The 57,671-nt window shown below is 64.1% G+C and carries 49 protein-coding genes, 1 pseudogene and 1 other annotated feature (2 of these 51 running past the window's edge); of the genes and pseudogenes, 18 read left to right on the forward strand and 32 right to left on the reverse strand.

Going from position 1 to position 57,671, the window contains the following annotated elements; all coding sequences use genetic code 11:
- Positions 1-1,093: the 5' portion of a M23 family metallopeptidase gene (locus QM672_RS11670; RefSeq protein ID WP_311933299.1), read on the reverse strand. Its footprint begins 98 nt before the window's first position; the window shows 1,093 of its 1,191 coding nt (coding positions 1-1,093); the start codon lies at positions 1,091-1,093; its stop codon lies off the left edge, out of view.
- Between the two features lie 154 nt (positions 1,094-1,247).
- Positions 1,248-2,234, reverse strand: coding sequence for an aldo/keto reductase (locus tag QM672_RS11675; RefSeq protein ID WP_311933298.1), 987 nt, complete (start codon positions 2,232-2,234; stop codon positions 1,248-1,250).
- Between the two features lie 144 nt (positions 2,235-2,378).
- On the opposite strand from QM672_RS11675, the gene QM672_RS11680 reads away from it, so the two are divergent.
- Complete coding sequence (locus QM672_RS11680; RefSeq protein WP_367624000.1) at positions 2,379-3,296, forward strand: LysR family transcriptional regulator; 918 nt, start codon at positions 2,379-2,381, stop codon at positions 3,294-3,296.
- 20 nt (positions 3,297-3,316) lie between these two features.
- On the opposite strand, the gene QM672_RS11685 is transcribed toward QM672_RS11680, so the two are convergent.
- From QM672_RS11685 to QM672_RS11695, 3 genes are all read right to left on the reverse strand, one after another.
- Positions 3,317-4,285, reverse strand: coding sequence for a threo-3-hydroxy-L-aspartate ammonia-lyase (locus QM672_RS11685; protein WP_311933296.1), 969 nt, complete (start codon positions 4,283-4,285; stop codon positions 3,317-3,319).
- A complete protein-coding gene (locus tag QM672_RS11690) occupies positions 4,282-6,363 on the reverse strand; it encodes a prolyl oligopeptidase family serine peptidase (protein WP_415082722.1) in 2,082 nt (693 codons plus the stop codon). The genes QM672_RS11685 and QM672_RS11690 overlap by 4 nt, the downstream gene beginning before the upstream one ends.
- Before the next feature lie 70 nt (positions 6,364-6,433).
- Positions 6,434-7,594, reverse strand: coding sequence for a M20 aminoacylase family protein (locus tag QM672_RS11695; protein WP_311933294.1), 1,161 nt, complete (start codon positions 7,592-7,594; stop codon positions 6,434-6,436).
- A gap of 98 nt (positions 7,595-7,692) precedes the next feature.
- Here QM672_RS11695 and pgi point away from each other — a divergent pair, with 98 nt between their 5' ends.
- A complete protein-coding gene (gene pgi / locus QM672_RS11700; RefSeq protein ID WP_311933293.1) occupies positions 7,693-9,330 on the forward strand; it encodes a glucose-6-phosphate isomerase in 1,638 nt (545 codons plus the stop codon).
- Between the two features lie 160 nt (positions 9,331-9,490).
- Entirely contained in the window at positions 9,491-10,576 is a 1,086-nt protein-coding gene (locus QM672_RS11705) for a dipeptidase (protein ID WP_311933292.1), read from the forward strand.
- Between the two features lie 201 nt (positions 10,577-10,777).
- Here QM672_RS11705 and QM672_RS11710 read toward each other — a convergent pair whose 3' ends face one another.
- The 16 genes from QM672_RS11710 to QM672_RS11785 all read right to left on the reverse strand — a co-directional run bounded on the left by QM672_RS11710 (position 10,778) and on the right by QM672_RS11785 (position 32,000).
- A complete protein-coding gene (locus tag QM672_RS11710) occupies positions 10,778-11,512 on the reverse strand; it encodes an endonuclease III domain-containing protein (RefSeq protein WP_415082725.1) in 735 nt (244 codons plus the stop codon).
- Positions 11,513-11,522: 10 nt separating this feature from the next.
- A complete protein-coding gene (locus QM672_RS11715; protein ID WP_415082727.1) occupies positions 11,523-14,852 on the reverse strand; it encodes an error-prone DNA polymerase in 3,330 nt (1,109 codons plus the stop codon).
- Positions 14,849-16,567: a Y-family DNA polymerase gene (locus QM672_RS11720; RefSeq protein WP_415082729.1), complete on the reverse strand. Its 1,719-nt coding sequence runs from the start codon at positions 16,565-16,567 to the stop codon at positions 14,849-14,851. Before QM672_RS11720 ends, QM672_RS11715 begins: the two co-directional genes overlap by 4 nt.
- Positions 16,482-17,267: an ImuA family protein gene (locus QM672_RS11725; protein WP_367623992.1), complete on the reverse strand. Its 786-nt coding sequence runs from the start codon at positions 17,265-17,267 to the stop codon at positions 16,482-16,484. The genes QM672_RS11720 and QM672_RS11725 overlap by 86 nt, the downstream gene beginning before the upstream one ends.
- A gap of 162 nt (positions 17,268-17,429) precedes the next feature.
- The gene (locus QM672_RS11730) at positions 17,430-18,914 is read right to left on the reverse strand and encodes a SulP family inorganic anion transporter (protein WP_367623991.1); all 1,485 of its coding nucleotides are present in this window, start codon (positions 18,912-18,914) and stop codon (positions 17,430-17,432) included.
- A gap of 69 nt (positions 18,915-18,983) precedes the next feature.
- Positions 18,984-19,039: a sequence feature (sul1 is cis-regulatory element that is thought to sense ions involved in sulfur or methionine metabolism; They are found in Alphaproteobacteria), on the reverse strand.
- A gap of 410 nt (positions 19,040-19,449) precedes the next feature.
- The gene (locus QM672_RS11735) at positions 19,450-19,605 is read right to left on the reverse strand and encodes a hypothetical protein (protein ID WP_415082732.1); all 156 of its coding nucleotides are present in this window, start codon (positions 19,603-19,605) and stop codon (positions 19,450-19,452) included.
- Positions 19,606-19,779: 174 nt separating this feature from the next.
- Entirely contained in the window at positions 19,780-20,724 is a 945-nt protein-coding gene (locus QM672_RS11740) for an ABC transporter permease (RefSeq protein ID WP_415082734.1), read from the reverse strand.
- Positions 20,721-21,776, reverse strand: coding sequence for an ABC transporter permease (locus QM672_RS11745; RefSeq protein WP_415082736.1), 1,056 nt, complete (start codon positions 21,774-21,776; stop codon positions 20,721-20,723). Before QM672_RS11745 ends, QM672_RS11740 begins: the two co-directional genes overlap by 4 nt.
- Positions 21,776-23,284: an ABC transporter ATP-binding protein gene (locus tag QM672_RS11750; RefSeq protein WP_367623988.1), complete on the reverse strand. Its 1,509-nt coding sequence runs from the start codon at positions 23,282-23,284 to the stop codon at positions 21,776-21,778. Before QM672_RS11750 ends, QM672_RS11745 begins: the two co-directional genes overlap by 1 nt.
- A gap of 187 nt (positions 23,285-23,471) precedes the next feature.
- On the reverse strand, positions 23,472-24,506 hold the full coding sequence (locus QM672_RS11755) for a BMP family ABC transporter substrate-binding protein (protein WP_415082738.1): 1,035 nt from the start codon (positions 24,504-24,506) through the stop codon (positions 23,472-23,474).
- Positions 24,507-24,727: 221 nt separating this feature from the next.
- Entirely contained in the window at positions 24,728-26,023 is a 1,296-nt protein-coding gene (locus QM672_RS11760) for an amidohydrolase family protein (RefSeq protein WP_415082740.1), read from the reverse strand.
- Positions 26,024-26,118: 95 nt separating this feature from the next.
- On the reverse strand, positions 26,119-27,039 hold the full coding sequence (locus tag QM672_RS11765) for an ABC transporter permease (protein ID WP_394309990.1): 921 nt from the start codon (positions 27,037-27,039) through the stop codon (positions 26,119-26,121).
- The gene (locus QM672_RS11770) at positions 27,039-28,106 is read right to left on the reverse strand and encodes an ABC transporter permease (protein WP_415082742.1); all 1,068 of its coding nucleotides are present in this window, start codon (positions 28,104-28,106) and stop codon (positions 27,039-27,041) included. The genes QM672_RS11765 and QM672_RS11770 overlap by 1 nt, the downstream gene beginning before the upstream one ends.
- Before the next feature lie 99 nt (positions 28,107-28,205).
- A complete protein-coding gene (locus QM672_RS11775) occupies positions 28,206-29,729 on the reverse strand; it encodes an ABC transporter ATP-binding protein (RefSeq protein ID WP_415082744.1) in 1,524 nt (507 codons plus the stop codon).
- Positions 29,730-30,072: 343 nt separating this feature from the next.
- The gene (locus QM672_RS11780; RefSeq protein ID WP_415082746.1) at positions 30,073-31,167 is read right to left on the reverse strand and encodes a BMP family ABC transporter substrate-binding protein; all 1,095 of its coding nucleotides are present in this window, start codon (positions 31,165-31,167) and stop codon (positions 30,073-30,075) included.
- Positions 31,168-31,229: 62 nt separating this feature from the next.
- Positions 31,230-32,000, reverse strand: a complete 771-nt coding sequence (locus QM672_RS11785) for a GntR family transcriptional regulator (protein WP_415082748.1) — start codon at positions 31,998-32,000, stop codon at positions 31,230-31,232.
- 195 nt (positions 32,001-32,195) lie between these two features.
- On the opposite strand from QM672_RS11785, the gene QM672_RS11790 reads away from it, so the two are divergent.
- The 4 genes from QM672_RS11790 (at position 32,196) to QM672_RS11805 (ending at position 36,686) form a co-directional block, all read left to right on the forward strand.
- On the forward strand, positions 32,196-33,062 hold the full coding sequence (locus QM672_RS11790) for an aromatic ring-hydroxylating dioxygenase subunit alpha (protein ID WP_415082750.1): 867 nt from the start codon (positions 32,196-32,198) through the stop codon (positions 33,060-33,062).
- 33 nt (positions 33,063-33,095) lie between these two features.
- A complete protein-coding gene (locus tag QM672_RS11795) occupies positions 33,096-34,001 on the forward strand; it encodes an aromatic ring-hydroxylating dioxygenase subunit alpha (RefSeq protein ID WP_415082752.1) in 906 nt (301 codons plus the stop codon).
- Positions 34,002-34,127: 126 nt separating this feature from the next.
- The gene (locus QM672_RS11800; RefSeq protein ID WP_415082754.1) at positions 34,128-35,894 is read left to right on the forward strand and encodes a 2Fe-2S iron-sulfur cluster-binding protein; all 1,767 of its coding nucleotides are present in this window, start codon (positions 34,128-34,130) and stop codon (positions 35,892-35,894) included.
- 144 nt (positions 35,895-36,038) lie between these two features.
- On the forward strand, positions 36,039-36,686 hold the full coding sequence (locus QM672_RS11805) for a glutathione S-transferase family protein (RefSeq protein ID WP_415082840.1): 648 nt from the start codon (positions 36,039-36,041) through the stop codon (positions 36,684-36,686).
- 24 nt (positions 36,687-36,710) lie between these two features.
- On the opposite strand, the gene ade is transcribed toward QM672_RS11805, so the two are convergent.
- The 3 genes from ade to QM672_RS11820 form a co-directional block, all read right to left on the reverse strand.
- Positions 36,711-38,501 (reverse strand): adenine deaminase, encoded by a 1,791-nt coding sequence (gene ade / locus QM672_RS11810; RefSeq protein ID WP_415082756.1) that lies wholly within the window; start codon positions 38,499-38,501, stop codon positions 36,711-36,713.
- Positions 38,502-38,567: 66 nt separating this feature from the next.
- Positions 38,568-39,971, reverse strand: coding sequence for an NCS2 family permease (locus tag QM672_RS11815; protein WP_415082758.1), 1,404 nt, complete (start codon positions 39,969-39,971; stop codon positions 38,568-38,570).
- Between the two features lie 49 nt (positions 39,972-40,020).
- A complete protein-coding gene (locus tag QM672_RS11820) occupies positions 40,021-41,817 on the reverse strand; it encodes an adenine deaminase (RefSeq protein WP_311933267.1) in 1,797 nt (598 codons plus the stop codon).
- 116 nt (positions 41,818-41,933) lie between these two features.
- On the opposite strand from QM672_RS11820, the gene QM672_RS11825 reads away from it, so the two are divergent.
- The gene (locus tag QM672_RS11825) at positions 41,934-42,872 is read left to right on the forward strand and encodes a LysR family transcriptional regulator (protein ID WP_415082760.1); all 939 of its coding nucleotides are present in this window, start codon (positions 41,934-41,936) and stop codon (positions 42,870-42,872) included.
- A gap of 108 nt (positions 42,873-42,980) precedes the next feature.
- Here the strand turns inward: QM672_RS11825 and QM672_RS11830 are convergent, their stop codons facing one another.
- Positions 42,981-43,295 carry a winged helix-turn-helix domain-containing protein gene (locus QM672_RS11830; RefSeq protein WP_415082762.1) on the reverse strand — a complete coding sequence of 105 codons (315 nt, stop codon included), beginning with the start codon at positions 43,293-43,295 and terminating at the stop codon, positions 42,981-42,983.
- 340 nt (positions 43,296-43,635) lie between these two features.
- Between QM672_RS11830 and QM672_RS11835 the strand changes: the two genes are divergently transcribed.
- Positions 43,636-45,828, forward strand: a complete 2,193-nt coding sequence (locus QM672_RS11835) for a P-loop NTPase fold protein (RefSeq protein WP_415082764.1) — start codon at positions 43,636-43,638, stop codon at positions 45,826-45,828.
- A 32-nt stretch (positions 45,829-45,860) separates the two neighbouring features.
- Here the strand turns inward: QM672_RS11835 and QM672_RS11840 are convergent.
- A pseudogene (locus QM672_RS11840) lies at positions 45,861-46,259 on the reverse strand (tyrosine-type recombinase/integrase); the annotation flags it as partial.
- A 25-nt stretch (positions 46,260-46,284) separates the two neighbouring features.
- Between QM672_RS11840 and QM672_RS11845 the strand changes: the two are divergent.
- The 3 genes from QM672_RS11845 (at position 46,285) to QM672_RS11855 (ending at position 48,252) form a co-directional block, all read left to right on the forward strand.
- On the forward strand, positions 46,285-46,416 hold the full coding sequence (locus QM672_RS11845) for a hypothetical protein (RefSeq protein WP_415082766.1): 132 nt from the start codon (positions 46,285-46,287) through the stop codon (positions 46,414-46,416).
- Positions 46,417-46,532: 116 nt separating this feature from the next.
- Positions 46,533-47,519 (forward strand): tRNA dihydrouridine(20/20a) synthase DusA, encoded by a 987-nt coding sequence (gene dusA / locus QM672_RS11850; RefSeq protein WP_415082768.1) that lies wholly within the window; start codon positions 46,533-46,535, stop codon positions 47,517-47,519.
- 130 nt (positions 47,520-47,649) lie between these two features.
- Entirely contained in the window at positions 47,650-48,252 is a 603-nt protein-coding gene (locus QM672_RS11855) for a hypothetical protein (protein ID WP_415082770.1), read from the forward strand.
- A 119-nt stretch (positions 48,253-48,371) separates the two neighbouring features.
- Here the strand turns inward: QM672_RS11855 and QM672_RS11860 are convergent, their stop codons facing one another.
- The 3 genes from QM672_RS11860 to cobT form a co-directional block, all read right to left on the reverse strand.
- Positions 48,372-49,130, reverse strand: coding sequence for an MBL fold metallo-hydrolase (locus tag QM672_RS11860; RefSeq protein WP_311933263.1), 759 nt, complete (start codon positions 49,128-49,130; stop codon positions 48,372-48,374).
- Between the two features lie 351 nt (positions 49,131-49,481).
- Positions 49,482-49,781, reverse strand: a complete 300-nt coding sequence (locus QM672_RS11865) for a porin (protein ID WP_068286944.1) — start codon at positions 49,779-49,781, stop codon at positions 49,482-49,484.
- A gap of 240 nt (positions 49,782-50,021) precedes the next feature.
- Positions 50,022-51,047, reverse strand: a complete 1,026-nt coding sequence (cobT, locus tag QM672_RS11870) for a nicotinate-nucleotide--dimethylbenzimidazole phosphoribosyltransferase (RefSeq protein WP_415082773.1) — start codon at positions 51,045-51,047, stop codon at positions 50,022-50,024.
- A gap of 186 nt (positions 51,048-51,233) precedes the next feature.
- On the opposite strand from cobT, the gene cobS reads away from it, so the two are divergent.
- The 6 genes from cobS to cml all read left to right on the forward strand — a co-directional run bounded on the left by cobS (position 51,234) and on the right by cml (position 56,041).
- Positions 51,234-52,040, forward strand: a complete 807-nt coding sequence (gene cobS, locus QM672_RS11875; protein ID WP_415082775.1) for an adenosylcobinamide-GDP ribazoletransferase — start codon at positions 51,234-51,236, stop codon at positions 52,038-52,040.
- 35 nt (positions 52,041-52,075) lie between these two features.
- The gene (locus QM672_RS11880; RefSeq protein WP_311933260.1) at positions 52,076-52,324 is read left to right on the forward strand and encodes a DUF1289 domain-containing protein; all 249 of its coding nucleotides are present in this window, start codon (positions 52,076-52,078) and stop codon (positions 52,322-52,324) included.
- An 82-nt stretch (positions 52,325-52,406) separates the two neighbouring features.
- Positions 52,407-53,192, forward strand: coding sequence for a transporter substrate-binding domain-containing protein (locus tag QM672_RS11885; protein ID WP_394309968.1), 786 nt, complete (start codon positions 52,407-52,409; stop codon positions 53,190-53,192).
- Positions 53,193-53,357: 165 nt separating this feature from the next.
- Positions 53,358-54,233: an NAD(P)-dependent oxidoreductase gene (locus QM672_RS11890; protein WP_394309966.1), complete on the forward strand. Its 876-nt coding sequence runs from the start codon at positions 53,358-53,360 to the stop codon at positions 54,231-54,233.
- Positions 54,234-54,262: 29 nt separating this feature from the next.
- Positions 54,263-54,598 (forward strand): hypothetical protein, encoded by a 336-nt coding sequence (locus tag QM672_RS11895; RefSeq protein ID WP_367623966.1) that lies wholly within the window; start codon positions 54,263-54,265, stop codon positions 54,596-54,598.
- Between the two features lie 240 nt (positions 54,599-54,838).
- Positions 54,839-56,041, forward strand: a complete 1,203-nt coding sequence (cml, locus tag QM672_RS11900) for a CmlA/FloR family chloramphenicol efflux MFS transporter (RefSeq protein ID WP_367623965.1) — start codon at positions 54,839-54,841, stop codon at positions 56,039-56,041.
- A gap of 278 nt (positions 56,042-56,319) precedes the next feature.
- Here the strand turns inward: cml and QM672_RS11905 are convergent, their stop codons facing one another.
- The 3 genes from QM672_RS11905 to QM672_RS11915 all read right to left on the reverse strand — a co-directional run.
- Positions 56,320-56,532 carry a hypothetical protein gene (locus QM672_RS11905; protein ID WP_311933254.1) on the reverse strand — a complete coding sequence of 71 codons (213 nt, stop codon included), beginning with the start codon at positions 56,530-56,532 and terminating at the stop codon, positions 56,320-56,322.
- A 266-nt stretch (positions 56,533-56,798) separates the two neighbouring features.
- Positions 56,799-57,584: an enoyl-CoA hydratase-related protein gene (locus QM672_RS11910; RefSeq protein ID WP_367623964.1), complete on the reverse strand. Its 786-nt coding sequence runs from the start codon at positions 57,582-57,584 to the stop codon at positions 56,799-56,801.
- 14 nt (positions 57,585-57,598) lie between these two features.
- Positions 57,599-57,671: the final stretch of a DMT family transporter gene (locus tag QM672_RS11915; RefSeq protein ID WP_311933252.1), read on the reverse strand. It continues 857 nt past the right edge of the window; 73 of the gene's 930 nt are visible here — the last part of the coding sequence; its start codon lies beyond the right edge, outside the window; it ends in the stop codon at positions 57,599-57,601.

Here is a 57,671-nt window from a genome sequence, read left to right on the forward strand (position 1 = left end):
CCTCCTCGTTCCCCGGCGCGAGCACGCCCTGCCCGGAGAAGCGCGTGAGCACGAAGGGCAGGCTGTTGGCATTGAGCGGCGAGGGGTCGTCCATCAACTGGAAGTGCAGATGGGGAGCGGTGGAATTGCCGGTATTGCCGACCAGGCCGATGACCTGGCCGGCTTTCACGCGCTCGCCCAGCTTGACCCTGAGGCTGCCGCGCTGCAGATGGGCATAGAAGGCAAAGGCACCATTGCCGATCTCGGTCACCAGCATGTTGCCGCCGATATTGGCGGGGACGATGCCGCGGGCCGGCCGGCTCGGGACCTGCTCGTCGGCCTGGTCGTAGAGATTGACCACCACGCCATCGGCCGCCGCATGGACTTCGGCACCGTAGAAGGAATAGCTGGCCAGATCCTGCGCGTTGCCGGTGAACAGGCGGCTGCCGGCGTCGAGCCTGATCCAGTCGATGGCGAAGCGCTCCGGCACGCGCAGGCGCCCGTTCACGGCCATGACGGCGCCGCGATGGGCGGTGACGGTGTCGCAGCAGCCGTCGGCGGCAACCCAGCCCGCGCCCCTCAGCGGTGGCTCGACCACCACGGCCGGCTTGCCGATCGCCGTCGTTCCACCGATGAAGCTGTACTGTGCGGAGATGGGGGCATCCGCCGGCAGCGGCACGGGCTTGCCATCCGCGCCTTCATTCTCGCGGAAGGCCTCGATACGGGCGGAGACATGCTGGGGCAGCTCGTCGTTCGCGGCAAAATCGACATCCATGAAGACGATGGCGGTGCCGCCGGGCGGCAGCTGGCGATCGCTGCCGCTGTAAAGATGCATCATCTTGGCCAGTCCTTCGCCCTGGAGGGAGGACAGGCTCTTGCCGGCCTCGTCGACGGCCTCGACCTTGTCGAGCCGTACGAACACATTGCCCGGATTGTTGATCACCAATTCATAGGCGAGATGCACGCGCCCATCGGCGCCAAGCACCGGGTTGGGCTCGCTGATCGGCTGCACCGTGACCGAACTCAGGATCTCATCGGGTTTGAGGGATTGGGCGATGGCGGCAGTGACAGCCAGAAGCCCTGCAACCGCCACCAGAAGCGACTGGAAACGCATAGGAAATGCCCCGCCGGCTGCCCCGCACCGGAAGGCAGAACCTGTGGGCATAGTCCCGCATTTGCCTCAGCCATTGTCAAGCGATGTCGGGTGACTTGAGGCGCGGTGAAAACCGGGGCCAGGAGCCGTCGAACGGCACCCGGCCGGCCATGGCCTACCACAGATGGTGGACGAAAGCGGCGATCTTGCCCTGGTAGAGATTCTTCAGTGTTTCGAGCGTCGCCTGCGGGAGAGCAGGCACATCGCTGGCAGCGGCATTTGCCGTGGCCTGGGCCGCATTCTTGGCGCCGGGGATGACGGTGGTGACGGCATCGTCAGCCAGGATCCAGGCCAGTGCGAACTGCGACATGGTCATGCCGTCGGGCACCAGCGGCCGGATCTCCTCCACGGCTGCCAGCGCGACGTCATAGGGTACGCCCGAGAAGGTCTCGCCCTTGTCGAAGGCCTCGCCATTGCGGTTATAGGCGCGGTGATCGTCGGCCGCGAACTGGCTGGCGGCGCTCATCTTGCCGGTCAGCATGCCGGAAGCGAGCGGCACGCGGGCGATTACCGCGATGTTGCGCCTCTTGGCTTCCCGGAAGAAGAGCTCGGCCGGGCGCTGGCGGAAGATGTTGTAGATGATCTGGACCGAGACGACGCCGGGATATTCGATCGCCTTCAGCGCCTCCTCCACCTTCTCGACGGAGACGCCGTAATTGCGGATCTTCCCGGCGGCCACTAGGTCATCCAGGACGCCGAACACTTCGGGCCGGTAATAGACCTCGGTCGGAGGACAGTGAAGCTGCACGAGGTCGAGGCAATCGGTGGCAAGGTTCGTCAGCGAGCGCTCGACGAAAGCGGTGAGGTTTTCCCGGTTGTAGCCGTCGGCAGTGTGGGGAGAGAGCTGGCGCCCGGCCTTGGTTGCCACGAAGGGGCGGGGACCCGAACGCTCCTTCAGCACTTCGGCAATGAAGCGCTCCGAGCGGCCATCGCCATAGACATCGGCGGTATCGATGAAGGTGGTGCCGGCGTCGAGCGCGGCATGCAGGGCGGCGCGCGCATCACCATCCGGCACATCGCCCCAAGAGCCACCGATGGCCCAGGCACCAAAACCAATCTCCGACACACTGCGCGCGGTCTTGCCGAACAGGCGTTCCTTCATCGTTCCATTCCTGCGTTTCATGCGCCGCCGCGGGAGCGACAGACGGTGTTTCAGCATCTCGTTGGCAGGATAGGACTTGAGTGGATCGAACGCTCCTTGTTTAGTGTGAATGACAATCATAGAAGCAATGAAGTTTTTTCATCGATGGCAGCTCTCGAGCGGACCGATCTCGGCGATTTCAACGTCTTCCTGACCATCGTCCGCCGGCGCAGCTTCACCACGGCCGCCATCGAGCTTGGCCTGACGCCGTCGGCGGCCAGCCACGCCATGCGGCGCCTCGAAGCCAGGCTCGGGGCCAAGTTGCTCAACCGCACCAGCCGGGCTGTTTCGCCGACCGATCTCGGCCTGAAATTCGCGCAGCGCCTCGAAGAAGGCTTCGATGTGATCGGCTCGGCCCTGGAGGTGCTGGAGGCACCCGGAAACGTACGTTTCGGCGAATTGCGCCTGAACGTGTTCCGGGATGCCGCCCATCTGTTGATCTCGCCGGCCTTGCCGGAATTCGCCCGCCAATGCCCGGATGTCCGCCTGACCGTCGCGGTGGACGACCGACCCATCGACATCGTTGCCGAAGGCTATGATGCCGGCATGCGCTATGGCCATCACGTGCCGGAAGACATGATTGCCGTGCCGCTCACAGGGCCCCAGCGCTGGGTGGTTGCCGGCTCCCCGGCCTATTTCAGGGAATATGGCCGACCGCAGACACCGGACGATCTCGCCGGCCATGTCTGCCTGCAACTGCTCCTGGGCGACAACACCGCCTATCGCTGGGATCTCGGCAGCGGCGAGACGGCGCGCCGGCTGCGCGTCCCCGGCCTCATCACCCTCAACGACACGGCGACCACGATCATTGCCGCCAAGGCCGGGCTTGGTCTCGCCTATGTCCTGGAAGCGCGGATCGCCGAAGAGGTGGCGGAAGGCAGCCTGGAGATCGTCCTCGACGACCAGGCTTCGGATGGCGATCCTTTCCACATGTATTACTCGAGCCGGCGCCACAATCACCCGGCCTTGCGCACCCTGATCAACATCATCCGGCTTCAGAACGGCATGACCAGGCTGGCGTGAGCCAAGAACCAAGAGCCGGCCTATTCCGCCAGCAATTCGCAAAAACGCTCCAAATCCACATTGCCGCCGCTGATCAGCACGCCGACACGCTTGCCGGCGAGTTCGGCCTTCATGGCGCGGGCGGCAGCAAAGCCGAGACAGCCCGTCGGCTCGATCACGAGCTTCATGCGGCTGGCGGCGAAACGCATGCAGTCGACGAGTTCAGCATCCGAGACGGTGAGGATGTCGTCGACATCGCGCTTGATGATCGGGAAGGTATGGGCGCCCAGATATTGGGTCTGCGCGCCGTCGGCGATGGTGCGGGGCGTATCGATCCTGACGATCCGGCCGGCGCGGAAGGATTGCTGGCCGTCATTGCCGGCCTCCGGCTCGACTCCGTAGAGCCGGCAGTTGGGCGAGAGTGCCCGCGTTGCCAGGGCCGATCCGGCGAGCAGCCCGCCGCCGCCGAGACAGACGAAGAAGGCATCGAGTTCGCCGACTTCCTCGAAGAGTTCCTTGGCTGCGGTGCCCTGGCCGCAGAGTACGTCCGGGTGGTCGTAGGGCGGGATCAGCGTGAGACCCTGCTCATGCGACAGGTTTCGCCCGATCACCTCTCGGTCTTCGGTATAGCGATCATAGAAGATGATCTTGCCGCCATACCCCTTGGTGGCCTCGGCTTTTGCCTTCGGTGCGTCATGCGGCATGATGATCGTGGCGGGAATGCCGAGGATGCGGGCTGCAAGGGCGATCGCCTGGGCATGGTTGCCGGAGGAAAAGGTCACCACGCCCCTGCGCTTCTGCTCGTCGTCGAAGCGCGACAGGGCATTGAAGGCACCGCGGAACTTGAAGGCGCCCATGCGCTGCAAGTTCTCGCATTTGAAGAAGACCTGTGCGCCGAGCTCCTCGTCCAAACTGCGCGAGGTCATCACCGGCGTGCGATGGGCTTGTCCGCGGATGCGCTCGGCGGCGGCGACGACGTCGGCATAATCAGGCAGGACCGGGTCGCTCATATTTCACTCTCCCAGCCGATGGCTTGGCGCAGAAAGGCATAGCCGAGGGCGATGAAGGAGGCGCGTTCCCGGCTATCCTTGCCATAGCCGTGGCCGCCGGCCTCCGGTTCGTAGAAATGGACGCGATGGCCGAGCGCTTCCAGCTTGGCCGCCATTTTGCGGGCATGGGCGGGGTGAACCCTGTCGTCGCGACGTGTGGTGGCCAGCAGGATGGGCGGATAGGAGCCGGTATCGGCGACGTGATAGGCGGAGATCTTCTGCAGGAAGGCCCAGTCCTCCGGCTTGTCCGGATCGCCATATTCATCGATCCAGCTCGCACCGGCCAGAAGCTTGGTGTAGCGACGCATGTCGATCAGCGGGATGGTGCAGAACAGCGCGCCGAATTTCTCGGGGTGGCGGGTGAGCATGTTCGCGATGAGGAGGCCGCCATTGGAGCCGCCTTCCGCCGCGATCCGCCCGGGCCGCGTGATGCCGCGCCTGACCAGGTCGGCGGCTACCGCCGCGAAATCCTCATGGGCGAGATGCTTGCCCTCGCGCCGGCCCGCCTCGTGCCAGCGGGCGCCGAACTCGCCACCGCCGCGAATATTGGCAGTGACCGAGGTGCCGCCCCGTTCGAGCCAGAGCTTGCCGATCGAGGCGCTGTAGCTGGGCAGGACGGAAACACCGAAGCCGCCATAGGCCGTGAGATGAACCGGTGCCTCGCCGGTCTCGCCGGCAGGCCCGACCAGCGTATAGGGGATCTTCTCGCCGTCGACCGAGACTGCCTCGTGCTTGATGACCTTGAGCCCCTTGCTGTCGAAGGCGTCGGGGCTGCGCTTGAGGAGGAGGGGGCTCTGCACCGCCTCCGGCCTGCTTACATCGAGCAGCAGCATTTGCGGCGGAGTAATCGGGTCCTGCAGCGACACCATCACCTCGCCATTGGTGTCGGCCTCCTCCGCGTCGAGCGACCAGACATGCACGACGCCCGTGGAGGGCAGCACGTCGATGGCATGCCTGCGCCAGGTCTCGGGCGAGGGACTAACGAGCTCGAAGCGGGGTTGGAGATTGTCGAGGATCGACAGCACGAGCTGTCCCTGGTTCCAGAAGAAGCCGTCCAGGGTGCGGCGCTCGGCCGGTTCGAACAGCATCTGAAAATCGCGGCTGCCCGCTCGGAAGGCGGAGAGGGAGATACCGAGAAGGGTGTCGCCGGCAAAACGGGTACCGGTGGGAGCCCAGGCCGTGCGCAGCTTCACCCCCAGCCAGTCGCCGAACACGTCCCATTGCGAATCGGCCGGCAGGTCGATGGCCTCGCCCGGGCCGTTCCTGTCGCCGAGCCAGCCGCGCGTCTCGAAGAAGACGGGCTTTTCGAGGAACCAGATGCGTTCGCTGCCGTCGGTGCGGTCGATGCCGGCCCAGACGGACATCGAGGTGGGATCGACCTCGAAGACGATCGCTGTCTTCAGGGGATCTTCGCCGCGCCGCCACAGGCGCACCGTGCGCGCGTAGCCCGACGTTGTCGCCATGCCCTCGCCAAGTGCGCTGGAAAGCAGCAACGTGTCGGCGTCGAGCCAGGCGATACCGCCCTTGGCTTCCGGCAGCGTGAAGCCGTCAGGGACGAAGCTCCGCGTCGCAAGGTCGAATTCGCGGTGCACGGCCGCATCGGCACCGCCGCGCGACAGGCTGAGGATGGCGCGCAGCCGCTCATGGGGTTCGAGCGATGCTCCGGCCCAGACCCAGTCTTCGCCCTCAGCCGCGGCAAGGGCGTCGAGATCGAGCAGGACATCCCAGGCCGGTTCCGCCTGCCGGTAGGAAGCGAGGGTGGTCCGCCGCCACAGGCCGCGCGGATTGGTGGCATCCGTCCAGAAATTATAGACGAACTCGCCGCGCCGGCCGATTCCCGGAATTCGGTCGGGACGATCGAGGATTGCGGCCAGGGCATCGCGATCGCGCTCGAAACCGGCGGTGCCGAAGCGGCCCAGGGTTGCCTGCGAGCGTTCGTTGACCCAGGCAAGAGCATCTTTGCCTTCGATATCCTCCAGCCAGAGATGAGGGTCGTCGTCGGGCGCGACCAGGGACGGCCGGGAGACGCGATCGGACATGCGGAACGTTCCTTGAAACAGGGAGCCTGGGCGTGTCGTCAGTGATGGTTTCGGCTAGACGGCAACGCTCTCAGCCGGCGAGCCGTGTTTGCGCCAGTTGCGTCCAATAGCTGATCCCGGCGGGGATGATGGCATCGTTGAAATCATAGGCGGCGTTGTGCAGGCCGGCGCTGTCGCCATTGCCGATGAAGATGAAGGCACCGGGCCGTGCCTCCAGCATGTAGGAAAAGTCCTCGGCCCCCATCATCGGCGGAGCGGCCGTGTCGACAGCGGCAGAGCCTGCCACCATGCGGGCAATCTCGCCGCAATAATCGGTCTGGGCGTCGTGGTTGCGCGTCACCGGATATTGATGCCGATAGGTGACCCTGGCCTTGGCGCCGAAGGCCTGTGCTGTCAGTTCGGCGACCTCGGTCAGGCGTTTCTCCAGCAAGGCGCGCATGCCGGCGGTGAGGGCGCGACAGGTGCCGTGCAGATGGGCGGTGGAGGGGATGACGTTGTAGGGCCCGCCTGTCTGGATCGTCGTCACCGAGATCACCGCGCTGTCGAGCGGATCGGCATTGCGCGAGACGATGCTCTGCAGGGCCGTGACGATCTGGGCGGCGACCAGCACCGGATCGATGCTCTCATGCGGGCGGGCGGCATGGGCGCCCCGGCCGGTGATGTCGATGTCGAACGTGTCGCTGGAAGCCATGATCGGGCCGTGGCACATGGCAAAATGCCCGGGCGCCAAGCCCGGCAGATTGTGCATGCCGTAGACTTCCTCGATGGCGAAGCGCTCCATCAGGCCGTCCTCCACCATGGCCTTGCCGCCGCCGCCGCCTTCTTCGGCTGGTTGGAAGATCACCACGGCGTTGCCGCTGAAATCGCGCGTGCTGGCAAGGTTCTTGGCTGCGCCCAGCAGCATGGCGGTGTGGCCGTCATGGCCGCAGGCATGCATCTTGCCCGGCACGGTGGAGGCATATTGCACGCCGCTCTCCTCCAGGATCGGCAGCGCATCCATGTCGGCCCTCATGCCGACGCTGCGCGAACCGGGGCGCCCCCTGATCACGCCGACCACGCCGGTGCGGCCGATACCCTCGACGACCTCGTCACAGCCGAAATCGCGCAGGAGCCCGGCCACCAACCCGGCCGTGCGCTCGACGTCATAGAGCAACTCCGGGTGGCGATGAATGTCACGGCGCCATTCGGTCGCCTCGGTTGCCAGAGCCTTGATGCTTTCCGAAATCGTCATATGCCTTCAGTTCCAATATTGATTTATGCCCCCGCTCCGGGCGACAAACACACCCCGCAGTTTGGCATGCCTTCGGACAATGAGGAAGGGAAACGGATATGGAGCATTCACAGGCCGCAAAGGTTTGGCAGGATCTCGAAGCCCACAAACAGAAACTGGCCTCGACGACGACGCGCGACCTTTTCGCCGCGGATCCCGACCGATTCGCCAAGTTCTCTTTCACCCTCGACGACGTGCTGGTGGATTTTTCCAAGAACCGCATCGCCGACGAGACGCTGTCCCTGCTGCTGCAGCTGGCGCGGGCGCATTGCATCGAGACCCGCCGGGACGAGATGCTGAAGGGCGACAAGATCAACACCACCGAGGGGAGGGCGGTGCTGCATACGGCCCTGCGCGCGCCTGCCGATGCCGACATCCGGGTTGACGGCAAGAATGTCGTGCCCGACGTGCATGAGGAACTGGCGCGCTGCTATGCCTTCGCCGAGAAAATTCGCTCGGGCGAGCTGCGTGGCGCCACCGGCGACAAATTCACCGACGTGGTCAATATCGGCATCGGCGGCTCCGACCTCGGCCCGGCCATGGGCGCCCGTGCCCTCTCGCCCTATGCCGACGGCCCGCGCGCCCATTTCGTCTCCAATGTCGACGGCGCCGACATGGCGGACACCCTGTCGCGGCTCGACCCTTCGCGCACGCTGTTCCTGGTTTCCTCGAAGACCTTCACCACCATCGAGACCATGACAAACGCCCAGTCGGCGCGGCAATGGATCGCCAAGTCGCTGGGCGAGACGGCGGTGGGCGACCATTTCGCGGCGATCTCCACCAATATCGTCGCGGTCGAGGCCTTCGGCATCAACAAGGACCGGATGTTCCGTTTCTGGGACTGGGTCGGTGGGCGCTATTCGATGTGGTCGGCCATCGGCCTCGGCCTGATGATCGCCGTCGGGCCGGAGAACTTCTCGGAATTCCTGGCCGGCGGCCATGAGGTCGACCACCATTTCGCCACCACACCGCTGGAGAAGAACATCCCGGTGCTGATGGGCCTGATCGGCATCTGGCATCGCAATTTCATGGGCTATGCCGCCCATGCCGTGCTGCCCTATGACCAGCGGCTCGGGCGCTTTCCGGCCTATCTGCAGCAGCTCGACATGGAATCCAACGGCAAGCGCGTGCATCTCGACGGCTCGCCGGTGACCTCGGAAACCGGTCCCCTGGTCTGGGGCGAACCCGGCACCAACGGCCAGCACGCCTTCTACCAGCTCATCCACCAGGGCACCAATGTGATCCCGGCCGACTTCCTCATCGCGGCCGAGCCGCATGAAGCCGGCATGGGTGATCACCACGCCATCCTGATGGCGAACTGCCTGGCGCAGACCGAAGCGCTGATGCATGGCCGTTCGCAGGAGGAGGCGACTGCAGTGTTGAAGGCCCAGGGCCTCGACGACAAGAAGATCGCGCTTCTGGCTCCCCACAAGGAATTCCCCGGCAGCCGCCCCACCACCACCATCGCCTATCGCAAGCTCACCCCGCGCATGCTCGGCCGCCTCGTGGCGCTCTACGAGCACAAGGTGTTCACGCAGGGCGTGATCTGGGGCATCAACTCCTTCGACCAGTGGGGCGTGGAACTCGGCAAGGAGCTCGCTTCGCGCCTGCTGCCGGTGGTGAAAGGCGCGACCGTCGACGGGCTCGATGCCTCGACCAAGGGGCTGGTGGCCCATCTGAAGTCGCTGCGGGGCTGATCGAAGAGGATCTCCCGCTCGACATTCGCTCCACGAAACAGGCCCGGCCGCGAAGGCCGGGCTTGCTCTCTCTCAGGCATCCTTTGTGGCAGCGCCTGGGTGAGAAGGCCGGCCCCTCCCGGGCCGAATGATCGCGCTGCCGGCCTGGAAAGACAGCCCCATGAACCCGACCGTCGAACCGTCAGCCATCGTCCCTGTCTTCGATGGCCATAACGACACGTTGCTGCATCTAGCCTCCAGCAAGGCAAAATCGGCCGAGGTGATGTTCGGTAAGGGCGACGGTGCCGGGCATATCGATCTGCCCCGGGCGCGCGCCGGCGGTTTTGCCGGCGGTTTCTTCGCAATGTTCCCGCCTCCCCAGGCCTCGACGACCAATATGGACGAGGAGATGAAGGGCGCGAGCTATGATCTGCCGCTGCCGCCCTTGCTGCCTTGGGAGAAGGCACAGGCCTCGACCGTCGGCATGCTGTCGATCATGTTGCGACTGGAACGGGCCTTTCCCGACGATGTCGCCATCTGCCGAAGCGCCGCCGAGATCCGTGCCGCCATGGCGGCCGGCAAGATCGCGGCCGTCCTGCATATCGAGGGGGCGGAAGCGATCGATGCCGATTTCGCCAGCCTCGACGTGCTCTTCGCCGCCGGCCTGCGCTCGATCGGGCCGGTCTGGAGCCGCCCCAACATCTTCGCCCATGGCGTGCCTTTCCGCTTCCCGGCCTCGCCGGATACCGGTCCCGGCCTGACCGAGATCGGCCGCGAATTGGTGAGGCAGTGCAACAAGCGCGGCATCATGATTGACCTTTCGCATCTCAACGAAAAGGGCTTCTGGGACGTTGCCGGGTTGAGCACGGCGCCGCTCGTCGCCACCCATTCCAACGTCCACGCTTTGTGCCAGTCCACGCGCAATCTCACCGACAGGCAGCTCGATGCCATCAGGGAGAGCAGCGGTGTCGTCGGCCTCAATTTCGCAACCTGCTTCCTGCGGCCGGACGGCGCCATGCGTGCGGATACCGATCTCGACGTCATGGTGCGCCATCTCGATTACCTGGTCGAGCGTCTGGGCGAGGATGGCGTCGCCTTCGGTTCGGACTTCGACGGCGCGGTGATCCCCGCCGCCATCGGCAGCGTCGCCGGCCTGCCGCGCCTGATCGAGAGGATGCGCGCTGCGGGATATTCGCAGGCCCTGCTGCACAAGATCGGCCATGAGAATTGGTTGTCGCTGCTGGAGCGGACGCAGGGACAGGCCTGAGATTTACAGGATTAGGCGCGAGAATCCTTCTCCCCTTGTGGGAGAAGGAGCCCCGTAGGGGCGGATGAGGGGAGATCCGCGACCTTTTGGGATATGTACTGACACCCCTCATCCGGCGCTACGCGCCACCTTCTCCCGCAAGGGGAGAAGGAAGTTGTGTCTCATTCGTCATGGTTTCGAGGGCATAGGGCAGCATCGAACCTATCGCCTCGGGATCTTTGATGCCAAGGCGGATCCATGCCGGCACAGGTCCGCCATCCCGCATCGCGAGCAGAGCGGACGCTGGCTGGTGCAGACCTCCTGGCCGAAGCGTTTGATCAGCCAGTGCAGTTCGTAGAGGTCGTCGGCATCCCAGCTCGCCGGCATCAGGCGCAGCATGATCTGATGGGCCCTGGTGAAGCTGGCATTGTCGGGCAGCAGGCCGAAGCGTTCGCCGAAACGCCTGATGTGCCGGTCAACCACGAAGACACGCCGCCTGAGCGTCGAGAAATTGAGCACCGCCGCCGCGCATTTGGGGCCGATGCCGTCATGAAGCTGGAGCAGCTCCATCCCGGTTTCGACTGAAAGCGCGGCGAGATGGGAGAGATCGAAGCGTCCCCGCTGCTCGACGATGCGACCGACCGAAGCCACCAGCTGGCTGGCTTTCTTCTCGGGATGGGTAACGTTGGCAAGCTGCGTGAGCACCTCGCGGGGGTCGGCCTGCCCCAGCCTGTCGAGGGGACGGAAATGCTCGCACAGGGCCTGGAAGTCCTTTTCGGAGTCGCGATCATAGGTCTCCGAGCTGATCAGTGCCTTGACGAATTGCTCGGGCGGCGTGTGTCGCCGGGCGTGGCGCTGCGGGCCGTAGGCCGCGAGCAGGCGCTCGCGCAGCACGGCAATGGGCTCCTCTCGGCCGAAATCGAGCCCGAGCTGGATCTGCTCCCGGATGGCAGGCATGCCCAATTCCTCAATGGAAATCCCGGCTCTTGAACAGGCTGAGTTCAAGCTGAGCTGGCGGCGGCGGTGGTGAAGCGCCATCCGACATGTCGCGCAGGCGGGCGAGTTCGGCGGAGAGGTCGAGCACTTCCTCGGCGATGACATGCACCACGTCGCTGGCACGCTGCAGCCGGCCGCGTATGGCGACGAAACGGGCATTCATCACCGCACGGCGATTCCTTTCGAAGGTCCGCGACCACACGATGATGTTGGCGATGCCGGTCTCGTCCTCGATGGTCATGAAGACGACGCCGCTGGCCGTGCCGGGGCGCTGGCGCGTCACCACCAGGCCGGCGACGGTGACGAGGCTGTCCTGCTTGAACTTACCCTCGCGATGCGCCTCGTTGGTGATGGCGCCGAGATGCTGCAATTGCGGGCGCAGGAAGGAACAGGGGTGGGCCTTGAGCGACAGGCCCGTCGACTGATAGTCCTCCAGCACATGCTCGCTCTGCGACATCACGGGCAGGGCGACGGCGGGCTCGGGGAACAGGGCATCGTCGAAATCGGCGGCCAGCAGCGGCATGTCCCGGCTCGTCCTGGTAGCGCCGATGCCGATGGTCTCGAAGCGACGCACCGCCCAGAGCGCCTCGCGCCTGTCCAGGCCGAGAGAACGGAAGGCATCGGCCTCCGCCAGTTTCTGCATCGCCGCCAATGGCAGGCCGCTTGCCGTGCCGAAGCGCTCCAGGCTGGAAAAGCCGTTGCCGCGCCGGCCGGCCATTGCCGTGATCTCGTCTTTCTTCAGCCCGGAGACCAGCCGCATGCCCAGACGCACGGCAAAGCGGTGTTTGGTGGGGTCGCCGGCCGGTTCCAGCGTGCAGTCCCATTCGCTGTAATTGACGTCGACGGGCCGGATCTCGACGCCGTGATTTTCGGCATCCCGCACCAGCTGCGCCGGCTGGTAGAAGCCCATGGGCTGGCTGTTGAGGATGGCGGCGCAGAAGACGTCGGGATAGTGGCATTTGATATAGGCGGAGACATAGACCAGCACGGCAAAGCTGGCGGCATGGCTTTCGGGAAAGCCATATTCGCCGAAGCCCTCGATCTGGCTGAAGCAACGCTCGGCGAAGGCCTGTTCATAGCCACGGCGCACCATGCCGCCGATGAACATCTCCTTGTAGTTGCCGATCGTGCCGGTGTGCCGGAAGGTCGCCATGGCGCGTCTCAGGCCATCGGCCTCGTCCGGCGTGAAGCCGGCGGCCTTGATGGCGATCTCCATGGCCTGTTCCTGGAAGAGGGGAACGCCGAGCGTGCGGCCCAGCACGTCCTCAAGCTCGTCCTTTTTCCCGAACTCGGGAGAAGGTGAGGGAAAGATGATGGGTTCGAGACCATCTCGCCGCCTGAGATAGGGGTGTACCATACCCCCCTGGATCGGGCCGGGGCGGACGATCGCGACCTCAATGACGAGGTGATAAAATTTCCGGGGTTTCAGGCGCGGCAGCATCGACATCTGCGCCCGGCTCTCGACCTGAAACACGCCGACGGAATCGGCTTTGCACAGCATGTCGTAGGTGGCCTCATCGTCGCGGGGCAGGGCCGCGATCGCGCCGAGGCGCCGGTCGTAATGACGTTCGAGCAGGTCAAGCCCGCGCCGGATGCAGCTCAGCATGCCGAGCGCCAGAACATCGACCTTCATCATTCCCAATTCGTCGATGTCGTCCTTGTCCCATTCGACGAAGGTACGGTCCGCCATTGTGGCGTGGCAGACGGGCACGGTGTCATCAAGCCTCTCGCGCGTGAGCACGAAGCCGCCGACATGCTGCGACAGATGGCGGGGAAAGCCGGTGAGGGCGGCGGTGAAATGCAGCGCCTGGCGGATCACCGGATTGTCGGGATCGAGGCCCGCCTGGCGCACCCGACTGGGTGTCCAGGTCTGCATGCCCATGCCCCAGACCGTCTTCGACAGCGCCGCCGTCACGTCCGGCGTCAGGCCTAATACCTTGCCGACTTCGCCCACCGCCCGCCTGGAACGGTAATGAATGACGGTCGAGCAGATTGCCGCACGATGACGTTTGTAGCGATCATAAATGTACTGGATGACTTCCTCGCGCCGTTCATGCTCGAAATCGACGTCGATATCCGGTGGCTCGCCGCGGTTTTCAGAGATGAAACGCGAAAACAACAGTTCCGTTTCTTCAGGATTAACCTCGGTGATGCCCAGGCAATAGCAAACGGCGCTGTTCGCGGCCGAACCGCGTCCTTGGCAGAGGACTTTGAGGGTATTGCGGGCATGATCGACGATGTCATGCACGGTGAGGAAATAGGGCGCGAATTCCAGCTTGGCGATCAAAGCGAGTTCGGCGCGAACGGCGTTGACGACTTTTTCCGGCACTCCGCGGGCAAAGCGCTTCCTGGCACCGGCCCAGGCCAAGTCCTCCAGGTGTTGCTGGGCGGTTTTGCCTGGCGGAATGGGTTCGTCCGGATATTCGTATTTCAGCTCCCTTAGATTGAACGTGCACGCCTCCACGATTTCGAGCGTGCGCGCCAAGGCCTGCGGATGATCGGCGAAGAGAACGGCCATCTCTGCGGGCGACTTGATATGGCGCTCTTCGTTGATTTCGAGCCGCAAGCCGGCTTCGGCCAAGGTGCATTTCTCGCGGATGCAGGTGAGGATGTCGGCGAGCGGCCGCTGGGCCGGGACGTGGTAGAGCACATCGTTGATAGCAACCATCGGGGCGCCGATCCTTTCGCCCAGCTCGGCGAGCAGGCCGAGGCGGCGGGGCTCGTCGCCTTTGAGGCGGTGGCTGCCGGCGAGATAGATGGAGCCTGGCGCGGCCTCGGCCAGTCTGGTTGCCCGTGCGACGAAGAGGGGATCGAGCGTGTCGGGCGGCAACACGATCAGCTTCTGCCCCTCGCAGGCGGCGAGAATGGCTTCGAAGCCGAACTGGCACTCGCCTTTCGCGCGCACCATGCGCTTGTTGTTGTCGCTGAGCAGGCGGCAGAGCCGGCCATAGGCCTCGCGGTCGGTGGGATAGGCGATGGCCTCGAAACCATCCACGGTGACGAGGCGCACGCCGGGCAGATAGTGCAGGGACGGATATTTCCTGGCTTCGCGCAGGGCCCTGACCACGCCGGCGAAGGAGTTGCGGTCGGCGACGCCGATGCCGGCCAGGCCGAGCCTGTGGGCCTGCCGCACCATGTCCTGCGGGAAGGAGGCGCCGCGCAGGAAGGAGAAATTGGTGGTGACGGCCAATTCGGCATAGGCAGGTGGGGCAGGGGCCGGCAAATCCGCAGGAAGCGCCTGGTCTTTCGCCCTGCCGGGAATGACGGCATGGCCGCTATAGGCCTCTCTTTCATACCTCATGCCAGCAGCCCTCGCAGGGACCAGTTCTGCCGGCCGTCATGGCAGAGCCAGAAGCGCTGGCCGTGCTGTGTCTCGGCGACGTAATAGTCCTGACGGGTCGGCGCGGGCAGCAGGACAGCGCGCTCACGCGTGGCTTCCCCATCCTCGAAGCGGTTGCGCTTCTGGCTCTTAGGGCTTTCGCTGTCGGGGAGGGCAGGCGATTCCTCCCCCATCTTGCCCCAGCCATATTCCTCCTTGCCCGGCTTGTCGGGCAGGGCCGGGGGAGCCGCTTCCCACCAGGGACCGGCGATGCGCTCCGGCCCCTGCAGTGCGGTGATGCGATGGGACGAGCCACGCCAACGGACATGGTCGGGCAGGCCTTCCGGGCTGGTCGCAAGAATCTGCAGGGGCTCGGGCTGGTCGAGGAACAGAGGCGGCCGCTGATGCGAGCCATCGGCCGCCGGCCAAGTTGGCTCGGGATCGGCGGCATCGCGTGCCTCCTCGGCAAAGGCCGGATCGTGCCGGGCGACGGGATGGAGCCGCTGTACGCTGCCGGGGCCGAGGCGCTGGCGGAGGGCGTCGATCAACTCGGCCCGGCGTTCGGCGGCATCGGCCGGCGGCGCATCCCGGCGTCCTTCCTTGAGGGACAGGCGGCTCTGACGCTGGCCGAATTTCTCGGTGACGGTGGCGGTCAGGCTGATGGTCTCGAAGCCGAAGCCGGCATCGATGGTCTCGCCCAGCCGTTCCAGGTCGAGCTCCACCAGCCTGGCGATATGGGCCGGATCGCGCGTGGCGGCGGCAAGGCCGATATGGATGGTGCGCACCTCGCCATCGACCCGGAACAGGCGCAACTGCAAGGCGCGTGCTGCCACCCCGCCCGCGACGAGGGCGGGAACCAGGTCCTGCATCAGGCGGGCGGCGACATGCACCACGGCCGCCTGGCTCACCACCGGCTCGAGGAGCTGGCGGCTGCGATGATAGAGCGGCGGCGGCTCGATCAAGGCGAGGGCTTCCTCACGCCGCCCCATGGCCTGGTCGAGGCGCTTGAGCAGGATCGCATCGAAACGCGCGGCGAAGGGGGCGCGCGGCTTGCCGATGAGATCGCCGATACGGGTGAAGCCGAGGCGGCGCAGGGTCTGGACTGTTACGTCGCCAAGGCGCAGGGCCGCCAGGGGCAGATCGGCAAGGGCCGGGCCGGGATCGCCGTCCTCGGCGATGACAGTGCCGTTCTGGGCATGGAAGCGGGAGAGTGCCCAGGCCGCGCCCGGCGTGTCGGCCAGCGCCACGCGCGCACCGAGGCGAAGATGGCGCAGGCGCTTGACGATGTCGGCAAGAAGCGTCTGTTCGCCGCCCGCCAGATGGCTGGCGCCGGTGACGTCGAGGAACAGGCCGTCGGCCCCGTCGGCCTCGCGATAGAGGGCCACGGAGGGCGTATAGCGCATCGCCCATAGGCCGAGCCGGTGCAGGGCCCTGGCATCGGCCTCCGGCATGGCCGGGCGGGTCTGCAGCCCCGGCACCTTGGCTCTCGCATCGGCGACCAGCCCGCCCGCGGCAAGGCCCTCGATCTCGGCCGGCTTGCTGGCGGCGGCAATGCGCGGGCCTCCGGCGGCATCGACCGTCAGGACGAAGGGGTAATGAGCATCGATCGTATCAAGCGACCTTGGCGCGTTGCTCTGGGCGACGAGAAAGCGCTGGATCGGCCAGCGTGGCAGATAGATCGAGACGATGCGAGGCATGGTCATACTCCATGAGCCAGGATCCGCTTTGCCCGTTGCGGCTGCGCTCGAGCCGAACGTGCCAGCGCCAGGCGGTGAGAAGGCCGAAACGATCGCGCGGCCCGGCGGCCGCGCCGATGCGCCAGCGGGTGATCGCGGCCAGGGAAGGCGCGGCCAAAGGCGGGCGCAGAAGGAAGAGAGGACAGGGGGCGGAGGCTGCCGCGAGCTGGAGGCGTCGGCTGGTGGCGGCGTCCATGCCGCCGCCCGTCACGGCTGCCACCGCCGCGGCGGCGCCGGAGCGCAGGATTTCCTCCATGGCCCAGGCGGCCTCGGTCTCGTCGCCGGCCGCGGCCATGATGAGCCCGGCGGGGTCGAGGCCGAGGGCGTTGAGGCCGTGGCCGTAGAGCCGCCCGAGGCCGGCCAGGCCGCGCGGCGAGGTCACCAGCCAGACCATGCCCTTGGCCTGGCGCAGGGACAGGCGGGAGGCGAGGAAACCCAGTGCGCAGCCATTGTCGAAAATGGTTTGCGGCGCAATTTCATGCAGGCCGTCCAAGGCGAGGCCGCCACCCGGCAGGCGCGCGTCGATCGCCCCGATGCCAAAAGGCAGCACGCCGGCATCGGCATGCACATGGTCGAGCCGGGGCAGCAGGGCACGCAATTCCGCCAGCTTCTCGGCTCGTTGGCCGGCGAGGACAGAAGGAGGGGGAACGCGTATCGTCATGGCTATGATCCGTTTCGCTCAGACTAGAACAAAACAAGAACATTTCAAGCAGAGTCTTTGATCGCGCTCCATCGGGGCGGGAAAGAGCCCGGCATGGTAAAGGGACTCTTCCATCACGAGATGGCAGAGTCCCCTGATTTCAAAGGCCTTACGAAGCGCGCTTCAATGCGAGGGCAGGGAGCGGGGCTGGCCTTCCTTGTCGTGCACGGCGAAGCGTTCCACCAGGGTGGCGCTGGCCTCGTTGAGGCCGACGACCTCGACCTCGCGCCCGTGGCGGCGCGCCTTGAGGACGATGCGGTCGAGTGCGCCGACCGCCGAGATGTCCCAGAAATGCGCCGCCCCGACGTCGATGACGATCCGCTCGACGGGTTCCTGCACATCGACGGCGTCGCTGAAGGTGCCTGCCGAGGCGAAGAAGATCTGGCCTTCGACCCGGTAGACGCGCTCCTTGCCGTCGGCCGAGAGGGTCGAGCGCACGCGGCTGAGGCGCGAGACCTTGCCGGCGAAGAACACGCCCGACAGGAGCACGCCAACCAGCACGCCCTTGGCGAGGTCGGCCGTTACAACCACGGTGCCGACGGTTGCCAGCATCACCACCGAGGAAGGCACGGGGTTGCTGCGCAATTGCAGGAGCGAGCGCCAGGAGAAGGTGTTGATCGAGACCATGATCATCACCGCCGTCAGGGCGGCGACCGGCACGATGGCGAGCAGATCCTGCAGCGCCACCAGCAGGATCAGGAGAAAGCCACCGGCCACCAGCGAGGACAGGCGGCCGCGCGCACCGGAGGACACGTTGATCACCGACTGGCCGATCATGGCGCAGCCGCCCATGCCGCCGAACAGGGCCGAGGCCATGTTCGCGATACCCTGGCCGGCGCATTCGCGGTTCTTGTTGCTCGGCGTATCCGTCATGTCGTCGACGATCTGCGCAGTGAGCAGGGATTCGAGCAGGCCCACGGCCGCCAGAGTGAGCGCCACCGGTGTCAGGATCCGTAGCGTTTCCAGCGTCAGCGGCACCTCAGGCAGACCGAAGCTCGGCAAAGTGGAGGGAAGCTCGCCCAGATGGGCCACCGTGCGCACGTCCAGCCCGAAACCCCAGGCGATGGCAGTGAGCACGGCGATCGCGACCAGAGGTGCCGGAATGGCTCTGGTGACATAGGGAAACAGATAGATGATGGCGAGGCCGAGGGCGATCAGGCCATAGGTTGCCACCGGTACATGCACGAGCTCGGGCAGCTGGGCCAGGAAGATCAGGATCGCCAGGGCGTTGACGAAGCCCGTCATCACCGATTGGGAGACGAAGCGCATCAGCCGGCCGAGCTTGAGGAAGCCGGCGATGATCTGGAACGCGCCCATCAGGATGGTGGCCGCGAACAGATATTGCAAGCCGTGGTCGCGTACGAGGCCCGTCATCAGCACGGCGGTGGAGGCGGTGGCCGCCGAGATCATGGCGGGGCGCCCGCCGGTGAAGGCGATCACGCAGGCGATCACCACGGAGGCGTAGAGGCCGACCTTGGGGTCGACGCCCGCGATCACCGAAAAGCCGATGGCTTCGGGGATCAGGGCAAGGGCGACGACGATGCCCGAAAGCACGTCGCCACGCGGATTGGAAAACCATTCCCGGGAATAGGCAGACAATTTGTTCATGAGAAAATTCGCAAGGGACATGCGGCCATACCCGCTGAAACGGGTTGGATGATGCTGTCGCGCCATTTGCGTTATCCGGCGGATCGGCGGCCGGAAGAGCCACCCGGAATTTCACCGGGTCCTTCTGAATGGCCTCCTTCTAGCGGCAAGGCGCAGGCGGAGGCAAGGCGAAAGGCAGGACCGGCTGCATTTTGTTGCGGCCGGCAGCAAAACCTAAGCTTGCTCACACAGAAACTGTTCGCGAAAAACAACTGTCGGGAAAGATGGCTGCTTAGGGCTTGTGTGAAGGGCGCCGTTTGAGCTTCCCTATCATCCAGACAGCGAGCACCAACCCGAACATCCCCATCGCCAATAGCCAGTGCCCTTGTGCGGAGGTCACTCCAACTAAAGCGCCAATACCCGCTCCCCAATGAAGTGGCCGCTTAGTTGCATTGGCCGCATCTGAAGCGGGCAGACCTCTGCCCGTCCAATTCCCCGAGATGATATCTTTCTTGTCATCGTTCATAGCTTGCATTCCGCTGTCGGGAAAAGCCGCTCACACCGAGGAATGATCGAGGTCTTGGAATTTTGTGCCGATGCGCTTTCGCATGCGGGCAAAAGCTTGGTCACCATCCCAAATACGGCGCAGCTCCTCGATTGTTTGTTCGCGCTGAGTTCGACGAAACTTCCAATCGCGCAGTGCTTCACGCATGACCTCGTTAGCCGGTGCATACTCGCCTGCCTCGACCACCTAGCGCATTATGTCGGCATATTCAGGTGTCAAAGAAACGCCCACTTTTTCGACATCGGCCATCGTGCGTCTCCTTCCTTGTAAGGTAGGAAAGTTTCTACCGCCCACAAGCCTTCCGATAAATCCTTGTTGTTCTCAGCGCTCCTCCTTGCGGAAGGGCTTGAGCAGGGCAGCCGGCGCCACCGCGTTGCGCGACATCATCGCCATGGCGACGATGGTGAGCAGGAAGGGCAGCATCAGGAAGATCTGGTAGGGGATATGCCCCAGGCCCACCGCCTGCAGGCGCAGTTGCAGCGCGTCGACGCAGGCAAAGAGCAGGGCGGCACCGGTGGCGCGCAGGGGATCCCAGCGCCCGAACACCACCAGGGCAATGCAGATCCAGCCGCGCCCCGAGATCACGCCGAAGGTGAAGGCGTTGAACTGGGCCATGGTGAGGAAGGCGCCACCAAGGCCCATCAGGGCGCCGCCGAGGATGACGGCCTCGAAGCGGCGTGCGGTGACGCTGATGCCGGCGGAATCGGCGGCACGCGGATTTTCGCCGACCATGCGCAGGCCGAGGCCCCAGGGCGTGCGATAGATCAGGAAGGCGGTCAGGATGACGCCGATCAGCGCGAGATAGACCAGGGCGTATTGCTGGAACAGGATCGGCCCCAGGATCGGTATCTCGGCAAGGCCGGGGATCGGCACAGGCTGGAAGGCGGCGATGGTCGGCGGCGAGGCCTGCTGGCCGAACACCAGGCGATAGAAGAAATAGGCGAGCCCAGAGGCGAACAGGGTGATGCCGATACCCGAGACATGTTGGCTGAGGCCGAGCGCCACCGTCAGCACGGCATGCAGCGCCCCGAGCAGGGCGCCGGTCGCGATGGCGGCGAGGACGCCGAGCCAGGGGCTACCGGTGAAGTAGGCGGCGGTGAAGCCGGTCATGGCCGAGAGCAGCATGATGCCCTCGATGCCGAGATTGAGTACGCCTGATCGCTCCGAGATCAGCTCGCCGAGCGTGGCGAAGATCAGCGGGGTAGCGATGCGCAGGGTCGCCGCGAAAAAACCGACCTGGAAGATCTGTTCGAGGACCAGGTTCATGCTGCGGCCCTCTGATAGCGCAGGCGATAGGAGGTGAACAGCAGCGCGACCAGCATGGTCAGCAGCGAAGTGCCCTGGATGACGTCGGCCAGGAAGACCGGCACGCCGGTGGCGCGCGACATCGCTTCAGCGCCGGTCATCGCCGCCGCGAAGAACAGGGCCGCCGGCACCACGCCGAGCGGATTGAGGCGCGCCAGCATGGCGATCACGATGCCGCTATAGCCATAGCCCGGCGACAGGTCCCCCATCACCTGGAAATGCACGCCGCCCACCTCGCCGACGCCGGCAAGGCCCGCCAGCCCACCCGAAAGCAAGGCGGTGGCGACCAGGATGGCATTGACCTTGATGCCGCCATAGGCCGCCGCCTCGGCATTCTCGCCGGTGACGCGGATGGCAAAGCCCAGCGTGGTGCGCGTGATCAGGAACCAGACGGCCGGCGCCGCGATTAGGGCCGCCAGCACGCCCAGATGCAGCCGTGTGCCCTCGAAGAACACCGGGAAATTGGCGCTGTCCTCAATCGGGGGCGAGATCGGATAGCCCGAGAGCGAATCCTTCCAGGGCCCTTCGATCAAAGCGAGCACACCGAGCAGGATCACCGAATTGAGGAGAAGCGAGGAGACGACGTCGTCGACCTTGAGTTTCACTCGGAGGAGGGCCGGTATCAGCGCGGCGACGCCGCCGGCCAGCGCGCCGGCGAGCGCCATGGCGACATAGGCGAGGGCACTGGGCATCGGAAAGCTGCCGACGAAACAGCTCGCCACCGCGCCGGCCATCAACTGGCCCTCGGCACCGATGTTCCAGAACTTGGCGCGGAAGGCGACGGCGACGGCGAGGCCGGTGAAGATCATCGGTGCGGCCTTCACCAGCGTTTCGGTGAAGGCGTAGAAATCGCCGAAAGCACCCTTCAGCATCAGGCCATAGGCCTCGAAGACATTGGCGCCCGCGAGCATGATCAGGCCGCTGCACAGGACGAGCGCAATCGCGATCGCCAGCACGGGCAGAGCGAGATTCAGCCAAACGGGCGTGGATTGGCGGGGTTCCAGCCTGAGCATCAGTGGGCTCCCGTCATCAAGAGGCCGAGTTTTTCGATCGTGGCTTCGCCGGCGGGCAGGATGCCGGCGACGCGCCCTTCATAGAGCACGGCGATGCGGTCTGAGAGGGTGAGCAGCTCCTCCAGATCCTCGCTGATCACGATCAGGCCGCGCCGGCGGGCACGCAGATCCAGAAAGCGCTCATGCACGAAGCGGGCGGCACCGACGTCGAGGCCGCGCGTGGGCTGGGCCACGATCAGCACCTTCGGATCGAAGGCGAGTTCTCGCGCCAGCAGGGCCTTCTGCATGTTGCCGCCGGACAGCGAGCCGGCCCGCGCCATTGGCCCGGGGCAGCGTATGTCGAAGGCCCGGATCTGTTCCTCGGCGAAGGCCTGGATGGCGCCAGGCTTGAGCAGGCCGCGCGCCGAGAAGGCGGCGGTGCCGACGCGCGGCAGCACCATCGAGTCGGCAAGCGGCAGGGCGGTGACCATGCCCTGGGTCATGCGGTCCTCGGGGATGCGGCCGAGCCCCATCTCCTGCACGCGGCGCGGGCCATAGGGTACGACCTTGGCGCCGGCGATCTTCAGCGTGCCGGCCGAGGGAGCGAGCATGCCGGCGATCACATCCGCCAGGGCGCGCTGGCCATTGCCGGTCACGCCGGCGATGCCGAGGATCTCGCCCTCGCGCACGGAAAGCGAGACGCCGGCAAGCCGCATGCCGCCATGCCGGTCGGTCGAGACATCATCGAGCGACAGGACGACGGCGCCGGGCTCGGAGGCGGGACGTTGCGGCGGCACGATTTCCTGGCCGCACATCAGCCGCGCCATCTCGGACGAGGAAGTCCTGGCGGGTTCGGCGATCGAGCCGACGACGCGGCCATGGCGCAGCACCACGCAGCGATCGGTGATGGCGCGCACCTCGGTGAGCTTGTGCGAGATGAAGATGATGCCGAGGCCCTCGGCCGTCATCGCCCGCAGCGCCTTGAACAGCCCTTCCGCTTCCTCAGGAGCGAGGACGGCGGTGGGTTCGTCGAGGATGAGGAGTCTGGCGCCGCGAAACAGGGCCTTGATCACCTCCAGGCGCTGCTGCTCGCCGACAGCAAGCGAGGACACCGGCCTGTCTGGATCGAGGCGAAGATTGAACTTGGCGGCAATCTCGCCGAGGCGGGCGAGGGCGCCCACCCGGTCGAGCCGCCCGCCCCGTCCCGGCAGGCCGACCAGCAGGTTTTCGAGTACGCTCAGGCGGGGCGCGAGATGAAAGTGCTGGTGCACCATGCCGATGCCGGCGCTGAGCGCGTCGGCAGAATTCTGGATGCGCCTTGCCTGCCCGTCGATCAGGATCTCGCCCTCATCCGCCGCATAGGCGCCGAACAGGATGTTCATCAGCGTGGTCTTGCCGGCCCCGTTCTCGCCGAGCAGGCCGACGATCTCGCCCGGGCGCACCAGGAGATCGACGTCCGCATTGGCCTGCACGGCGCCGAAGCGCTTGGAGATGCCGCGCATCTCGACGAGGGGAGGGGAAGGAGGCATGGGCAAAGATCGGCCTGGATCTACCCTCCCCTGGAGGGGGAGGGTCGGACGAAGTCCGGGGTGGGGTGATGGCCGGCAATAATTTTCTTCCAAACCATCAATGTCGACACCGTCGTTGAGGGGCGCTGGCCACCCCACCCCGACGCTGCGCGTCGACCCTCCCCCTCCAGGGGAGGGTAAATTATGCTCAGTCCGAGACGGGGGTGTTCTCGTCGACGTCGACGCGGAAGGTGCCGGCGAGGATTTCCGCCTTCTTTTTCTCCACCAGTTCCTTCACCTCGGCCGGCAGCAGCTTGTCGAACTTGTGATAGGGCGCGAGCGAGGAGCCGCCCTTGGCCATGCGCGAGAAGTCGCCGTAATCCTGCGCGGTGAACACGCCGGCCCGCACCATCTTGATGGCCTGCTGCACGGTCGGGTACATGTCCCAGACCGGGCCGGTGATCACGGTGTCCGGTCCCTGGTCTGACTGGTCGGACATGTTGGAGATAGCGTAGATCTTCTTTTCCTTGGCCGCGTCGATCACGCCGAAGCGTTCGGCATAGATGACGTCGACGCCGCCGTCGATCTGGGCGATTGCAGCTTCCTTGGCCTTGGGCGGATCGAAGAAGGAGCCGATGAAGGTGATCTTCTTCTTCACCTGTGGATTGGCTTCCTTGGCGCCGGCGAAGAAGGCGTTCACCAGGCGGTTGACCTCGGGAATGCCCATGGCGGCCACGGCGCCGACGGTGTTGGACTTGGTCATCTTGCCGGCGATCAGGCCCGACAGATAGGCCGGTTCGTGGATCCAGTTGTCGAACACGCCGAAATTGGGCTCGGCCGGGCCGGCGCCGGAACCGAACAGGAAGGCGGTCTTGGGGAACTGCTTGGCGGTACGGCGGGATTCGCGCTCGGCCGCGAAGGCATCGCCCATCACCAGCTCATAGCCGCCCTGGGCATATTCACGCATGACACGGCCGAAATCGGCCGCCTGGACCTTCTCGGAGAACTTGTAGTCGATGTCGAGTTCCTTCGCCGCCTTGGTGAGGGCGAGGTGGATCTGCTTGTCCCAGGGCTCCTCGATCGGGGTGGCGAAGATCGCGGCGACTTTCAATTTCTTGCCGGAGGCGGCGAGAGCCGACAGCGGCAGCCCGGCCGCGACCAGGCCGGCGGCGCCGAGCCCGATGAAATGGCGGCGCGACAGGCCTGGTTCCCCCTGAAGCGGGCTGCGATCTCTACGCGACATGTCATTCCCCTCTCTTGTCGGATGAAGATTAAAACGGTTCGAAATACGGGATGGAACGTCTGGTTTGCCAAGCACTTGACGGCTCTTGCCAGAGCAATGTGCCCTTTGGCGTGACGCCTGTCCAGATGGTCAAATCTGAATTGGGGAGCTGGTCTTCAGACCAGCCTTGACCCTTTCGGCCAGTGTCGTGCTTTCGGGCCGGTCTGAAGACCAGCCCCCATTCACCCCGCGGCCTTGGGTGCATAGCTCGCCGGATCGAGGCTGGCGGGACGGTCCGGCAGGTCGAGCGTACTGCGCCGGGCCGGGGTCTGCGCAATCACCTTGCCGCGGCGCACGACGGCGAGGCGGGTGGGGCGCATGCGCACTGCTTCGATCGTATCGGCCGCCTGCAGGATGACGAAATCGGCATGGCAGCCCTTGGCGAGGCCATAATCTTCCAGCCCCATCACCGCGGCGGGCACCGACGTCACCGCCTCGAAGGCCCAGCGTATCGCCTCGCGGCTGGTCATCGGCGCGGCATGCACGGCCATATGGGCGACATCCAGCATGTCAGCGCCACCAAGCCCGTACCAGGGATCCATCACGCAATCCTGGCCGAGCGCCACGGGGATGCCGAGCGCGCGCATCTCGGGAATGCGCATCAGGCCGCGACGCTTGGGATAGGTGTCGTGGCGGCCCTGCAGGGTGATGTTGATCAGCGGGTTGGCGATCGCGAAGATGCCCGCCTCCAGGATCAGCGGCAGCAGCTTTGAGACGTAGTAGGAATCCATCGAGTGCATGGAGGTGAGATGCGAGCCGGCAGCTCGCCGGCCCAGGCCGAGGCGATGAGCCTCCGCCGCCAGCGTCTCGATATGGCGCGAATGGGGATCGTCGCTCTCGTCGCAATGCAGGTCGATCATCAGGCCGCGCTTGGCGGCGATGGCGCACAGGGCCTTCACCGAGGCGGTGCCGTCCTCCATCGTACGCTCGAAATGAGGAATGCCGCCGACCACGTCGACGCCCATGTCGAGCGCCCGCTCCAGGTTCCTGGCGGCGGTAGGTGAACGGTAATAGCCGTCCTGCGGGAAGGCGACGAGCTGCAGGTCGAGATAGGGCTTTACCCTGGCCTTGACCTCGAGCAGGGCTTCCACCGCGAGCAGGCGGTCGTCGCAGATGTCGACATGGCTGCGCACGGCCAGCAGGCCCTGGCTGACGGCAAGATCGCAATAGCGCAGCGCCCGTTCGATCACCGCCTCATGGGTCAGCATGGGCTTGAGCTCGCCCCAGAGCGCAATGCCCTCCAGCAGCGTGCCCGACTGGTTGAGTCGGGGAAGGCCGAGCGACAAGGTGGCGTCCATGTGGAAGTGGCAGTCGACGAAAGGTGGCGCCACCAGATGGCCGCCGGCGTCGATGCGCTGGGCCGCCTCGGCCGCGATGCCCGGCTCGATGGCGGTGATGCGCCCGCCCGAAACCGCGATGTCCTGGCCGGTGCGTCCGTCGGGCAGGGTGGCGTTGGTGACGATGAGGTCGAGCGACATCGGGGCGGTTCCGTTGTAATTCGTTCAGGAGGAAAGGGCGGCAGCCATCATGGGCGGTTTGACGGATTCGGCCAATGAGTCAATCGGTCTTGCCCTCATCCCGCCGGCCTGAACGGCTTGGCCAGCGAGGCTGGGAAATGCAGGGCCAGCATCTGGCGATTGCGCGAGATCAAGACCAGCACCACGATGGTGGCGAGATAGGGCAGGGCCGACAACAGCTCGGACGGCACCGCTATGCCGAGCGCCTGGCCCTGCAATTGCAGGATGGTCATGCCGCCGAACAGCCAGGCGCCGAGCAGCACGCGCAGCGGCCGCCAGGTGGCGAAGACCACCAAAGCCAGCGAGATCCAGCCCTTGCCGGATGTCATGTTCTCGACCCAGAGCGGCGTATAGGCGACGGAGAGATAGGCACCGGCAAGGCCCGCCATCAAGCCGCCGAACAGCACGGCCATGTAGCGAATGCGCACGACCGGATAGCCGATGGCATGCGAGGTCTCCGGCGACTCGCCCATGGTGCGCAGGACCAGGCCGGCCTTGGTGCGATAGAGGAACCAGCTGATCGCCCCGAACAGCACGAAGGCGAGATAGACCATCGCGTCGAAGCGGAAGAACATCGGCCCGACCATCGGAAGCTGCGAGAGCACGGGGATGTCGAGCGGCTTCAGGGCCTCGATCGGGGCGCTGCCGAAATTACGCCCGACAAAGGCGGAGACGCCGGAACCGAAAATGGCGAGCGCCAGGCCGGCGGCATATTGGTTGGTGAGGAAGGTGAGAGCGAGGACGCCGAACAGCAGCGAGGCCGCGGCGCCGGCCAGCGCGCCGATCAGGATGGCGACGGGCATGGGCATACCAGCCATCACCGCCCAGAAGGCGAAGGCGGCGCCCATCAGCATCATGCCCTCGATGCCCAGGTTGAGGACGCCGGATTTCTCCACCACCAATTCGCCGAGTGCGGCATAGATCAGCGGCGTGGCGGCGATGATGGTGCCGGTGAAGATCGCGATGAACAGATCCATCAGGCATGCTCCCGCACGGGGCTGAACCGGTAGAAGATGAAGAAATCCGCAGCGAGCAGGAAGAACAGCAGGATGCCCTGGAAGATGCGGGTGAGCGAGGAGGACAGGCCGATGGTGAGCTGCACGCTTTCGCCGCCGAGGAAGAGAAGCGACATCAACAACCCGCCGAGCACGATGCCGAAGGCGTTGAGCCGGCCGATGAAGGCGACGATGATCGCCGCAAAGCCATAGCCGGGCGAGATCTGCGGGGACAATTGCCCGAGCGGCCCGGACAGTTCGGCCATGCCGGAAATGCCTGCGGCCGCGCCGCCGGCGAGCAGGCCTGTCCATACCGCCGCGGATTCGCGGAAGCCGGCATAGCGGGCGGCAAGCGGAGCCGCGCCGCTCACCGACATCTTGTAGCCGAGGAAGCTGCGATCGGTGAACAGCCACATCGCGATCACGCCGATCACGGTGAGGATCACAGAGGTGTTGAGGCGATAGGCATCGTCGAAGACCGGAAACATCGCGGCAGGCGGCAACAGGGCCGTTTGCGGATAATTGAAGCCGGCGGGATCGCGCCAGGGACCATGCACCAGCCAGGACAGCAGCAGGCCGGCGATATAGGTGAGCATCAAGGTGACCAGGATCTCGTTGGTGTTCATCCACGCCCTGAGGAAGGCGGGAATCGCGGCCCAGGCCATGCCCGCCAGCGCACCGGCCAGGATCATCAGCGGCAACAGCAGCCGGCTTTCCGGATCGGGATAGAACAGGCCGACGCCGCAGGCGGCGATCGCCCCGATGATCAATTGGCCCTCCGCGCCGATATTCCAGACATTGGCGCGGAAGCCGACGGCGAGACCGCAGGCGATCAGGATCAGGGGCGAGGCCTTCAAGAGCCATTCCGATACGCCGTTCATCGAATTCAGCGGCGCGATGAAGAAGGCGTGCAGGGTCTGGAGCGGATCCTGGCCCAGCGCCGCGAACAGGATCGAGCCGACCAGCAAAGTGAGCAAGGCCGCGACCAGGGGCGCGGCGAGGCGCATGGCGGTGGATGGTTCGGGTCTTTGTTCAATCTTGAAGCGCAACGGAACTGCTCCCGCTCAAGCAAAGCGCGTTCATGGCTGAACGCTCGTTTGCTTTAACTCTTTGTTTCGACGCGTCTTTGCGATTCTTGGTGACACCGTCTACTCGCAAAACGCTTTAGTCTGGCTCTGGCCGCCGATGCGGGTCATGAGCAGGCCGACCTCCTCACGATTGGTTTGGCTCCGGACGAGGGGCGGCGAGACCCGCCCCTGGCAGATCACCAACAGCCGGTCGCAGATCTCGAAGAGTTCGTCGAGTTCCTCGGAAATCACCAGCACGGCGGCACCGGCGCGGCTGAGATCGATCAAGGTCTGGTGGATGAAGGCGGCCGCGCCGACATCGACCCCCCAGGTCGGCTGGGAAACCAGGAACAGCTTCGGGGCCAGCGCGATTTCCCGCCCGACGATGAATTTCTGCAAATTGCCGCCCGACAGGCTGCGTGCGCTGGCTCGCGGGCCGCTCGCCTTGACCTTGAATGTCTCGATGACGCTGCCGGCAAAGCCCATTGCCCGCTTGCGGTCGACAAGGCCATGGCGCACCAGCTCCTTGCCATGGGCCGTCAGCACGGCGTTCTCCCATAGGGCGTGCGGCGGCACGGCACCACGGCCGAGCCTTTCCTCCGGCACGAAGGCGAAACCGCGCCGGCGCCTGGCGGCGGCGTCGAGCCGGCCGACCGGCTGCCCGCCGAAATGGATGGCCTCGTGATCGGCGACAGGCCGCTCGCCGCTGAGGGCGGCGATCAGCTCGGCCTGGCCATTGCCCGAGACACCGGCCAGGCCGACGATCTCGCCGCCATGCACCTCGAAGCCGACGTCATGCAGGGCGACGCTACCCTTGCCGGATGGCACCGACAGGTCGCGCACCCTGAGGATCGGTTCGCCGCTGCGCGTCGAGGGCGTGACTTTCATCTCGGGCAGGGCCGAGCCGACCATCAGCCGAGCCAGCTCCACCGAGGTGCTCTGCTTGGGCTTGGCGGTACCGGTCACCCGGCCGTTGCGCAGTACGGTGGCGGAGTCGCAAAGCGCCTGCACCTCGTCGAGCTTGTGACTGATATAGAGGATGCTGCAGCCCTCCGCGGCGAGCTGGCGCAGTGTCTCGAACAGTTTCACCACCGCCTGCGGCGTGAGCACCGAGGTCGGCTCGTCCAGGATCAGGAGCTTGGGCGTGCGCAGGAGGCAGCGCACGATTTCGACACGCTGGCGTTCGCCGACCGAGAGGTCGTGCACCCGGCGCCAGGGATCGATCGGCATGCCGTAGCGTTCCGACAGCGCCGTGATCTGCCCGGCAAGCTCGTCCAGCCGGAAAGGGCCGGGAGCGCTGAGGGCTATGTTCTCGACGACGGTGACGGACTCGAACAGGGCGAAATGCTGGTAGACCATCTCGATGCCGAGGGCGCGCGAGCTTGCCGGGTCATGCGCCTCGATCAGCCTGCCGTCGCAAAGGATCTCGCCGGAATCGGCCTGGGCCGCACCGTAGATGATCTTCATCAGCGTCGATTTGCCGGCACCGTTCTCGCCCAGCACCGCATGGATTTCGCCGGGCAGGATCGAGAGGCAGATGCCGTCATTGGCAACGACGCCGGGATAGGTCTTGGTGATGTCGCGCAGTTCGAGACGCGGGGTCATGGCCGGTCCTGCATTGGGAATGGAAACTGTGGGGATGCGGGAAGGAACAGAAGCTGGATCTACCCGCGCTCCCCCAGAGAGGCGCAACTATCCTTCTCCACGAAGTGGGGAAGGTGCCCAAACGAAGTTTGGGCGGATGGGGTGTAGCGGGCAGTGCACCGGACATAACGAGGTGGCATCACGGTCGAGCAGCCCAGGAACGGTTGTCACACTGCCCGCCACACCCCTCCCGACCCGACTTTGTCGGACCACCCTCCCCAGCTGCGCTGGAGAGGGCAAATCGTGCCCTTATCGGCCCGGCCGAGCGGGGTGCATTCTGTCTCGGAGGGATCGGATTCTCTCCTCACCCGAGCTTGCCGATCATGCCCTTGACGAACCAGTTCATGCCGCGAATCTCGGCATCCGTGGCCACCGCACCGGCCGCGACCTTGACATTGCCTGCCTGGTCCTTGAGCTCGCCGGCATAGGGGTGGAGCTTGCCCGAGCCGATATCGGCCTCCAGCTGCTTGAGCTTGGTGACCACGTCAGAGGGAATGGCCTCGTTGTAGGGCGCCATCTTGACCACGCCGCCGGCCAGGCCGTCCCAGCGGGCCTCGGGCTTCCAATTGCCATCGGCCACGCCTTTTGCCGCGCGCACGTAGTCGCTCGACCAGTCCATCGTGAAGGCGGTGAGCTGCTTGCCGGAGCCGAACTTGGCCATGTCGCTGGCATAGCCGATCGACCAGGCGCCGCCTTCGCCGGCGACCTGCACGCCGGTCGCCGTATCGGTCATCGAGCAGATCACGTCGCAGCCCTGCGACAGCAGGGTCTTGGCCGCTTCCTTCTCCTTGCCGGGGTCGAACCAGGAATTGAGGAAGATCGCATTGCAGGTGATCTCGGGCTTCACGCTCTGGGCGCCGAGCAGCAGGGCATTGGCGGGGCCCACGATGTCGGGGATCGGGAAGCCGCCGATGAAGCCGATCTTGCCGGATTTGCTCATATGGGCGCCGGCGGCGCCGGCGACGAAGGTGCCCTCGTAATATTTGGCTTCGAAGGTGCCGAGATTGGCCAGGTGCACGATGCCCGAGCAATGCTCGAAGGCGATCTTGGGGAAGCGCGGCGCCACCTTCTGCAGCGGCGTGCCATGTGAGAAGCTGGTGCCGAAGATCAGCTTGTTGCCCGAGGAGGCGAGTTCACGGAAGACGCGTTCGGCGTCCTGCGGCATGAAGATGTTGTCGATGACGGTGATCGCGACCTTGTCGCCGAATTCCTTCTTGATCGCTTCCACGCCGAGGCTGTGCTGCTTGGTCCAGCCGATATCGGCGATGGGCGAGACGTAGACGACACCGATCTTGAGCGGCTCATCCGCATAAGCGCGGCTCGCAAAGCTCCCGGTTCCCAGGGCAGCGCCGGCCATGCCGGAATATTGCAGGAATTTGCGCCTCGTCAGGTCGATCATGATGGCAGTCCTCTGTTGGCTCGGTGATTGCCCGGCTTGTCGCCGAGTCTGTATGGAAGTGTCTATTTCGAAGTGTGGCTGTGGCGATGTTTTGCCGACTCACCATTGCTTTTCTGGGCAGTTTCGCGCCGGGTTCGCAAAGCTTCGCCGGCTTTCGGTTCCAGATAAGGCTCCAGGGCTTCGCGGGGTGATAGCTCCGGGAAGACCTGTCGGTCCATGATGTAGCCGCGCACCACGCTGCGGTGATGGGTATCGATCAGCTCCATCGCCTGTTTGAGGCGGCCCTTTTCGAGCAGGTCGATCACCCGCGAATGGTCGTCGATCAGGTTGCAATAGTCGAAATCGGCGGTGACCAGCGAGCGCAGCAGCGTGGTCCGGCGAACGAGCTGGGCATGAATGTCCTGCATCACCTTGTTGCGGCTGAGGCGGACGAAGATCGTGTGGAACTCCTGCCCGAGAACGTCCGCCAGGGCATCGTTGCCGGCCGCGATGGCCTGGCGCTGGCGTTCGACGTGCTGGCGCAGTTCGGCCCAGCCGGCCGGGCCCAGCCGGTCGCTGAGCTGGGCCGCCACGCCCTGTTCGACCAGGGTCAGCGCGTCGTAGATTTCCAGCGCTTCCTGCATGCCGGGACGGGCGACGAAGGCACCGCGATTGCGCTCGATCTGGGCGAGGCCGTCATCGGCGAGCCGGATCAGGGCCTGGCGCACCACGATGCGGCTGACGTCGAAGATTTCGGCGAGCTCCCGTTCGCCGAGCTTGCAGCCGGGCACCAGCCGGTGCTCGATGATGGCCCGGGTCAGGATGTCGGCGATCGCCTGCGAGCGGCTGCTCATGCCCATTATCTCCCGCGCCGGCAGCACGGCATGTCCAAACTGCCTGCATCATATCGGTATTCAATCCTCTCGCCCTGTCAATCAAGAATCCTTCTTTGTCGTGCAATTTTTAATTGATTGATATCCAATCCTGTGGTTCCAATGCCCGTAACAGAGCTAGGTTCATGGGGAAGAGCTAGCCGAGGGGAGGGTGCGATGAGCCAGGCAACCCTTTGTAGCGACCAAGTTCTTCTGAACGACTGGCATGTGATTGCCGACCTGACGAACCTGATACCCGGTAAGCCCGTCCAAACCCGCCTGCTGGGTGTGGCGCTGGATCTTCGCAGTGGCGACGGCGCCGATTGGCGGGTTGTCCGCGAGGATGATGGGCGCACGGTCGCCTCAACCTGCCGCTATGGTTTTCTGTGGGCCTGCCTGGGCGTGCCGGAGCGCGACATTCCGTGCGTGCCGGAGGCCGAGGAGGGGGACCGCTATTTGGTGACCGGCGGCTCCATCGCCGTCCGTGCCTCCGGGCTGCGGGCCGTCGAGAACTTCCTCGATCTGGGCCATCTGCCCTTCGTGCATGCGGGTACCCTGGGTGAAGAGCCGCATACCGAAGTGGCGCCCTACAATGTGCGCGTTACCGAGGCTGACGAGATCCTGGCGACCGAATGCAAATTCTTCCAGCCTTTTGCCTCGCCATCCGCGCAAGGCGGCTTTACGGTCGACTATGTCTACAAGGTGATCCGGCCCTATACGGTGGCGCTCTACAAGAGCAATTCCATACACAAGCATCGCTCGGACGTGATCGTGCTGTTCGTCCAGCCGGTGGACGAGGAGAATTGCGTCGCTCATCCGCTGCTCTGCTATGTGAAGGACGGCACCGGCGAGGCCGCCATCCGCGGCTTCATGCAGTTGATCTTCGCCCAGGACAAGCCGATCCTGGAGAACCAGCTGCCCAAGCGCCTGCCGCTCGATCCGCGCGCCGAGACGCCGATCCGGGCCGACGCCGTCTCCGTCCATTACCGGCGCTGGCTCAGGGACCATGCGGTCTCCTACGGCGCCATTCCGGCGCGGCTTTGAAGCCTTGCGCCCCGAGATTCAAGAGGAAGAGCCATGACGCAGACACGATGCAAGGATCCGGTGACCCTCAATCTGTGGCACCCGCTTGCGGCAATTGTCGAAATGCCCGTCGGCAGGGTGGCGGAGACCGTGCTGCTGGAGGAAAGGCTCGGCTATGCCGTCGACGAGCAGGGTAACGCCGCGGCCTGGCGGGTCCGGCCCGGCCTTCGTCAGGGGGGCAGCGTCGATATCGCGAGCCTGGAGGACACCCTTCCGGTCAAGCTTGCCTATGGCTATCTCTGGACCTCACTCGGCACGCCGCCGGCCGAGCTCTTTCCCATCCCGGAATTCGCCGAACCCGATCGCCGCCGCCTCAATGCCGCGACCGTGGGCGTCAATGTCTCGGCGCCGCGCGCCATCGAGAACTTCCTCGACATGGGCCACTTTCCCTATGTCCACACCGACATCCTCGGCGCCGAGCCGCATACCGAGGTGAAGGAATATGACGTCGAGATCTCGGTCGAGCGCGACGAGATCCTGGCGACGCGCTGCCGCTTCTTCCAGCCGATGGCTTCGACCGTCTCGACCGGCGGTGCCGATGTCGACTATGTCTACCGCGTGCCCCATCCCTTCTGCTCGGTGCTCTACAAATCGAGCCCGGCCGACGAGAGTCGGCGCGACGTCATCGCCGTCTTCCTGCAGCCGGTCGACCAGGAGCATGTCCGCGCCCACATGATGCTGTGCGTCCTCGACGAGGAGAACGAGGACAAGGTGATCAAGCGCTTCCAGCAGACCATCTTCGGGCAGGACAAGCCGATCCTCGAAAACCAGTTCCCCAAGCGCCTGCCGCTCGATCCCAGGGCCGAAACGCCGATCCGCGCCGACAAGTCGGCGATCGCCTATCGCCGCTGGCTCAGCCAGAAGGGCGTGACATATGGCGTCATCCCGGCTGCGACCTGACGACAAGAGCAAAGCGCGTTCAGGCGTGAACGCCTATTTGCTCTCGCTTTTTGTTTCGACGCGTCTTTGCGGTTCGACGTGACGACGTCTCATCGCAAAACGCTTTGCTGAATTCCGGAGACCACCATGTTCGAGACCGCCAAGACCCGCTGGCATCCCATTGCCGCGTCTCACGACCTGCCGTTCCGCCATGTCTTCCATGGCCAGTTGCTCGGCCGCGAATTCGCCGTCTGGCGCGCCGATGACGGCTACGTCAACATCTGGGAGAACCGCTGCCTGCATCGTGGCGTGCGCCTGTCCATCGGCATCAATGACGGGCGGGAGCTCAAATGCCAGTATCATGGCTGGCGCTATTCCAACCGCACGGCGGGCTGCACCTATATCCCGGCCCATCCGGCCGATGCCCCGGCGCGCACCATCACCAACCGCACCTTCGCCTCGATCGAGCGCTACGGCTTGATCTGGTCGGCGGAGGAACTGCTCGGCGAGGTGCCGGAGATCACCGGTCTTTCGGAAGGCAACCTCCTCGCCCTGCGCGGCATCCCGGTGAATGCCCCGCCAGAATTCGTGGCGGAAGGGCTGAAGGCCTATCGCTTCCAGCCGAGCGATGCCTTGGCCGGCACATCGGCCGAGACGGTAGCCGAGGCCGCCGATGGGTTGAGCGTGGCCTTGCGCGCCAAGGAGGGCGAGCATTTGACCCTGGCGGTCTTCTTCGTGCAGCCGGTCGATTCCAACCGCTCCGTCATCCGGGGCGTGCTCGATGCCATCCCGGAAGGGCCTGCACGGCTGGCGGTGCTGCGCCATCACAATGAGCTCCTGTCGAAATTGCGCGACAGGTTGGAGCGCGAAGCGGCTGCCCGGCCGACGCCGACGCCCCTGGAGGCGGTGATCGAACGCGTCTCGCCCGAGCTTGCCGAGATGCCCGAACTCGCCGCCCATGGGCGCAAGGCCACCATTCGCGTCGAGGTGGCACGCAAATGGCAGGCGGCCGATGGCATTGCCGGTTTCGAGCTGCGTCCGGTGAAGGGCCTGCTACCGACCTTCCAGCCTGGCGCCCATATCGACGTGCACCTGCCCAACGGCCTGATCCGCCAATATTCCATCACCAACGGCCCCGGCGAGGCCGACCGCTATGTCATCGGCGTCAAGCTGGAGCGCGAGTCCAAGGGCGGCTCGGCCTGCCTGCATGACAGCGTGCGGGAAGGGGACGTGCTGGCGATTTCCGATCCGCGCAACAATTTCCCCCTGCGCCGGGATGCTTTGAAGACCATCTTCATCGCCGGCGGCATCGGCGTGACCCCGATGCTGGCCATGGCTCAGGCGCTGTATCACCAGGGGCTGGCGCATGAGTTCCATTATTTCGCACAGAACGAGGCACAGCTTGCCTTCCGCGATCGGCTGGAGCTGTTGAAGGCAACGCTGGTGCCGCATCTCGGGCTCGGCCCGGAAGCGACGGCGGCCAAGCTGCGCGAAATCCTCGGGGCCTATGATGGCGACACGCATCTCTATCTCTGCGGCCCGGGACCGATGCTGGAGGCGGCCCGCGCCATCGCCGCAGAGCTCGGCTGGCCGGAAGAGGCGGTACATTTCGAGTATTTCAAGAACACCAAGGAGATCGACGATAGTTCCAGCTTCGAGATCGCTTTGGCGCGCTCGAACATGACGCTGAAGGTGCCGGCCGGGCGCACCATTCTTGAAGTCATGCGCGAGGCCGGTATCGACATGCCGTCCTCCTGCGAGCAGGGCGCCTGCGGCACCTGCCTGTGCTCGGTGATCGAGGGCGAGCCCGATCACCAGGACGTCTATCTCACCGAAGCCGAGAAGAAGTCGGGCACCAAGATCATGACCTGCGTGTCGCGTGCCAAATCCGCCCGCCTCATTCTCGATCTCTAGCGCAACGATAATTTTTGTAGCCGTCATTGCGAGCGTAGCGAAGCAATCCAGTCTCTCGAGTGCGGCTAAGCCTGGATTGCTTCGCTACGCTCGCAATGACGAAACACTACTCTTCCTGCAAGACTGCAATTCTGGGATATGACCGTGATCAAGCTCTACGACTACGAACTCTCGGGCAATTGCTACAAGCTGCGCCTGCTGATGGGCATCCTCGGCATCCCCTATGAAACCGTGCCGGTCGATTTCTATCCCGGCCGCGAGCACAAGTCGGACTGGTTCCTCAGGATCAATCCGCTCGGCCAATTGCCGGTGATCGAGGATGACGGGCTGGTGCTGCGCGACGCCCAGGCCATCATGGTCTATCTCGCCGCCCAATATGACGCTGGGGGCAGCTGGTATCCGCGCGATAATCCGGCCTTGCTCGGCGAGATCAGCCAGTGGCTGGCCTTCGCCGACGGCATCACCGCCACGGCTTCGGCGGCGCGGCTGCATGATGGCCTGTTCTACGAGCTCGACGTCGAGGCGGCGCGGGCCGGCGCCCACCGCCTGTTCCGCATCCTCGACGAGCATTTGTGGTTCGGCGAGCAGGAAAAGCGCGACTGGCTGTGCAGCGCGCCCCAGCCGACCATCGCCGACATTGCCTGCTTTCCCTATGTGATGCTGTCGGAGGAGGGCGGCATTCCCCGCCAGGACTATCCGGCGATCCGCCGCTGGGCCGACAGGGTCAAGCGCATCCAGGGCTTTTCGGTGATGTCCGGTGTCTTCCCCGCCGGTCCGGCGAAGGCGGCGTGACCGGCACGCCGCTTTCGGTTTGCGTCACCCCTCCACCAGCACCGAGGTCTTGGCGAATCGGGTGACGTCGATCAGGCCCTTGTCGGAGATGCGCAGCTCCGGGATGACCACCAGCGCCAGCAGCGAGTGCTGCATATAGGCGTTGTTGAGCGTGCAGCCGCAGGCGCGCATCGCCTCGACCAGCCGGCCCGCCTTCCCGGCCACGATCTCCGCCCGCTCGTCCGACATCAGCCCGGCCACGGGCAGTTCGACCAAAGCGAGTTCGCGGCCCTCGCTGATCATCACGATGCCGCCGCCGACCTCTCCGAGCCGATTGGCAGCCAGCGCCATGTCGCTTTTGTTGGTGCCCACCACGATCATGTGATGGCTGTCATGCGCCACGGTGGAGGCCATGGCGCAGTCCCTGGTGTAGCCGAAGCCGGACACGAAGGCGTTGACCACCTCGCCCGTGGCGCGGTGGCGCTCGACCAGGGCGATCTGGCAGACATCATTGGCCCTGTCCATGCCGACGATGCCGTCCTCGACCGGCAGCGTCCTTTCCAGCGCCTTGGTGGGCGCCTGGTTCTCGACCACGCCGATCACCCGGGCCGTGACCTCGGAGGCGCCGGGCGCGGCGATGTCGAAATCCCCGGCCTCCAGGCGCTTGCCGAGCCGAACCGTGTTGCAGGCACTGTCCGGATAGGCGTAGCGCGGGATCTCCGCCGTCAGCGCCCCATGCTCGGCCAGCAGCTCTCCGCGGGCGTACACCATCTCGACAGGGAGGGCCGCAAGGTCGGAGCTGATGATGAGATCGGCGCGGCGGCCCGGCGCGATCGAACCGAGCTCGCGTTCGAGGCCGAAATGCTGCGCGGTGTTGAGCGTCGCCATCTGGATGGCGGTGACGGGCTTCAGGCCCTGGGCGATGGCATGGCGCACCACCCGGTTCATATGGCCGTCATTGACGAGCGTGCCGGAATGGCTGTCGTCAGTGCACAGGATGAAGTTGCGCGGATCGAGGCCGCGCTCGGTGATCGCCTTGACCTGCGCGGCGACGTCGTACCAGGCCGAGCCGAGGCGCAGCATGGCGCGCATGCCCTGGCGCACCCGGGCGATGGCGTCGTCCACCGTGGTGCCCTCGTGATCGTCGGCCGGGCCGCCAGCCGCATAGGCATGGAAGGCGCGGCCGAGATCGGGGGAGGCATAGTGGCCGCCCACGGTGAGGCGGGCCGCCTGGGTCGCTGCGATCTCCGCCAGCATCTTGGCATCGTTCGAGGCGACGCCAGGGAAATTCATCATCTCGCCGAGGCCGATGATGTTGGGCCAGGACAGGGCCTGTTTGACGTCATCGGCGCTGAGTTCGGCACCGGCGCGCTCCAGCCCGGGCGCGCTCGGCACGCAGCTCGGCACCTGCACAAGGATGTTGATCGGCAGGCTTTGCGCCTCGTCGTTCATCAGCTTGACGCCCGGCAGGCCGAGCACATTGGCGATCTCGTGCGGATCGATGAACATGGTCGTGGTGCCATGCGGGATGACGGCGCGCGCGAACTCGGTCACCGTGACCAGGCCGCTCTCGACATGCATGTGGCCGTCGCACAGGCCCGGCACGAGATAGCGCCCGGCGGCGTCGACGACCCTGGTTTCGGGGCCGATGGCGTGGCCGGCATCCGGGCCGACATAGGCAAAGCGCCCGGCCGAAACGGCGATGTCGGTTCCCGGCACGATCTCGCCGGAATAGACGTTCACCCAGCGCCCGTTGCGGATGACCAGATCGGCCGGCGTGCGGCCCATGGCGACGTCGACCAGCCGGGGCGCGATTTCAGACCAGGGCTTCAGCATGTCCTGCTGTCCTTTCAATTCGAAGAAGTGACGGGCGGGCGTCGAGGCACCCGCCCGCGCGGATCGTCAGGCCTGCACCTGCAGCACCAGCATGGCCGCGAGCACCGCCATGAACCACATCACCGGCCTCACTTCGCCCGGCTTGCCGGCGAGAAGCTTGAGCAGGACATAGGCGATGACCGCGAGCGACAGGCCGAGCGTGATCGAGAAGGTGAGGGGGATCAGCACGATGGCGAGGAAGGCCGGGATGGCGTCTTCCATGCTCGACCATCGGATGCGGCCCATCGGCTCGGACATGAACAGGCCGGTGAGGATCAGCACCGGCGCCGTGGCGATGGCCGGGACCAGGGAAAGCAGCGGCGACAGGAACAGGAAGGGCAGGAAGAGCAGGCCCGAGACCAGCGCGACCAGGCCAGTGCGGCCGCCCTGGGCGATGCCGGCGCCCGATTCCAGATAGACCGTGGCCGGGCTGGTGCCGAGCGGCGCCGAGATCAGCGCGGCGACGGCGTCGACATGCATCGACTGCTTGACGTTGCGCGGCATGCCGTTCTCGTCCTTGAGGTCGGCAGCTTCGGCCAGGCCGAGGAAGGTCGACAGCGCCTCGACGAAATTCGTGAACAGGAACACGAAGATGAAGGGCGCATAGGCAAATTGCAGGGCGCCGAGCAGATCGATCTTGCCGACGAAGCTGAAATCGGGGGCGGCGGTCAGCCCGCTCCAGTTGACCAGCGTGTGCAGATCGGGCGTGCCGGCATTGAAGGCGGCGCCATCGCCCCACCAGCGCCCGATCGGGATGGCGAGAAGGGTGGTGGTGATCATGCCGAGCATCATGGCGCCGGGCAGCCGGCGCACCACCAGCGCGACCGTGACGATGAAACCAGCGATGAAGGTGAGCGTCACCGGCGAGAAATGGGTGAGCCCGACGATGGTGTCGGCATTCGAGACGATGAACTTGGCATTGACCAGGCCGATCAGGGCGATGAACAGGCCGATGCCGCAGGCGATGCCATAGCGAAGGTCTGCCGGTATCGCCTCGATCACCGCCGTGCGCAGGTCGAGGATCGCCATGATGGTGAAGAGCACGCCAGCCCACAACACGCAGCCGAGCGCGATCTCCAGCGGCACCTTGGCGCCGAGCACCATCGTATAGGTAAAGAGCGCGTTGATACCCATGCCGGGCGCCACCAGGATCGGGCTGCGGGCATAGAGCCCCATGGCGCAGCTGCCGATGAAGCTGACCAGCACGGTGGCGGTGACGCCGGCCGAGAACGGAATTCCGGCCGGCAGCAGGATCGCGGGATTGACGACGATGACGTAGGAAGCCGCCAGGAAGGTCGTCAGCCCGGCCAGGATCTCGGTGCGAACCGTCGATCCGAAGTGCGATATCCGGAAATAGCGGTCGAGCGCGGCGGCGAGCCAGGATTGGCCCTGGCCCGTTCCCCTTGCCTCGACATCGGTTTGATAGCCCATTTCTCTTCCCCTCAGGATTATTGTCGTTATGGAGCTGGGCAGGGGCCGTCTATGCCGCTGCCCCGATGTCGCTGCCCGCCGCTTGGATCATTGGCGAGATCACCTTCAGATTGACGCAATCGACCACGCCGAGATCGGTGATCGCGTAGTCGGGAATCGCCGTGATCTGCAGCACGAACATGTACATGAACGGCCAGGGCAGGTCGCAGCCCAGGCTCCGCACCGCGTCGTCGAGCCGCAATTCCTTCTCGGCCATTGCCTGAGGCTCGATATCCGCCACGATGCCGCCGATCGGCAGATGCAGGAATTCGAGCACCTTGCCGTCGCGCACCACCACCTGGCCGCCCTGGTTGGCGATGAGATGGTTGATGGCAACGGCCATGTCTTCTGGATTGGTGCCGATGCAGATGATGTTGTTGTCGTCGGGCGCGGTGGAGCTGGCCATGGCGCCGGCCTTCAGGCCGAAGCCCGAAGTGAAGGCAACGGGGCGGTTGCGCGTCTTGCCGTAGCGCTCGACCACGGTGATGTACTGCACGTCCTGGCCGATATCGGCTTGCACACGCCCGTCCTTCACCGGCAGCGTCACGTCGCGCCGCGTGCGCACGAAGATCTTCTCGGGCGTGACCGCGATCGCCAGGACGTCGGCGCTGTCGCCGGCGCCGGTGACGGGCACCACGATCTCCTCGGGCTTGACCGGCTCGAGCTTGATCGAGTGCAGCAGCGCCTCGCTACGCGGCGGCGGCGCGAGCTCCACGGCCATCCTGCCGTCGCGCGCCGCCAGGGCACCCTTGGCGATCACCGCTTCGATCTTGAAGTCGCGCAGGTCGTTGACCAGCAGGATATCGGCGGCACGGCCCGGCGAGATCGAGCCGACCTTGTCGTCGATCCTCAGCGCATCGGCGCCATTGATCGTTGCCATCTGGATCGCCGCCATCGGCGAGATGCCCATGGCGATCGCCATACGGACCATGTTGTCGAGATGGCCGCGGGCCAGGATGTCGCTGGCGACGACGTCGTCGGTGCAGAAGCTGATGCGGCGCAGTGCCTTCACGCCCATTTCGGTGACGATGCGCAGATTGTCGGACAGGAAGTGCGAGATCGAGGATTCGCGCACCACCACATGCATGCCGGCGCGCAGTTTCTCCAGCATCTCCTCGGGCGTGTAGCTCTCATGGTCGGCGCGCACGCGGGCCTGCTGATAGGCGTCGAGCCGGGCGCCGCGCGTCATCGGGCAGCAGCCGAGCAGAGGCAGGCGGCTGGCCTCGGCGATCTCGATCGCCTTGAGCACGTCGGCATCTTCTTCCTGGATGAACTCGCGCACCGTCTCCCAGATGCCGACGCATTCCGGCCAGTGATGGGTGGCGAGGTGATCCTGCGGGCCGAAATAGTGCCCGACGGTGGAGCGGGGCATGGTGTAGGGCGTCTTGCAGGGTGCGCCCCAGAACACTTTCAGCGGGGTCTGCCGCGCCTCGTCGAGGAATTCGCGGGCCGCGGCCGGGCCGCCCACCACGATGATCTGGTCGAGACCCGTGACGATCGAGGTGGTGCCGAGTGGCACCACGGCCTTGGCGAAGCTGGTGATCGAGAGCTTGGAGCATTCGACATGCAGATGCCCGTCGATCATGCCCGGGCAGAGATATTTGCCGCTGGCATCGACGATCTCGGTCTCGGGCCCGATATGGTCGGCGATGTCGCCCACGGCGATGATGCGATCGCCGAGAATGGCGATGTCGGCCTTGTAGATCTCCTCCGATACCACATTGACCAGCCGGCCGCCTCGAACCGCCAGGCTCGCCTTGGCGCCATGGCCCGACGCGGCGCGAATGAACTCCCGTATATCCGTCACTGAAACCTCCCTGGATTGGAAGGGAGTATTCCGGCCATCGATCGTTTACACAACTGGCCGAATTGGGCTATTCGATGAACTGATCGTCCAATTCTTTGAACGAAATTGAGGCCGGCATGGACCTTTCCATCATCGATTGCTTCGTGAAAGTGGCGGATGCCCGCTCGATCTCCGCCGCCGCCCGGCTGCACCGCCTGCCCAAATCGACGCTCAGCCACCGCATCCGCCAGCTCGAGGACGAGTTCGGCGTCGAGCTCTTCGTGCGCGAGGGCCATCACCTTCATGTCACCGATGCCGGCTCCGAATTGCTGCGTCATGCCCGCCGCATCCAGGCCAGTTGCGAGGACGCGGCGACGGCCATGGCCGAGATGCGCCACGAGGTCGCCGGCACGCTGCGGGTCGGTTCCACCGGCGAGTTCGGCACCACTATCACCTCCGAACTGCTGTTCGCCTTCCGCCAGAACTATCCGCAGGTGGTGCTCGACGTGATGTTCCTCACCTCGCGCCAGCCCTTCTCGGATGTCACCGAACTTGCCCTCGACGGCATCTTTCATTGGGGTGAGCCGTCCGAGATCGACTATGTCAGCCGCCGCCTGGCGACGGCCTCCTACGGGCTCTATGCCAGCCCCGATTATCTCGAGCGCCACGGCCTGCCGGAAACGACCGAGGATCTCGCCCGCCATCGCGGCCTGATCTTCCGCCAGCCCACCCGCCCGCAATCCTGGTACCTTGCCGATGCACAGGGCACGGAGACCGACATCCTGCCGCCGGTGAGCTGCATGACCAACGACTATTGGACCCTCAAATATTTCGCGGTGGCCGGCGAGGGCATCGCCTATCTGCCCGGCTTCTTCGTCGAAACCGAATGCGAGCACGGCCTGCTTGCGCCCGTGCTGCCGCACTGGCGTTCGCCGGAGACAGCGATCAACCTGATCTATTCCCGGCGCCGGCACGTCTCGCGCCGCTTCCGGGCCTTTGCCGATTTCTGCGCCGATTTCTATCGTGACCGAGAGAAGGGGCGGGTCCCTCGCTATTATGTCGAGCGCGTCGGCTGAGGGCGGGCCGATCAACTCTTTGAAAAGACGGGAAAATGCTGGAAGAATCTCGGGCGTTTGGTGGCCGATGCCCTCTCGATGGGCGCCGCGAGTGCAAATAATCCACTACTATAGCCCAAGCTCCCTAAGATTGCGGCGCATTCCCTTGCGCGCGCTCTCCGTCAGAGACCACTGGTTCCTTGGGCTTCTTTCCATTGCCCCGAGCGCAACCAGGTTCCTTCTAGCGGTACGGCATCGGTTCTGCCAGGCGTTTTCTTGGCCGGCTCCGTGCCTGATCACCCGGCGAGTTAGCGTCGGATCCAACTGAAAGTGTTCCGCCAGGAGTTGATAGGCCTCAGAGGCGGTGATCGTCTTGCCGTCTCTCGTCCAAAGAATGTGCTTAAGGGCTTCTTGAACGTCCCTAGTTGATGGCAGCTTGGCCACTCCACCCTCCTAAACACAAAGTACGGCGTTCCGACACGGGCGAATATCATAACAGTCTCAAGAGGGCATTCCACGTCGGTTTGTCGGAACGACCTTTGAAGCTGCTCAGGAGACAAGCGACTTGTAAGCGGTCGTTCTAGACGTTGGAACCGGGCTAGTGCCGTTTCGCCGTTGGCAACAAACGTCAACTGGATTGAGAGCTTAAAATTCGCCATCGCGGGAGCCTTGAATTGCAACAATTAAGCCCGCTAAGGTAACTCATGCCCAGTAGTTGAATTGAAGCTCAAGAAGCATCCCATATAATTACCCTTCGAAGCAGGAAAATACGAGGCGACCGGTGATGAGGGGCGCTCCTCAAAGTAAATATGAACTCGGAGACGATCTTCCCAAGGCAAACCCTTGGCGGGATGATTTGCTCGGGTATGCTCCGTTTGCTGCGATGCTCTTCAATGCCATCAGGCGGCTGAGTGCGCCCAATGGCTATGTGTTTGGTTTGCATGGGCGTTGGGGTAGCGGTAAGTCGACAACAATTAATTTCGTAAGAGCGTATGTAAACAAGCACAATCAGGAAATTAAAAATCCAGATGATATGATAGAGTTTATTGAATTTAAGCCATGGATAGTTGCAGGCCATCAAGATCTTATGGCATCTTTCTTTAAGATTTTATCTGAACGTTTCGAGCGCAAGGATGGCTGGTGGAAAAACAAATGGAAAAGGTTCTTGCGTACGATTAGGGGCCCGGCCGACTCATTAGTTGATGCGTTAGCCACGCTAGGCATGACCATTGATCCCACCAAAGTTGGGGCGGGATTTGCTGGTGCGATGGCCAAAAAGTCGATCAACGGAATGATAAGTCGTTTTCTTGATGAGCCGTCCATTCAAATGGCATACGAAAAGCTGAGGGCTCAGCTGGGCGATTCCAAGAAACGTATTGTAGTTGTGATTGATGACCTAGATCGTTTGGATGATAGTGAGATTCGATCCATCATGCAGATGGTTAAGACCGTAGGTCAGCTTCCAAATGTTATTTACATACTTTCTTATGATCGACGCATTGTTGAGAGGGCAACGAACGCTGAAGGCCCACAGAATCTTCCGAGATATTCTGAAAAAATTATTCAGCAGGAAATTGAGTTGCCTCACCCAAGAAAAGATGACTTGTTGGCAATTCTAGACAGAGAAATTTCTTTTTTGCTCGATGGATTTGAGAGGAATCTCAGATGGGAGTATCTCGTTAGGGACGGCGTTCAGCGCTGGATTAATTCTCCTCGCGATATTCTCAAGCTCTCTAACGCAGTCAAGCTGGCGTGGCCCACTTTTGAAAATGAGTTAGATGGGCAGGATCTATTAGCAATGGAAGGTCTGAAGTTGTTTGATCCAGCAGCATTTAGTTGGATTCGCGACAATCGTGACTTCCTTTTTTCGGAAGGCCGTTTCGTCATGGCCAGGGATGCGGTTAAGACATCCGAAGTTGAAAATTTAAAAAAACGCTTTCACGGTCAAGATAACGGTTCGCAAATATTGACTGTGCTTTCTGTCCTTTTTCCAACTGCATCTAAATGGCTTGATTCAGAAGTGGTTGGTGCAGAGAATTACGATAATACTATTAAGCGTCGAGGGGTTGGAAGCAAGGAAGGGTATGATACATATTTTAGCTGGGGACTGCCGAAAGATGTTATTTCTAAGAAAACGGTGGAAACAATATTTGCCAATCTAGATGAGCGAGATGTGATTGCGAATATCTTCAATCAATTTATCGGCCAAAACACGAGACGTAGGGAGCCAATGTTCCTGCAGATGTTGGAGGAACTTCGTGTCAGATTTCACGGACGCAATGCTGTAAGACCAACGCAGGCCTTACTTGATGAAATCTTTCAGGTCGGCGACAAGGTTATCTCAATTGAATGGGAGCCGGGGTTAGTCTTCTTGAGTCCCAGGGCCCAGATTCGATTTTTATTCCGTGAGATGCTGAAGCTTTGGGGCTCCGCTGAAGCTGGGAAGTCTCTTTATATTGCATTTAAAGATACTTCATCGGTTGCGTTTTGTGCGACGGTATTTGTCGATATGGGGCGAGATTTGGGTGTCTTTCCTTCTGATTTCACGAGTGACGCGTTAATTCAAATGGAGGATTTTGAACGTCTAAAGCCTGTGTTGCTATCGAAAATCGAATCTTCGCGAGACGACGGAAGCCTTCCTAATGCGCCATTTTACTTTGACATAGTGAGGGCGTGGGAGGATTTAGTAGGCGTCGATACTCCGAGGTCTTGGTTGAACGCTCTAATTGAGGATAGCCCAATTGCTATGGTAAAAACAGCCAGAGGGTTAGTTAGCCGAAGTCTCGGTTCTTCCTTAGTGACATATAGTATGGATAGGCTTCCTGAGTTACAGGTATATGACATGAATAAAATTCTCGACCTCGCCCGAAAGCATTTGGATAGCTCCGATATTACTGGTGATGAACGCAATATGTTGCAGTCTATCGTAGACGGTATGGCTCGCGCGGAAAAGCAGGGCGCGCAAATTCCCGGGTAAAGCCGCGTCGCTGATGCGTAATTGTGGTGCCATTATCGCCGATTTGGGTCCATTGGCGTAATGGCGGCAGAAATCCAACTCCACTTGGCATATTTGTCACCAGTCTGCCTGATGTGTGTATAGCGCTGCAGCAAGCTCCACGATCGATGACCAGAGACGGCGGCCGCGTGCGGAATGTTCATCCCCAGCTCGAAAAGACGGCTGACGCCGTCATGGCGCAGGTCGTGGTGGTGCAGGTCTTCGATACCAAGGAGCTTGCACGGCCTGGTGAAGCCGGAGCTTATCGCGTCAACCTTGTAAGGGAAGATCTCCTCAGCGGAGCGCAACATTGCCTTAATGATATCGAGGGCGGGGCCGGGCAGATCCCACCAGGTGTCGTTGCCGACCTTCTTGCCCGGGTTCTTCACGTCGCGGACCAGAACGCGCTTGCCGGCCTCATGGAGATCGCTTCATCGAATGGACGTGATCTACTCCCGCCGCCGGCACGTCTCGCGCCGCTTCCGGGCCTTTGCCGATTTCTGCGCTGATTTCTATCGTGACCGAGAGAAGGGGCGCGTCCCGCGCTATTATGTCGAGCGCGTCGGGTGACGATGGGCCGATCAACTCTTTGAAAAGACAGGAAAATGCTGTAAGAGCCTCAGGCGCTCTGCGGCCCGATGCCCTCCTGATGGGCGCTGCGAGCGTAAAAGAGCAACGAAAGCAGCATGTTGGACAGAGACTTTTCCATCGCCCCGATGATGGACTGGACGGATCGTCATTGTCGGTTCTTCCATCGCATCCTCTCGGCGAAGGCCTTGCTTTACACCGAGATGGTGACCACCGGTGCCGTGATCCATGGCGACCGGCAGCGTCTGCTCGGCTTTTCCGGCGAGGAACATCCCATCGCCGTGCAGCTCGGCGGCTCCAATCCGAAGGACCTGGCCACTGCGGCCCGCATCTGCGCCGATTTCGGCTATGACGAGATCAATCTCAATGTCGGCTGCCCGTCCGACCGCGTGCAGGAGGGACGGTTCGGCGCCTGCCTGATGGCGGAGCCGGAACTCGTCGGCGAGTGCATCGCCGCCATGAAGGCCGCGGTCGACCTGCCCGTCACCGTCAAGTGCCGCATCGGCATCGACGAGCAGGATCCCGAGGCGGCGCTCGACCGTATCACCGCGGCCGTCCGGGCTGCTGGCGCCGATGCCCTGATCGTGCATGCGCGCAAGGCCTGGCTGAAGGGCCTGAGCCCCAAGGAAAACCGCGACGTGCCGCCGCTTGACTATGGCCGCGTCTACCGGCTGAAGGAAGCCAATCGCGATCTCAACATCTCCATCAATGGCGGCATCAAGGCCGTCGAGGAATGGAGCACGCACCGGGCCCGTCTCGACGGCGTGATGGTTGGGCGCGAGGCCTATCAGAACCCAGAAATCCTGCTGGCCGTCGATCCCACGTTGTTCGACGTGGCCGCGCCCGTCGCCGACGGCTTCGAGGCGATCGAAGCGATGGCGCCCTATATCGAGGCGCAGCTGGCTGAGGGCGTACGGCTGAGCTCGATCACCCGCCACATGATCGGCCTCTTCCCGGGCCGGCCGGGCGCGCGGCTCTACCGGCGCCATCTCGCCACCGAGGCGGTCAAGCCGGGAGCCGGGGTCGAAGTGCTGTTCGAGGCGGCCGCGCATGTCCGCCGCGCCATCGAGGCCAAGGCGGCCTGATCGGGCCGATCGCGTACCGCTCCCGCCAAAGTGAATCGCCTCGTCCCGCCGCGGCGCTATGCTGCGTCATCGGGGACACAAGGGTGTCCCCGGGGACGCTGTTGCGTCGCGGGGGCGTGGAGTTTGCATCATGACGAAACCCTATCGGCTTGCCGGCTTGCTGGCGCTCGCCTTCATCCTCCCGGCCCAGGCGCAGGAGGCGCCGCGCAAGATCTTCCGCGGCACGATCGAGGCGCTGGACGGCAAGGGGCTCAGCCTCAAGACCAAGGACGGCCAGAGCGTTGCGATCCATCTCACACCTGACTGGAAGGCCCGGCTGGTCGCACCCATCAGCGTCGAGGCCATCCATGCCGGCAGCTTCATCGGCACGGCGCAGATCCCCCAGGCGGACGGTTCGGGCAAATCGCTGGAGGTCCATGTCTTCCCGCCGGGCGTCAAGAGCGGCGAGGGCGAGCGGGATTGGGATTCCCAGCCGGGCGCGCGCATGACCAACGGCACGGTGGGGGGCGAGGTCGTCTCGACCGCGGCGGGACGGGAGGTCACGCTCACCTTTCCCGGCGGCAGCCGCAAGATCATGATCCCGCCGCAGGTTCCCGTGGTGCAGTTCAATGCGGCCGAGCGAACGATCATCAAACCTGGGATCGCTGTGTTCGTCGTGGCCCAGCCTGACGGCAAGGACTGGCGAACCAACAGCGTGGCCACCGGGCAGAACGGTGCTGCGCCGCCGATGTGACGACAGTAGGAGCGCGGACATCTCAGCGCCATGAAGACATGTCGCGATGTCCGCTCTTCTTGCCAACCGACAATGTCTCTACAAGAGCGGACAAGATGTCCGCGCTCCGGGAGGAGCCGCTAGACCTCGATCACCATGCCGTCCTCGGCAAGGTCGAACAGGCTGCGGTCGACCTTGTCGCGATAGGCCAGCATGGTCGGGCCCATATGGGTGAGCACCACGCGTTTGGCGTTGAAGTCGCCGCGGCGGGCGAGCAGGCGATTATAGTCGAGATGGGGCGGGGTCTCCTCGATAGCGAAGCATTCGAGGAAGAGCAGGTCGGCGCCGTCGGCGATCTCGGGCAGGACCTCGGTCCATTCGGTGTCGCCGGAATGCACGAAGACCTTGCCGCCGCCTTCCAGCCGCACCGCCGTGGCCGGCGCGCCGCAGGGATGGACCACCTCGACGGTACGGATGGTGAGGCCCTGGGCTTCGCGCTGCGTCCCCGGTGCCATTTCCTCCACGCTCCAGGCAAAGCTCCAGGGCGTCTCCATGGTGGCGCCGGCGAACAACGCCTCGATGGTGGTGGAGAGGCGCTCGATCGTGCCGGGTGGGCCGATGATGCGCAGCGAACGGGTGCGCTTGCGCACCCACTGGGCATCGAGCAGCAGGAAGGGAATGCCGCCGAAATGATCGCCATGCAGGTGGGTCAGCATGATCAGGTCGATCTGGTCGGGATCGATGCCCATGGCGCCGAGCGCCGTCATCGTCGTCGCACCGCAATCCAGCAGGCAGACGGTACGGCCCTCCTGCGCATCCTCGATCTCGACCAGGCTGGCGGTGTTGAACCGTCCTCCCGATCCGAAGGCATCGCCACAGCCGACCACCGTCACGCGCATGGCAGGGCCTCCTGCCGCCGGGGCGCCGCGAATTGGAGGGAGCGGAAAAGGATCTGCCTCATGCCGAAGTCTGTTCTATTTCGATAACAAGCCTCGCAGGATCGGCGAGGCTTCAACCGGATGATGTGCGTCAAGTCACCCACCGGTATGAACCGAAAAGTCCCGGAACTTCAACTCAAAGAAAGCAGGCAAAACCGGCGAGAATGAGCCAGGAGCCGCCGGCTCACGAAATGCCAAAACTGTCTGTGCGAAAACGCACAAAGCGAACGGGGATGAAGCATCGCAAGCACCTGAGATCCTGCGGCTTCCGCCCGATCGAGCTTCGCGATTCGATCGGGAAAGCTGCCTGGTTCAGAACTTGCGGGCGGTCGGTTCGACCACGATGCGAAACGGGCCGAGATCGCTGTTGCCGCGCGCATCGACATGGCCCTTGACGGTGGAGCCAAAGCCGCTCTGCTGGCCGAGGCCGCTCTGCTTCCTGAACCCGTAATCGGCCCTGAATTCGCCGCCGACCCTGATGCACATGCCGGTATCGGCCGAATAAGCGAACCCTTCGCCATATTGGCTGCAGCGGGGATCCGTTTTCTCGCCGGCAAAACCAGGCGCCGTAAAGGCAAGCACGGCGATGGCGGCACTGATCGTCCTGAACATGAATAGGCTCCTAAAGCGCCTTGCGATCGGGTGGATCATCCGGAAATCGTAAAGACGCGTCGAAACAAAGTTAGAGCAAAGCAGGCATTTTTGCCGAAACATACCCGACTCTGGCAGCGAGTCAGGCCTAGCGCCCGATCGTGACCACTTCGCGGCAAAGCTTTCGCGGTTCGAACACGAGATGTAACGGTTTGTTACATCCAGTCGTCGCGACGCCCCGTTTGTACCAACGAGCGCAGCTCAAGCCTTGTCGGTGACGCCAGCCTGCGCGAAGGTCGCCATGCCGGTATGGCAGGCAAGAGCCGCCTTGATGAGGGATATCGCCAGGGCCGCGCCGGATGCTTCGCCGAGTCGCATGTTGAGATCAAGCAGCGGCTTCTTGCCGAGGCGAACCAGTACATCGCCATGAGCCCCCTCGGCAGAGACATGTCCGGCGACGCAATGGTCCAGCAAGGTAGGATCCATGGCGTGGAGAATGGCCGCGGCGGCGCAAACGACATAACCGTCCAGCACCACGGGCACGCGCTGGCTGCGGGCCGCCAGGATGGCGCCGGCCATCGCTGCGATTTCGCGGCCGCCCAGGCGCCGAAGCACTTCAAGCGGGTCCTTGAGATGGCTGCGGTGGAATTCGACCGCGGCCGAGACGGCTGCGATCTTGCGAGCCAGGCCGGCATCGTCGACACCCGTGCCGCGACCGACCCAATGGGCAGCCTCCCCACCATAGAGGGCATGATAGATGGCGGCGGCGATGGTGGTGTTGCCGATGCCCATCTCCCCCAGGGCCAGCAGGTCGATGCCGCCGGAGACCGCCTCCATGCCGAAGGCCATGGTGGCCGCACAGGCCTTTTCGTCGAGCGCCGCCTCGCAGGTGATGTCACCGGTGGGGATGTCGAGGGCGAGGTCGAAAACCTTGAGGCCGATGTCGAAGGTCGAGCAGATCTGGTTGATCGCGGCGCCCCCGGCGGCGAAATTCTCCAGCATCTGGCGCGTGACTTCCTGCGGATAGGGCGAAACACCGCGGGCGACCACGCCGTGATTGCCGGCAAAGATCGCCACCAGCGGGCGCGAGACGGTGGGAGACGCCGTGGCCTGGACAGCGGCGAGCCATTCGACGATGGTCTCCAGCCGGCCGAGGCTGCCCGGCGGCTTGGTCAATTGACCGTCGCGCTGCTTCACCCCCGCCACGGCGTTGGCGTCGAGGGCGGGCATGCTGCGGGCGAGCTCGCGGATGTCGTCGAAGGGCAGGGCGGTGCCGGCAAAAGCCATTGGGATGTTTCCAATGTGGGAGAGATGATTTGCGGCGCTTATAGACCGATGACCGCGCGGCGGAAAGGTCGCGTGACGACGGTTGATGCCCCGGTCTCGACACGGGGGAGTAAGCAGGAGCAGGGGCGAGCGAGCCCGTCGCACCGTTGATTTGATGGGGGCCAGCATGGCATGCAGGTTGTCGCCATGATGCATTCACCCTTTCTCGCCAGCGTTCCGCAGGCTTTGCGCTTCTGGTCGCGCCTGCCGGTGCCCGTCCTGTCCTTCGAGGTCGATCCGCATGGCCGGCCCGACATGGAAAGGCTGGCGCCGGTGACACCGCTGGCGGGCACCGTGCTTGGTCTCGCGGCGGCCGTCGTGCTGGTCCTCGCCCATCTTGTCGGTCTGCCAGTGACGGTTGCCGCGATTTTCGCGGTCGCTGCCGTGGCGGTGATGACCGGTGCCATGCATGAGGACGGGCTTGCCGATGTCGCCGATGGTTTCGGCGGTGGCGGCACGCTCGAGCGCAAGCTGGAGATCATGCGTGATTCGCGCATCGGTGCGTATGGAGCGACCGCCCTGATGCTGGCTCTCGCCGCCCGGGTGTCGCTGCTCGCCGCGTTGCTGACGGCGATCGGCGATGTCTGGCGTACGGGCCTGGTTCTGGCCGCTGCCGTCGCCACTTCCCGCATCCTGGGGCTGCTGCCGCTGGTTCTGCTGGGACCGGCCCGTCCGGATGGTGCCGGTGCCTCGGCAGGCCGCCTGACCGGCCATGCCTGGCGTTCCGGCGCCATCCCTGCCATGGCCGTAACTGCCTTGCTGGCCTGGGCCGGAACCGGCCATTTCATGTCGGTTCTCGCACCCCTGGCGGGGCTTGCGGCGGCCTATGCTGTCACGCGGCTGGCTGAACGGCAGATTGGCGGGCAGACCGGCGATGTCTGCGGTGCTGCCGTGATGCTTGCCGAAATGGCAATCCTGGCAGGCGCTCTGGCGCCTCTGGGCTGGCATGTCTAAATTATTGATACCTCGCTAGCCGGATTGTGAACGCCATGCAGATCACCTCCACACCTTGCGTCGCCATTTGCCGCATCGATGCGGCGAGCGGCTTCTGCATCGGTTGCGGACGCACCAGCCTGGAAATCGGCCGCTGGGTGGAGATGAGCGAGGAGGATCGCCTGGTGCTGATGGCGAGATTGCCGGATCGCTTTGCGCAAACGCCGGCCTTGCAAGCCGCCCGCGATGCTTTCGACGCCATGATGGCGGCGCGGCGGCGGACCGGGCGGCGCAATCGCGTATGAATGCCACATTTGAATGGCTGAACTCCCTGTGGGCGGTTGCACCAAATCGCCGGGCACTTCGGGGAAGCATCGAGGAGATGGCATGATTCGGATCGGCGCTCTCATCTTGGCTGCAGCTTTCGCCGCCTTCACCGGCGGCTCGGCCTCGGCAAGGGAGTGGAAATCCATCCGCATCGCCACCGAGGGCGGCTATCCGCCCTTCAACCAGCTCGATGCCCAGGATCAGCCCATCGGCTTCGATGTCGATATCGCCAGGGCGCTCTGCCGGAAAATGGATGCGACCTGCAGTTTCGAAGTCCTCGATTGGGATGCCCTGATTCCGTCCTTGAACGCCGGCAAGGTCGACGCCATCGTCTCCTCCATGTCGATCACCCCTGAGCGGCGACGCCAGGTCGCCTTCACCAACCGCTATTACGACCGGCCGACGAGCTTCGTGGCGCGCAAGGACAGCAAGATCGCCACCTGGGATGCGGCGGGACTGAAGGACAGGGTGGTCGGCGTCGTGGCCAATACGGTGCAGGCTTCCTTCCTGCAGGCGGAGATCCAGGCAGGAGGGGCCCAGATCAAGCTTTATGGCAGCCAAAGCGAGGCCAATGCCGATCTTGTGACCGGGCGCCTCGATGCCGTGCTTGCCGACAAGCTGATGTTGGCCGACTGGCTGGGCAAGCCCGAAAGCACCTGCTGTGAACTGAAGGCCGATGTCGACCTGGCGAAATATGCCAGGTTCTTCGGGGAGGGCGAGGGGATCGCCCTGCGCAAGAGCGATGTGGATCTTGCTGAAAAGCTCAACAAGGCGATTGCCGATATCGTTGCTGATGGTACCTACAAGACGATCAACGACAAATATTTCCCCTTCTCGATCTATTGAGCCCTGCAGCTGCTCAAGCGTTTTGCGATTTGGTGGAAGCCCAGAGTCGCAAAGACGCCTTAGCCGATCCTTTGGATTGGCTTGGGAACACGGAGCCGGAGCAAATAAGCGTTCACGCTTGAACGCGCTTTGCTCTAGAAGCGCTGGGATAAAGGAGTTCTTGCGATGAAAGTGGCGTTTCTCGGTCTCGGCGTGATGGGCTTTCCGATGGCGGGCCATCTGACCGTAAAGGGTGGCCATCAGGTTACCGTCTACAATCGTACGCCCGCCAAGGCGCAGGCCTGGGTAGAGAAATACGGCAACGCCTCCGCGCCGACCCCGGCCGAGGCAGCCAAGGATGCCGACATCGTCTTTGCCTGCGTGGGCAATGACGATGATTTGCGCTCGGTGACGACTGGGCCGCAAGGCGCCTTTTCCGGCATGAAGAAGGGCGCCATCTTCGTCGACCACACCACCGCTTCCGCCGAGGTCGCGCGCGAACTGTATGAAGCGGCCGGCAAGCTCGGCCTCGGCTTCATCGACGCCCCGGTTTCCGGCGGGCAGGCCGGCGCCGAGAACGGTGCGCTCGGGGTGATGTGCGGCGGCGATGCCGATGTCTACGCCCGGGCCGAACCGGTGATTGCCCACTATGCCAAAGCTTGCCAGCTCATGGGACCTTCGGGTGCCGGGCAGCTGACCAAGATGGTCAATCAGATCTGCATCGCCGGGCTGGTGCAGGGCCTGTCCGAGGGCGTCCATTTCGCCAACAAGGCTGGGCTCGACCTCGAGAAGGTGATCGGCGTGATCTCGAAGGGGGCCGCGCAATCCTGGCAGATGGAGAACCGTTGGAAGCCGATGCAGGAAGGCAAGTTCGATTTCGGTTTCGCCGTCGACTGGATGCGCAAGGATCTGGGCATCTGCCTCGATACGGCCCGGGCGAACGGTGCCCAGTTGCCGGTGACGGCCCTGGTCGACCAGTTCTATGCCGAGGTCCAGGCCATGGGCGGCCGGCGCTGGGATACTTGCAGCCTCGTCGCCCGGCTCGAAAAGCCGCGCAGCTGAATCAGGCGATGATGGGAAAGCCGCACCTAATGAAGACCCTCGAGGATATGGGCTCGCCGCCGGGTTTCGATGGCGAGCCGGACTACAATGCCGAGACCGACGAGGAAGAGCGCAAGCTGTATGAAAGCCTGATGCTGGCAACGGCATCGGGGTTTGACGAGGCCGTCGCGGCCCTTACCGCTTTCCTCCAGCGCCATATCGGCGCCGAGCTGGAGACGACGACCGAGGATGTCGCCGGCGTACGCAGCTGGGTGGGGCGATGCCAGACTGCGAGCCAGTCGGTGGATGCGCAGCTGACCGATTTCGGGGACTATCGCGGCGGTTATCTGCGCCTCGTCTCCGATTTGGAAGGCATGCAATCCTGAGTGAGGGGGCGGGGCCTGACAGGGATCCTGACTGCCGAGGATTGTTCGTCCGTCGGCATTTTGCTAAAGGCCTCGTTTCATCCGTTTGACAGGAGCCGGACATGAAGGGCCTCAAATCGTCGGACCGCTAGGCCGCAACGACATGTCGATGTTGTTGCGGCGTTCTGTCCGATCCCGTCCGGTTTTGCACTGAAGAGGCAGACCGCCGCCGAATGTTTTCATTTGAGCGGATGTTTTGTCATGCCTGCCAAAAACCCCGTCTGGGGTCATTGCCTGCCGTCGGCCCTGCTGCTGATGGCCCCCTTCGATATCCTCGCTTCCCTGGCCATGGATATCTATCTGCCCATCGTGCCCATCATGCCGGCAGCGCTGGGTACCAGCGCGTCGGTGGTCCAGCTGACCCTCAGCCTCTATATGGTGATGCTCGGGGTGGGACAGATCATCTTCGGGCCCTTGTCCGACCGTGTCGGCCGCCGGCCGATCCTGATCGGCGGTGCAGTCGTGTTCCTCTTCGCTTCTCTGGGACTTGCAGCCAGTTCGAACGCCGTCATCTTCCTGGCCCTGCGCTTCCTGCAGGCAGCCGGCGCTTCCGCCTGCCTGGTGGCGACCTTCGCCACGGTGCGGGATGTCTATGCCGAACGTCCCGAGGGCGCCATCATCTACAGCCTGTTCAGCGCCATGCTGGCATTCGTGCCGGCCCTGGGACCGGTCGCGGGGGCACTCATCGCCGATCATTTTGGCTGGCGGGCGATCTTCGTCACGCTTGGGCTGCTGATGACGGGCGCCCTCGTCCATGCAGCATGGCGCTGGCCCGAGACCCGGCAAACGCCACAGGAACTCGCCCGGCGCCCTGCCATCACGGTTCTCGGCAGTTATGCGTTCTGGACCTATACGGCAGGCTTCGGCACGGCGATGGGGAGCTTCTTCGTCTTCTTCTCCACCGCGCCACGGGTGCTGATCGACAGGGCCGGCTATTCGCCCCTGGCCTTCAGCCTTGCCTTCGCCACGGCCGCCCTGGCGATGATGGTCGCAACGCGCTTCGTGCCCGGCCGTGTCGAGCGCTGGGGGCGCCTGGGTTGTCTGAGACGAGCGATGGTGACGATCCTGGCCGGCGCCGGCCTGCTCGCGGCGGGCGAGATCATGGGGGCGCCGTCCTGGTGGAGCTTCCTCGCGCCGATGTGGGTGATCGCCGTCGGCATTGTCCTCGTCGGCGGTATCGCCGCCAATGGCGCGCTCGAAGGCTTCGATGACATCGCCGGCGCCGCGGTTGCGCTGTATTTCTGCGTGCAGAGCCTGATGGTCGGCATTGGCGGAACCCTGGTCGTCCTGGTTCTGCCGGGGGATACCGCCTGGCCGCTGGTCGCCTATGCCGCCGGCATGGCGAGCCTGGTTCTCCTTCTTGCCGGAGCAAAACGTGGAGGGCTCGTGGAGGCAGATGCCTGAAATCCCTCTGCGGGCTGGAGCATTTTGCTCCGGCCCGTCTTGTTCCCGTCACAAAGGCTCCCTATATAGCCTTTCAAGGGTGATCCGGCGGACGCGTCGGGTGCTCGATCGAAAGGCAGCCCTACCACGGATGTACTGGGGGGCGGGCCGATTGAAATGAAAGGGCCGGTGTTTCGCCTTCGGGTTTGATCCTGGTCTTTGTCGCAAGGCAACCCCGCTAGCAATGGCGGGGTTTCGTTTTTCTGGCGTATGTCGAGCGCTTCCCGGGCGCCGGGCGCTCACTCCTTGCGGATGAGGAAGAACCAGGCGAGATAGCCGCCGACCGCCAGGGCAATCAGCAGCATCACCGTCTGTTTGGTATCGGCGCTCAGGGCTGCGTCGCGCTGCGCCTGGGCATAGCGGCTCGCCATTTCGGGATTGCTACTGACATAGATGGCGGCGATGCCGAGTATGGCGGCCAGCACCAGCCAGATCCAGCGTGAACGAAACAAATCAGATCCTCAACTTAGCCTAGTTGCATTCTCGGCCGGAATGCTGACGATTTCACGTTAAGAAAGTGCAATTCTAGAGCATCGCGCCGAAAAGTGGACGCCGGTTTTCGGCAAAGGCGAGGCGACAACAATAACCTACAGCGTCGAACTCGATTCCGAAATCGAGTCCGACGCTGTAGAGCAAAGTGCGTTCATGCGTGAACTTCTTTGCTCAAATTCCTTGTTTCGACACGCCTTCGTGCTCCACCGAAACGCAGAACGCCTCGTCAGCGACCCTGGAACAGCGGCGCCCGCTTGGCCAGGAAGGCCGCGACGCCTTCGGCAAAATCATGCGAGGCGCCGGCCTTGCGTTGCAACGCGGCTTCCAGGGCCAGTTGGGCATCGAGATCGTTGTCGGCGCTGGCCAGCACCGCCTCGCGGATCATGCGGAAAGCCAGGGCCGGGCCCAGGGCGAGCTTGGCAGCAAAGGCCGCGACGTCGTCGCGGAAGCTGACATCCTCATAGAGCTTGTAGACGAGGCCCATGCGCAGGGCCTCCTCCGCCGGCACCGGTTCGGCCGTCAGCATGAGGGCGAGAGCCCGCTTGGGACCGATCAGGCGCGGCAGCAGCCAGGTGCCGCCGGCATCGGGGATGAGGGCGATCTTGGCGAAGGCTTCCTGCAGGGTCGCCGATCGCGACGCCAGCACGATGTCGCAGGCCAGGGCGATGTTCATGGACGCGCCGACAGCCGGCCCGTTGAGGGCTGCGATGGTCGGCTTGGGAGAGGTGACGATCTGCTTGATCAGAGGATTGTAGTCCCGTTCCAGGGCAGGGCCGAGATCGATGCCGCCGCGGCTGTCGCGCGGCAGGTCCTCGGTGAGGTCCTGGCCCGAGGAAAAGGCGCGCCCTTCGCCGGTGAGCACGATCACCTTGACGTCGTCATCGGTGATTGCCGCTGAAAGGGCCGTGCGGAGTTCGGCGTGGAGGCTCGCCGTGAAGGCATTGAGCTTTGCCGGCCGGTTCAGCGTCAGGGTGCGTACCGAGCCCGCATTCTCCACCACCAGCTCGCTCATGCCGTACTCCCTGTTCAAACACCTTTTTCCAGCGCCGCCTCGATGGCGCGCCGGCGCCGCATTTCGCGGCCGGCAGCATAAAGGCCG

The sequence above is a fragment of the Labrys sp. (in: a-proteobacteria) genome (assembly GCF_047605565.1).
Classification (GTDB): Bacteria; Pseudomonadota; Alphaproteobacteria; order Rhizobiales; family Labraceae; genus Labrys; species Labrys neptuniae.

Coding starts and splice junctions, on each gene's coding strand:
- QM672_RS11910 (WP_367623964.1), bottom strand. CDS start 57,584: ATGAGCGAGCTGGTGGTGGAGAATGCGGGCTCGGTACGCACCCTGACG.
- QM672_RS11690 (WP_415082722.1), bottom strand. CDS start 6,363: ATGTCCGATCGCGTCTCCCGGCCGTCCCTGGTCGCGCCCGACGACGAC.
- QM672_RS11790 (WP_415082750.1), top strand. CDS start 32,196: ATGAGCCAGGCAACCCTTTGTAGCGACCAAGTTCTTCTGAACGACTGG.
- dusA (WP_415082768.1), top strand. CDS start 46,533: ATGTTGGACAGAGACTTTTCCATCGCCCCGATGATGGACTGGACGGAT.
- QM672_RS11675 (WP_311933298.1), bottom strand. CDS start 2,234: ATGAAGGAACGCCTGTTCGGCAAGACCGCGCGCAGTGTGTCGGAGATT.
- cobS (WP_415082775.1), top strand. CDS start 51,234: ATGATGCATTCACCCTTTCTCGCCAGCGTTCCGCAGGCTTTGCGCTTC.
- cml (WP_367623965.1), top strand. CDS start 54,839: ATGCCTGCCAAAAACCCCGTCTGGGGTCATTGCCTGCCGTCGGCCCTG.
- QM672_RS11860 (WP_311933263.1), bottom strand. CDS start 49,130: ATGCGCGTGACGGTGGTCGGCTGTGGCGATGCCTTCGGATCGGGAGGA.
- QM672_RS11825 (WP_415082760.1), top strand. CDS start 41,934: ATGGACCTTTCCATCATCGATTGCTTCGTGAAAGTGGCGGATGCCCGC.
- QM672_RS11685 (WP_311933296.1), bottom strand. CDS start 4,285: ATGAGCGACCCGGTCCTGCCTGATTATGCCGACGTCGTCGCCGCCGCC.
- QM672_RS11740 (WP_415082734.1), bottom strand. CDS start 20,724: ATGAACCTGGTCCTCGAACAGATCTTCCAGGTCGGTTTTTTCGCGGCG.
- QM672_RS11765 (WP_394309990.1), bottom strand. CDS start 27,039: ATGGATCTGTTCATCGCGATCTTCACCGGCACCATCATCGCCGCCACG.
- QM672_RS11750 (WP_367623988.1), bottom strand. CDS start 23,284: ATGCCTCCTTCCCCTCCCCTCGTCGAGATGCGCGGCATCTCCAAGCGC.
- QM672_RS11855 (WP_415082770.1), top strand. CDS start 47,650: ATGACGAAACCCTATCGGCTTGCCGGCTTGCTGGCGCTCGCCTTCATC.
- QM672_RS11755 (WP_415082738.1), bottom strand. CDS start 24,506: ATGTCGCGTAGAGATCGCAGCCCGCTTCAGGGGGAACCAGGCCTGTCG.
- QM672_RS11865 (WP_068286944.1), bottom strand. CDS start 49,781: ATGTTCAGGACGATCAGTGCCGCCATCGCCGTGCTTGCCTTTACGGCG.
- QM672_RS11710 (WP_415082725.1), bottom strand. CDS start 11,512: ATGCCTGCCATCCGGGAGCAGATCCAGCTCGGGCTCGATTTCGGCCGA.
- QM672_RS11885 (WP_394309968.1), top strand. CDS start 52,407: ATGATTCGGATCGGCGCTCTCATCTTGGCTGCAGCTTTCGCCGCCTTC.
- QM672_RS11845 (WP_415082766.1), top strand. CDS start 46,285: ATGGACGTGATCTACTCCCGCCGCCGGCACGTCTCGCGCCGCTTCCGG.
- QM672_RS11880 (WP_311933260.1), top strand. CDS start 52,076: ATGCAGATCACCTCCACACCTTGCGTCGCCATTTGCCGCATCGATGCG.
- QM672_RS11725 (WP_367623992.1), bottom strand. CDS start 17,267: ATGACGATACGCGTTCCCCCTCCTTCTGTCCTCGCCGGCCAACGAGCC.
- QM672_RS11695 (WP_311933294.1), bottom strand. CDS start 7,594: ATGACGATTTCGGAAAGCATCAAGGCTCTGGCAACCGAGGCGACCGAA.
- QM672_RS11815 (WP_415082758.1), bottom strand. CDS start 39,971: ATGGGCTATCAAACCGATGTCGAGGCAAGGGGAACGGGCCAGGGCCAA.
- QM672_RS11720 (WP_415082729.1), bottom strand. CDS start 16,567: ATGCCTCGCATCGTCTCGATCTATCTGCCACGCTGGCCGATCCAGCGC.
- QM672_RS11800 (WP_415082754.1), top strand. CDS start 34,128: ATGTTCGAGACCGCCAAGACCCGCTGGCATCCCATTGCCGCGTCTCAC.
- QM672_RS11775 (WP_415082744.1), bottom strand. CDS start 29,729: ATGACCCCGCGTCTCGAACTGCGCGACATCACCAAGACCTATCCCGGC.
- QM672_RS11895 (WP_367623966.1), top strand. CDS start 54,263: ATGAAGACCCTCGAGGATATGGGCTCGCCGCCGGGTTTCGATGGCGAG.
- QM672_RS11735 (WP_415082732.1), bottom strand. CDS start 19,605: ATGCGTGAAGCACTGCGCGATTGGAAGTTTCGTCGAACTCAGCGCGAA.
- QM672_RS11705 (WP_311933292.1), top strand. CDS start 9,491: ATGAACCCGACCGTCGAACCGTCAGCCATCGTCCCTGTCTTCGATGGC.
- QM672_RS11890 (WP_394309966.1), top strand. CDS start 53,358: ATGAAAGTGGCGTTTCTCGGTCTCGGCGTGATGGGCTTTCCGATGGCG.
- pgi (WP_311933293.1), top strand. CDS start 7,693: ATGGAGCATTCACAGGCCGCAAAGGTTTGGCAGGATCTCGAAGCCCAC.
- QM672_RS11785 (WP_415082748.1), bottom strand. CDS start 32,000: ATGAGCAGCCGCTCGCAGGCGATCGCCGACATCCTGACCCGGGCCATC.
- QM672_RS11680 (WP_367624000.1), top strand. CDS start 2,379: ATGGCAGCTCTCGAGCGGACCGATCTCGGCGATTTCAACGTCTTCCTG.
- QM672_RS11780 (WP_415082746.1), bottom strand. CDS start 31,167: ATGATCGACCTGACGAGGCGCAAATTCCTGCAATATTCCGGCATGGCC.
- QM672_RS11835 (WP_415082764.1), top strand. CDS start 43,636: ATGAGGGGCGCTCCTCAAAGTAAATATGAACTCGGAGACGATCTTCCC.
- QM672_RS11730 (WP_367623991.1), bottom strand. CDS start 18,914: ATGAACAAATTGTCTGCCTATTCCCGGGAATGGTTTTCCAATCCGCGT.
- QM672_RS11715 (WP_415082727.1), bottom strand. CDS start 14,852: ATGAGGTATGAAAGAGAGGCCTATAGCGGCCATGCCGTCATTCCCGGC.
- QM672_RS11745 (WP_415082736.1), bottom strand. CDS start 21,776: ATGCTCAGGCTGGAACCCCGCCAATCCACGCCCGTTTGGCTGAATCTC.
- cobT (WP_415082773.1), bottom strand. CDS start 51,047: ATGGCTTTTGCCGGCACCGCCCTGCCCTTCGACGACATCCGCGAGCTC.
- QM672_RS11760 (WP_415082740.1), bottom strand. CDS start 26,023: ATGTCGCTCGACCTCATCGTCACCAACGCCACCCTGCCCGACGGACGC.
- QM672_RS11795 (WP_415082752.1), top strand. CDS start 33,096: ATGACGCAGACACGATGCAAGGATCCGGTGACCCTCAATCTGTGGCAC.
- ade (WP_415082756.1), bottom strand. CDS start 38,501: ATGCTGAAGCCCTGGTCTGAAATCGCGCCCCGGCTGGTCGACGTCGCC.